Origin of the sequence: Aliagarivorans marinus DSM 23064 (genome assembly GCF_000429485.1) — a bacterium.
GTDB lineage: Bacteria > Pseudomonadota > Gammaproteobacteria > Enterobacterales > Celerinatantimonadaceae > Aliagarivorans > Aliagarivorans marinus.
Map to the genome: position 1 here is coordinate 287,518 of NZ_KE386908.1, position 57,671 is coordinate 345,188.

At 55.6% G+C, this 57,671-nt stretch carries 40 protein-coding genes (2 of these 40 only partly in view); 28 read left to right on the forward strand and 12 right to left on the reverse strand.

Translation table 11 applies throughout. The features are described 5' to 3' along the window. The 4 genes from G461_RS0118905 to udp form a co-directional block, all read left to right on the forward strand. Positions 1–1,226 carry the 3' portion of an Ig-like domain-containing protein gene (locus G461_RS0118905; protein ID WP_026973012.1) on the forward strand. It extends 2,350 nt beyond the left edge of the window, so the window shows 1,226 of its 3,576 coding nt (coding positions 2,351–3,576); the start codon falls outside the window, past its left edge; the stop codon is at positions 1,224–1,226. Positions 1,227–1,343: 117 nt separating this feature from the next. Beyond that, positions 1,344–3,050 (forward strand): family 31 carbohydrate-binding protein, encoded by a 1,707-nt coding sequence (locus G461_RS0118910; RefSeq protein WP_026973013.1) that lies wholly within the window; start codon positions 1,344–1,346, stop codon positions 3,048–3,050. 378 nt (positions 3,051–3,428) lie between these two features. After that, positions 3,429–4,223, forward strand: coding sequence for a LysR substrate-binding domain-containing protein (locus G461_RS25695; protein WP_084429384.1), 795 nt, complete (start codon positions 3,429–3,431; stop codon positions 4,221–4,223). A gap of 147 nt (positions 4,224–4,370) precedes the next feature. Continuing rightward, positions 4,371–5,141: a uridine phosphorylase gene (gene udp, locus G461_RS0118920; RefSeq protein ID WP_026973015.1), complete on the forward strand. Its 771-nt coding sequence runs from the start codon at positions 4,371–4,373 to the stop codon at positions 5,139–5,141. On the opposite strand, the gene G461_RS25700 is transcribed toward udp, so the two are convergent. Further along, a complete protein-coding gene (locus G461_RS25700; RefSeq protein ID WP_026973016.1) occupies positions 5,138–6,151 on the reverse strand; it encodes an AraC family transcriptional regulator in 1,014 nt (337 codons plus the stop codon). The genes udp and G461_RS25700 overlap by 4 nt on opposite strands. Positions 6,152–6,294: 143 nt before the next feature. Between G461_RS25700 and G461_RS0118930 the strand changes: the two genes are divergently transcribed. Together G461_RS0118930 and G461_RS24855 are read left to right on the forward strand one after the other, a co-directional pair. Beyond that, a complete protein-coding gene (locus tag G461_RS0118930; RefSeq protein ID WP_026973017.1) occupies positions 6,295–6,756 on the forward strand; it encodes a hypothetical protein in 462 nt (153 codons plus the stop codon). Then, positions 6,753–7,934: an acyltransferase family protein gene (locus G461_RS24855; RefSeq protein ID WP_051333694.1), complete on the forward strand. Its 1,182-nt coding sequence runs from the start codon at positions 6,753–6,755 to the stop codon at positions 7,932–7,934. The genes G461_RS0118930 and G461_RS24855 overlap by 4 nt, the downstream gene beginning before the upstream one ends. 39 nt (positions 7,935–7,973) lie before the next feature. On the opposite strand, the gene G461_RS24860 is transcribed toward G461_RS24855, so the two are convergent. Both G461_RS24860 and G461_RS0118945 read right to left on the reverse strand, forming a co-directional pair. Then, the gene (locus tag G461_RS24860) at positions 7,974–8,924 is read right to left on the reverse strand and encodes an alpha/beta fold hydrolase (RefSeq protein ID WP_051333695.1); all 951 of its coding nucleotides are present in this window, start codon (positions 8,922–8,924) and stop codon (positions 7,974–7,976) included. Between the two features lie 175 nt (positions 8,925–9,099). Beyond that, complete coding sequence (locus tag G461_RS0118945) at positions 9,100–13,440, reverse strand: AsmA family protein (RefSeq protein WP_026973018.1); 4,341 nt, start codon at positions 13,438–13,440, stop codon at positions 9,100–9,102. Between the two features lie 307 nt (positions 13,441–13,747). On the opposite strand from G461_RS0118945, the gene amt reads away from it, so the two are divergent. After that, complete coding sequence (gene amt / locus G461_RS24865; RefSeq protein WP_051333696.1) at positions 13,748–16,837, forward strand: ammonium transporter; 3,090 nt, start codon at positions 13,748–13,750, stop codon at positions 16,835–16,837. Here the strand turns inward: amt and G461_RS0118955 are convergent. The 4 genes from G461_RS0118955 to G461_RS0118970 all read right to left on the reverse strand — a co-directional run bounded on the left by G461_RS0118955 (position 16,834) and on the right by G461_RS0118970 (position 23,650). Beyond that, positions 16,834–18,486: a methyl-accepting chemotaxis protein gene (locus G461_RS0118955; RefSeq protein ID WP_035480714.1), complete on the reverse strand. Its 1,653-nt coding sequence runs from the start codon at positions 18,484–18,486 to the stop codon at positions 16,834–16,836. The two genes, amt and G461_RS0118955, sit on opposite strands and share 4 nt — an antisense overlap. A gap of 271 nt (positions 18,487–18,757) precedes the next feature. Continuing rightward, entirely contained in the window at positions 18,758–19,000 is a 243-nt protein-coding gene (locus G461_RS0118960) for a DUF6868 family protein (RefSeq protein ID WP_026973020.1), read from the reverse strand. A gap of 251 nt (positions 19,001–19,251) precedes the next feature. After that, positions 19,252–21,798 (reverse strand): agarase, encoded by a 2,547-nt coding sequence (locus tag G461_RS0118965; protein ID WP_026973021.1) that lies wholly within the window; start codon positions 21,796–21,798, stop codon positions 19,252–19,254. A 580-nt stretch (positions 21,799–22,378) separates the two neighbouring features. Continuing rightward, positions 22,379–23,650 (reverse strand): O-acetylhomoserine aminocarboxypropyltransferase/cysteine synthase family protein, encoded by a 1,272-nt coding sequence (locus G461_RS0118970; protein WP_026973022.1) that lies wholly within the window; start codon positions 23,648–23,650, stop codon positions 22,379–22,381. A gap of 152 nt (positions 23,651–23,802) precedes the next feature. On the opposite strand from G461_RS0118970, the gene rlmF reads away from it, so the two are divergent. The 4 genes from rlmF (at position 23,803) to G461_RS0118990 (ending at position 30,978) form a co-directional block, all read left to right on the forward strand. After that, a complete protein-coding gene (gene rlmF, locus G461_RS24870) occupies positions 23,803–24,915 on the forward strand; it encodes a 23S rRNA (adenine(1618)-N(6))-methyltransferase RlmF (RefSeq protein WP_084429386.1) in 1,113 nt (370 codons plus the stop codon). A gap of 157 nt (positions 24,916–25,072) precedes the next feature. After that, on the forward strand, positions 25,073–25,594 hold the full coding sequence (locus G461_RS25705) for a hypothetical protein (protein WP_157360366.1): 522 nt from the start codon (positions 25,073–25,075) through the stop codon (positions 25,592–25,594). 355 nt (positions 25,595–25,949) lie between these two features. Next, positions 25,950–28,766 carry a glycoside hydrolase family 9 protein gene (locus G461_RS0118985; RefSeq protein WP_026973024.1) on the forward strand — a complete coding sequence of 939 codons (2,817 nt, stop codon included), beginning with the start codon at positions 25,950–25,952 and terminating at the stop codon, positions 28,764–28,766. Positions 28,767–28,827: 61 nt separating this feature from the next. Beyond that, a complete protein-coding gene (locus tag G461_RS0118990) occupies positions 28,828–30,978 on the forward strand; it encodes a cellulase family glycosylhydrolase (protein WP_035480720.1) in 2,151 nt (716 codons plus the stop codon). Between the two features lie 97 nt (positions 30,979–31,075). Here the strand turns inward: G461_RS0118990 and G461_RS0118995 are convergent, their stop codons facing one another. Next, positions 31,076–31,798: a PEP-CTERM sorting domain-containing protein gene (locus G461_RS0118995; protein WP_026973026.1), complete on the reverse strand. Its 723-nt coding sequence runs from the start codon at positions 31,796–31,798 to the stop codon at positions 31,076–31,078. A 435-nt stretch (positions 31,799–32,233) separates the two neighbouring features. On the opposite strand from G461_RS0118995, the gene rbsD reads away from it, so the two are divergent. The 7 genes from rbsD (at position 32,234) to G461_RS0119030 (ending at position 38,671) form a co-directional block, all read left to right on the forward strand. After that, positions 32,234–32,653 (forward strand): D-ribose pyranase, encoded by a 420-nt coding sequence (rbsD, locus tag G461_RS0119000; protein ID WP_026973027.1) that lies wholly within the window; start codon positions 32,234–32,236, stop codon positions 32,651–32,653. Further along, positions 32,653–34,146 (forward strand): ribose ABC transporter ATP-binding protein RbsA, encoded by a 1,494-nt coding sequence (rbsA, locus tag G461_RS0119005; protein ID WP_026973028.1) that lies wholly within the window; start codon positions 32,653–32,655, stop codon positions 34,144–34,146. Before rbsD ends, rbsA begins: the two co-directional genes overlap by 1 nt. A gap of 7 nt (positions 34,147–34,153) precedes the next feature. After that, on the forward strand, positions 34,154–35,134 hold the full coding sequence (gene rbsC, locus G461_RS0119010) for a ribose ABC transporter permease (protein ID WP_026973029.1): 981 nt from the start codon (positions 34,154–34,156) through the stop codon (positions 35,132–35,134). 39 nt (positions 35,135–35,173) lie between these two features. Next, positions 35,174–36,052, forward strand: coding sequence for a ribose ABC transporter substrate-binding protein RbsB (gene rbsB, locus G461_RS0119015; RefSeq protein ID WP_026973030.1), 879 nt, complete (start codon positions 35,174–35,176; stop codon positions 36,050–36,052). 43 nt (positions 36,053–36,095) lie between these two features. Further along, positions 36,096–37,019 (forward strand): ribokinase, encoded by a 924-nt coding sequence (gene rbsK / locus G461_RS0119020; RefSeq protein ID WP_026973031.1) that lies wholly within the window; start codon positions 36,096–36,098, stop codon positions 37,017–37,019. A 10-nt stretch (positions 37,020–37,029) separates the two neighbouring features. After that, entirely contained in the window at positions 37,030–38,043 is a 1,014-nt protein-coding gene (locus tag G461_RS0119025) for a substrate-binding domain-containing protein (protein ID WP_026973032.1), read from the forward strand. Positions 38,044–38,131: 88 nt separating this feature from the next. Further along, a complete protein-coding gene (locus G461_RS0119030) occupies positions 38,132–38,671 on the forward strand; it encodes an NUDIX domain-containing protein (protein WP_026973033.1) in 540 nt (179 codons plus the stop codon). 31 nt (positions 38,672–38,702) lie between these two features. On the opposite strand, the gene mutS is transcribed toward G461_RS0119030, so the two are convergent. The 3 genes from mutS to G461_RS0119045 all read right to left on the reverse strand — a co-directional run bounded on the left by mutS (position 38,703) and on the right by G461_RS0119045 (position 42,959). Continuing rightward, positions 38,703–41,240: a DNA mismatch repair protein MutS gene (gene mutS / locus G461_RS0119035; protein WP_026973034.1), complete on the reverse strand. Its 2,538-nt coding sequence runs from the start codon at positions 41,238–41,240 to the stop codon at positions 38,703–38,705. Positions 41,241–41,483: 243 nt separating this feature from the next. Next, a complete protein-coding gene (locus G461_RS0119040; protein ID WP_026973035.1) occupies positions 41,484–42,254 on the reverse strand; it encodes a hypothetical protein in 771 nt (256 codons plus the stop codon). 45 nt (positions 42,255–42,299) lie between these two features. Continuing rightward, positions 42,300–42,959, reverse strand: coding sequence for a Bax inhibitor-1 family protein (locus G461_RS0119045; protein WP_026958528.1), 660 nt, complete (start codon positions 42,957–42,959; stop codon positions 42,300–42,302). 270 nt (positions 42,960–43,229) lie between these two features. On the opposite strand from G461_RS0119045, the gene recA reads away from it, so the two are divergent. The 7 genes from recA to G461_RS0119080 all read left to right on the forward strand — a co-directional run bounded on the left by recA (position 43,230) and on the right by G461_RS0119080 (position 50,561). After that, positions 43,230–44,279, forward strand: a complete 1,050-nt coding sequence (recA, locus tag G461_RS0119050) for a recombinase RecA (protein ID WP_026973036.1) — start codon at positions 43,230–43,232, stop codon at positions 44,277–44,279. A 5-nt stretch (positions 44,280–44,284) separates the two neighbouring features. Beyond that, positions 44,285–44,746: a regulatory protein RecX gene (locus tag G461_RS0119055; protein ID WP_026973037.1), complete on the forward strand. Its 462-nt coding sequence runs from the start codon at positions 44,285–44,287 to the stop codon at positions 44,744–44,746. A gap of 167 nt (positions 44,747–44,913) precedes the next feature. Beyond that, positions 44,914–47,538, forward strand: coding sequence for an alanine--tRNA ligase (alaS, locus tag G461_RS0119060; protein ID WP_026973038.1), 2,625 nt, complete (start codon positions 44,914–44,916; stop codon positions 47,536–47,538). 34 nt (positions 47,539–47,572) lie between these two features. Continuing rightward, positions 47,573–48,790, forward strand: a complete 1,218-nt coding sequence (locus tag G461_RS0119065) for an aspartate kinase (RefSeq protein ID WP_026973039.1) — start codon at positions 47,573–47,575, stop codon at positions 48,788–48,790. Between the two features lie 112 nt (positions 48,791–48,902). Beyond that, on the forward strand, positions 48,903–49,091 hold the full coding sequence (csrA, locus tag G461_RS0119070; RefSeq protein WP_026958533.1) for a carbon storage regulator CsrA: 189 nt from the start codon (positions 48,903–48,905) through the stop codon (positions 49,089–49,091). 139 nt (positions 49,092–49,230) lie between these two features. Beyond that, a complete protein-coding gene (locus tag G461_RS0119075; protein ID WP_026973040.1) occupies positions 49,231–49,824 on the forward strand; it encodes a porin family protein in 594 nt (197 codons plus the stop codon). 143 nt (positions 49,825–49,967) lie between these two features. After that, positions 49,968–50,561: a porin family protein gene (locus tag G461_RS0119080; RefSeq protein ID WP_026973041.1), complete on the forward strand. Its 594-nt coding sequence runs from the start codon at positions 49,968–49,970 to the stop codon at positions 50,559–50,561. A gap of 22 nt (positions 50,562–50,583) precedes the next feature. On the opposite strand, the gene G461_RS24880 is transcribed toward G461_RS0119080, so the two are convergent. Beyond that, positions 50,584–51,747: a 3-phenylpropionate MFS transporter gene (locus tag G461_RS24880; RefSeq protein ID WP_051333698.1), complete on the reverse strand. Its 1,164-nt coding sequence runs from the start codon at positions 51,745–51,747 to the stop codon at positions 50,584–50,586. Positions 51,748–51,963: 216 nt separating this feature from the next. Between G461_RS24880 and G461_RS0119090 the strand changes: the two genes are divergently transcribed. The 3 genes from G461_RS0119090 to G461_RS0119100 form a co-directional block, all read left to right on the forward strand. Next, positions 51,964–52,785: a methylated-DNA--[protein]-cysteine S-methyltransferase gene (locus tag G461_RS0119090; RefSeq protein ID WP_026973042.1), complete on the forward strand. Its 822-nt coding sequence runs from the start codon at positions 51,964–51,966 to the stop codon at positions 52,783–52,785. A gap of 171 nt (positions 52,786–52,956) precedes the next feature. Beyond that, positions 52,957–55,458, forward strand: a complete 2,502-nt coding sequence (locus G461_RS24885) for a glycoside hydrolase family 3 protein (RefSeq protein WP_051333699.1) — start codon at positions 52,957–52,959, stop codon at positions 55,456–55,458. 73 nt (positions 55,459–55,531) lie between these two features. After that, on the forward strand, positions 55,532–57,671 hold the 5' portion of the coding sequence (locus G461_RS0119100) for a glycoside hydrolase family 94 protein (RefSeq protein ID WP_026973043.1). Its footprint extends 299 nt past the window's final position; 2,140 of the gene's 2,439 nt are visible here — the first part of the coding sequence; its start codon is at positions 55,532–55,534; its stop codon lies off the right edge, out of view.

A 57,671-nucleotide genomic window follows, 5' to 3' on the forward strand; every position in this document is an offset into this window, starting at 1 on the left:
GCTGGAGCTACGGGCAAAACGTGAGCTTCGAGATGACTGGTGTGGTGGGGCTGATTACCGCGCAAACCTACAACACCTTCCAGTACTACACCATCGGTCAGGGCTTCCACTCACCGATTGGCGACCCTCGCTTGTCGCTGGTGCCCAAAGGCGGCACCCACATGGTGTTTAACATCAAAAACTATGGCGGCGAGTTTAAGAACGGCCATATCGGCGCTGGCATCCACGACATGATCATCGAGAAGGGTGGGCTGTTTACTCAGCACCTGACCACCTTGCACGATCCCTCTGAAGTGGATGACTTCCTATGGGGCCACCACCTGTTCCATGGGGTGAAGCTGCAAAAATCCAGCAACGAAGAGCCGGGGCAGGAGAACCTTGGCTCTAACCCCGGTGACACCGGGATCGGTAACGAGCTGCCCGAGGTGAAAGAGGGCGGCCCGGTAGCCTGTGGCGACTGTCACTACCGCGATGGTCGTGGCTCGGAGGTGATCAATACGCCCAATGGCCCACGCATCGCCCCGCCAACTTATGGCGTGGGCTTGCTGCAGTACATCGATGGTCGTGAGGCCGGCTTTACCTGGACGGGCGACGTGCCGACAGTACGCCAGCAGATCAAGAATGCGCTGGTTAACGATCATGGTATCGACCCCAACGACGAAGCGCAGATCTCTGCGGCCAATCTTGAGCTTATCTCCAAGTACACCGAGTACCTGACGGTTCCGGCTCGCTACCCCAGCAGCTACGACGATCCGGCGGTGGGCGAGGGCGAGCAGTTGTTCCACGACATCGGCTGTACCAACTGTCACCAGCCGCTGCAGGTGACCAGTGAGCATGCCCCCGAGGCCTTCCGCGACTTGGTGATCCGCCCTTATACCGATATGAAGCTGCATCAGGTGGCCGGCGGTACTTACCGGACTGCGCCGCTGTGGGGATTGGGCCGCAACATCGACCTGTTGGAGAACAACAACAAGTTGGTCAGTGGCCAGATCGATATCGGCATTGCCCTGTATGACGGCGATGATGCTGAGCAGATGGCCATCCACCATATGCGTGAGCGGCCACTGCTGTTCTTGCACGACGGTCGCGCCAGCTCATTGAGTGAGGCGATCCAGATGCATGATGACGAGGGCAGCGAGGCTGATGCGGTGAATGCGGTCGCCGGGTTTAACGGCCTGTCACCGGAGCAGCAGCAAAGCCTGATCCAGTTCTTGCGTTCGTTATAGGCGCAGCAACCGAGAGGCGCTCGGTCGGGTGCCTCTCAAGCGAAAAGCTGGGGGAATCCCTAGCAGAGAAAACCCGGGCAGGCAGGATGTTTGCCCAATAGCTAACAAGGAAAAACCATGAAGCGTAGAAGCTTGAGTGTCATATCGCTCGCCTGTGGTCTGGCGTTATCCGCCGGCCTGACGGCAGCGCCGTTGGTGCCCGAACAAGGGCGATTGTTCAGCGTGGGTCAGGATGTGGATAGCATCAATGACTTTCATAACGAAACCAGTATTGCCGCTGGTGGAGTGACCGGTTACGTGGGGATTGCCGCGCTGGACGGCCTGCATGGCGATGCCGATGCCGGTGCTGGTCGCAACAATCTGGATCAACTCGCCAGCTTGTATCCTGATCGCGCCATCATCGCCGGGATCTCGATGAATGGGCAGGTGGATGCCGTGGCTGCGGGAACTTACAACAACAATATCACTAACCTGCTGGAGAGCCTCTACGGTTATGACCGGCCGGTTTACTTGCGTTGGGCCTACGAAGTAGATGGCCCTTGGAATGGCCATAATCAGGCCGATCTGATCACCTCGTGGCGCTATGTGTATAACCGTATCCGCGAGTTGGGCTTTGAAGATCGCATATCGATGGTGTGGCAGGTTTCTTCGTATTGCCCGAACCCGCGTGGCCAGCTAGAGAGCTGGTATCCGGGTAATGCCTATGTCGACTGGATTGGCCTGTCTTACTTCGCACCGCAAGATTGCAACTGGGATGCGGTGAACGAAGCGGCGGACTTTGCCAAAGCCAAGGGCAAGCCGATCTTTATCAACGAATCGAGCCCACAGCGCTACCAGATCGCCGATCTCAACTACTCTGCCGATCCGGCCCAAGGCACCAACCGCCAGAGCAAGACCGGCCAGCAGATCTGGGATGAGTGGTTTGTGCCCTTCTTTAACTTTATCGACAGCTATGACGTTAAAGCGATTACCTATATCAACGCTGACTGGGACAACCAATGGCGCTGGGGCGATTTTGGTGATGGCTATGGCGAAGGCTATTGGGGTGACAGCCGCGTTCAGGCTAACAGCCTGATTGAGGAGAACTTCACCGCTGAGGTGAGCGATGGCGTATGGCTGCTGCAAAACGAGCAGCTATTTGCTCAGTTAGGCTATGGCAGCAGCCAGCCACCGGTTGATCCGCCCGTCGATCCTCCAGTTGATCCACCGATTGACCCACCGGTCGAGCCGCAGGGCGACTTGGGCTTCAGCTACATCGATGCCGACACCATTGAGGTCTTCCATCGCGATCAGGGCTGGAGCGCCTCATGGCAGTATGTCTGCTTAGACGGCTTCTGCCTACCGGGCACCTTGGAAGGCGGTTACTACAAGAAGCGCTTCGATGGCGTGGTAGTGGGTCAGAGCTATACCATCCAGTTCAAAGCCCAAGACAACAGCAGCGGCCAGTTTATCAGCGAGGAGAAGGTGATTACCTTTGCTGAAGGCGGCACCGATCCGGTAGACCCACCGGTTGAACCTCCCATTGATCCACCGATCGACCCACCGATTGATCCACCGACAACCCCCGGTGAATACCCGGACTTTGGGCTGGTGGCGGTAGATGGCTCCACCTTCAAGGCGGTGCGCAAAGACCAAGGCTGGACTGCCAACTTTGTTTACCTCTGTAATGGTGCAGACTGTCGCACGCCGAATCTGATAGATGGCTACTACGAGTATCAGTGGCCGGGCGTGGCCGGGAATGAATATCAGCTGACCTTCAAGGTGCAGGACAATGCCTTGGGGCAGGTGATTGAAGGGACCAGCGCGGTGTTCAACCCTCAATAAGCACAGTACAACAGAAACGAGCCCTACTTCGGTGGGGCTTTTTTGTTACCAAGCAAAATGTTGGTCAGGTGTTAACGGTAAGACTGCCTAGAGGCAATACCACCATAAGGTATGAGCCAGCAGTAAGCCTAGTTTGAGTGTGATTAGCGGGTAGTAATCAAACATTGAGCTGTAACAACTAACGCGGTTTGTGTCGTTTAAATGTTTCATAACTGTAAACTAGCACAATCAATGTTTCAGTTTTATGACAGTGGGCGACTATCTTTTAAATGTATGAACTGACGCAGGTTTTCCATTCGGTCAGGTATTTTTTTAGCACGTTATTTAGGAAAATAAAGCGATCGCTTTAGTTCTTTCATGTGCATGGAGTAGTAGCAAATGAGGGCCACCGTGCTTCGCTGGTTTAGTTCGTGGGGAAGTGTTAACCGTTCATCGTCTGCAGGACTTGCAGAGAAGAGTTCGTCCGCGCTACCTCCTGCAATTTCCGCGCAGCGTCTACCGGTGGAGTCGAGCCTATGTGGCGACTGGGACAGCCTGCAAGGCGAGTTGCGGATTGCTTGTGTCCCGGCTGTGGTCGACCTGCTTTGCCAAGGCGGGATGATCGCCGATTTTATGCAGCGATATCCAGAGATCACCCTGTCGTTTCACGACCTTGCGGTTGAACAGCTCGGGCAGTTGGGCGATTACGACCTAATGATCAGCCCCGATCTGGTGGAGTGGCAAGGCTTGGCGGTGCGCAAGCTAGCTCCCTACAAACGCTACTGCTATGCAGCGCCCGCTTATCTCGAGCGTTATGGCGCGCTAAGCCACCCTCGCGAGTTGAAGGATCATCGCTGTATTAGCTACAGCCCTTATTCCTGGGGGAATGGCCAATGGACCTTGCATAGTGAAGGCGCCCAGCCCCAGTCATTTGCTATCAACCAGGTGTTAAAGAGTGAAGGCTACAGTACCGTGTGGCAGCTCTTGTTGCAGGGGCAGGGCATCAGCGTGGTATCCGAGGTGCTGGCTCGCGAAGCGGAGCAACAGGGCTTGGTGACGCGCCTGTTCGACGGCGAGTTCTATTGCCCAGCCAGTATCTGTGTGGTTCATCGTCAGGAGCGCGCTAACTGCATGCGGCTCAAGGTTTTCATCGACGCCTACCGCGACCATATGCATCGACTTATCTATCGCTAACTTTTCTTATCTAACGGTCGCTAAACACAATAGGTAAACATCCTAAATTCATTTTCTGTCCCCGTTTACCTTGCGACTTAGCTCACACTTTATCCTAGCTACGCGCACTAAGCTCTGCGCGTAAGCTAGTTAAGGAGAACCAATCAAATGACAGCCAGTGTATTCCACCTAGGGCTGAACCCCGAGATGATCGAAGGGGCCAAGCTCGCCATTATCCCAGGCGACCCTCAGCGCGTTGAGCGCATTGCATCCTTGCTTTCTGATGCTAAGCCCCTGGCCAACCACCGTGAATTCAGCTCTTACCTGGGTAAACTGGGTGGTCACAGCGTGGTGGTATGTTCCACCGGTATCGGCGGTCCATCGACCTCCATCGCCGTGGAAGAGCTTGCCCAGTTAGGTGTTCGCTGCTTCCTGCGTGTCGGTACCACCGGCGCTATCCAGCCGCAAGTTAATGTCGGTGACGTGATTGTCACTACGGCATCGGTGCGCCTTGATGGCACCAGCGGTCACTTCGCGCCGGCCAGTTTCCCGGCGGCGGCAAACTTCCACTGTACCCAAGCTCTTTATCAGAGTGCCCAAGAGTTGGGGGCGACCACCCACATCGGTATTACCGCTTCCAGCGACACCTTCTATCCAGGCCAAGAGCGTTATGACACCTTATCGGGCCGGGTGGTGAAACACCTACAAGGCAGCATGGAAGAGTGGCAGGCGATGGGTGTGCTCAACTATGAGATGGAGAGCGCCAGCCTATTTACTATCTGTGCAACTCAGGGCTGGCAAGCCGGCTGTGTGGCGGGCGTGATTGTTAACCGCACTCAACAAGAGATCCCTGACGAGCAAACCATGAAGAAAACCGAAACCCGCGCCATCGACATCGTGGTGGAAGCGGCGCGTAAGATGTTGGCGCACAACGGCTAACTGACTTCAATACTCGGGCGACTGTCGCGCGGTAGCAGCGGAATGTAGTGATCGATAACGATCGTGCTTTGCTGGTCCAGCTTCGGCAGTTCGCTATAGTCTGCGGTGTTCACCAGCCCAAGCCCACTGTGGGTTGGATGCACCCGCAAACCATGTTCCGGAATATAATCGCTCCAAAGGTGGCGGATCATCGCCGCCTCTTGTTGGGCATTCCCCTCGAACACGCCCTTTAGATAGCGCCCTGCAGGAATCGTTTTACTGGATAAAAAGCGGTTGGCAGGGAGTGGCTGCTCGACGATAAACCCGGCATCAAAGCGGCATTGGCTGCCGAGTGTGACCAGCGGATTATCCATGGCTTGCGCCATCATCATCCGGGGCCGGCAGCTAAGGTGCTGATCCATCCAAGCGAACAGCTTATGCCACTGGGGGTAGCTGGCACCCGGGCCGTACTCTCCAAAGGCGCGGGTATAGGCAAAGTTGATTTCCGGCAGCTCTACCACTTTCACATCCTTCAGCCCCTCTGGCTTGCTGCTATCGGCGGGCAATACCGCGAAGTCCTCAGGTAACTCGATACTGCGCTGGGTCCGATTGGGGCAATCGCTACAGTCTTGGTCGCGCCAGCAAAAGTAGTAGCCGCAGGGCTTCCAGAAATCTTGTTTGCACCAAGCCTTTGGGGTCATGGCGAAATGCTTGCGAAATGCGCGCGAGAACACGGCCGCCGAGGAGAAGCCAGTGGCAAGAGCGACATCGGTGATCTTCATCTTGGGGTAGCGCTGCAGCAAGGTGGCCGCTCGCTCCAAACGCAGCCGCTGCACGTAGATTGCTGGCGTTTCGCCAAGGTAGTCGCGGAACAGCCGCAGCAGATGAAACGGCGAATAGCAGGCCTGTTGTGCCAACTCTTCAAGCAGCAGTTGCCCACCCAGATTGAGGTCAATGTAGTCCATAACGCGATGCAACTGACGTATCTGCTGGGGCTTTAATCCAGGTTGATCGGCGGCGTTCACAGGCATCTTGTTATGACCTATTCCTTGAAACTTATTGGTTCATTATTAAACAAAAAAAATCTACTTCAAAACAACCTCCAGATCGCAATTTATGCAAAGTTTTTCGCTTGGCGACGACTAGTATGGACTCACTGCAAGGAGAAGCGCTTATGCACGCCAGTCAGCCCAAACCAATCCCATGGACCTACTTAAAGGCTTTGTTTTTACTGAGCTTTGTCCTCTGCGCTGTGGTGCCGATCTATCGCACCTGGCTGGCGCAGATGCCAGCAATAGCACCAGCTAGCTCTCAAGCGCAGGATGCCAGCCGCTTCTTGGGGCGCTGGCAGGGCAATTGGGGCGGGGTGGTGATCTTCACTTTGGACTTCAAGCAGCAGTTGGGGCAACACCAGCTACAGGGTGTGCTTCAACACTGGCCCAATCCGGCTCTGGGTATCGATGACCGCCCCTTGCCATTGGTTGCCAACTTTACTGATGGCGAGCTGCACTATGGTGATAAGCACCACCAAACCCGCCTGTGGTTTGAGGGCGAACAGCTATGGGCGGAACTAAGCGGTGAGCATCAAGGCTTGTCAAAACTACAACCGATTCGTGAAGGAGAAGGCAATCCATGAGCCGTTTACGAGGATTTGATGGGATGCGGGCATTGGCCTGCATCGCGGTGTTAGTGCATCACTTGGTGCAGCGGCTGCAGAGTCACGACCCGCTGGTGCTCGGGCTGCATGCCGGCGAGCTAGGGGTGAGCCTGTTCTTTGTGTTATCGGGTGGGCTGCTGGCTTACCCGTTTTGGCGGGCGCATTTACATCAGCAAGCGCTGCCGCGCCTCTCGGATTACGCACTGCGCCGCGCAGCGCGGATTGTGCCTGCCTACTATTTAGTGCTGCTATGCAGTTTTGCGCTCAATTATTGGCTGGCACCCCACGATTATGCCTGGTCTCGCTTGCTTGCCGGGCTGACCTTTACCGCGCCCTATCACTATGTCAGCTTTTTCAGCACCGATTTTAATGGGCCGCTGTGGTCGATTGGTCTGGAAGTGTCCTGTTACGCCTTGCTTCCGCTGCTGCTGTGGCCACTGTTGCGCAGCCGTTGGCATGGCTTAGCCAGCGCCGTATTGTGGGGCGTGGGGCTTATTCTATTGATGCAGCTGCTGCACGCACTGGCCTTGCAATGGTTTATGACCGATACCGAGGGTAAAGGCTGGCAGTACGGCATGATTGGTGGCGCCAAGCAATGGCTGCCTTATTGGAACGTGGCCGGATTTATGGGCCAGTTCTTGTGTGGTGGCTTGGCGGCAGCGTTGATTGCTGGTCTGGAAAAGCGTCGCCAACAAGCTCACTGGGGCTTCGACTTGCTGGCATTGGCCTGCTTCAGCGCGATTGTTTGGGCCAGTCAGCAGTGGCTGATATCCGGCACGCCGAACCCGCTTACAGGCCAGCCCTATCTGGCACCGCTCGCCGCTCTGCTGTTCGCCGCCATCTTGCTGGGGTTGCACTTTAGTGTGCTGGGCCATCGGTTGGTGGATAACCGCCTGTTCCGCCATATCGCGACCTTGTCGTTTGGCATTTATCTTTGGCACTACCTGCTTATCGAAGTGATCCGCGAGCTATGGGTGCCGCAGTATCACTACATGGGGATTCAGGATGTGGCGCTATGGTGGCAGCTATCGGCCATTGTGGTGGTGCTTAGCTGGAGCTTGGCGGCATTCAGCTTTTATCTGTTTGAGCAGCCGATACTAGAGCGCGCCAAGCGCTGGAAGGCGCGCAGTCCGCTGGCGCTGGCCAGCACTATTTAGTCAGAAGAGCCTAGCTAGAAAAAGGCTAGCCAGAACAGTCTAGCCAGCCAAGTCGGGGGCGTGATGATGGGCGGTATAAGCCTGTTGCTGGAGAAAGTTCACGATGGCTTGATTGACCTCATCGGGATGCTCGTGGTGTAGCAAGTGGCCGCAGTGGGGGAGCTCAACGTATTGGTGGTTCTCGCCGAGCTGCTTTCTTAGTAGCTCGGCTTGGGATACCGGCAGCACGTTGTCGAGGCTTCCCCAAACCAGCAAGCTTGGGTGGTCATCGAGCTGATAGGCCGCTTGATGATCGTGGTCAAGGGTGTGGATCAAGGTGCTGTAGATGGCATAACGAAAACCTTTAAAGTGCATCTGTTCTTTGAAGCGATAGGCCCAGTCCTCTTGCCCCATAGGGTCAACAAACTCCTTAAGTTGTTGATTAGGCATCCGTGGAATAAACCAGCTATAGCAGAGCAAACGGCCCAGCTTGCCGAAGCGAAATGGCCCTGCGTTGATGCGTTGACTCAGTGGCGCCAGCAAGATGGTACTGAGCACCTGCTCGGGGTAGCGACGGGTGTAGTTCGCGGCAATACACCCTCCCATGGATAAACCCAGTAAATGAAAGGGGGTTCTCAGCCCCAAGTAGCTGATCAGCTCATGCAGTTGCTCTACCAGCAGCTCCGGGGTGTAGTCGGTGCGCGGCCGCGCCGAATAGCCGCGGCCATAGAAATCGAAACACAGCACTTGATAGCCCTGCCGCGCCAGCCACATCGCGTTGCGCTCAAAGCCATAACTGGGCACCGAGAAGCCGTGCAACATCACCAGTAGCTCACCTTGATCGGGCCCCAGCAATTGAAAATGCACTGGGCCGTGGCGCAACTGAGCGAACTGCCCGCTGGCCAGACGACGGTTGTGTTCGTTGAGTGGGTGGTATTCGGCATTACGCAGCCCGGGCAGGGCAATCAGCAAGCAGGTAAACAGAACAAGGATCAACAAGACGATGATCATAAGGCCTTCCTTGTATGAAATGAGATTTAAGCACAGCCCTCCTTGGCTGCCATCTAGAAAGATAGGTTAAATTGACGCTTTTATCACTGTGCTGAGATACACCCGATTAGGCACTGTAATGGCTCTGTATCGATAATTTTACAGTGCCCATGGGTTAATCAGGTGCGCCCCCGGGCTAATGCACTATGCCGCGATCCCAGACTTGCTGGCAAAGCTCGCTGCCGTTGGCATCCAGCGGTACTTCGAAGATCCAGCGTAGCGGCGCAACCACCGGGCTGGTGACAAAGCGGATGGTGGTGCCGATTAGGCCGCCACTGGCTACGCCAATCTTGAAATCATCGAAGCTACCTTTTACCTGCACCGGGGTTTCCAGGCTAAAGATCTGTGCGCGCTTGGCCTGAGGGCGCAGCACCAGGCTGAGCGTCTGCTCGCCAAAGTCCACCTCGGTTTGACCGACTACCCGCATTCGCGAGGTATCCGCCAGCAGGATGTTTTGATCGAGTACCCCTTGCTCGCCATTAAACACGCCTACCACACAGTTGAGCACCGAGCGCTCGCCGGAATCGAGCTCTGGCATTACCGCACTGGCCAGGCTGACTGCCCACAAGTCGAGGATCCCCGCTTCAAACTGTTGTGGCCACACGCCAAAGCCCAATGTGCCATTGGCATTCTCCAACAGATGCTCCGGCGCATCGGTCTCACCGTGCAGATCGGCATGGAGGTTGAAGCGGCCATGCATCTCGCTGTCGGGCTTGATGCGCCGTGCCAGCAGCCCGTAATCGAAGTTCTCGATATCCGCCTTTAAGGTGGTGGCAAAGCCAAGCTCGCTGGGGCGCAGGCTGGCGGCGATATCCACCTCACCACCCGGCAGTTGCAGGTTTAGCGGCGCTAGCGTGAGTTGGCTATCTTGCAGTTGCCAGTGCATCTGGCCGGCGCCTAGCCAGTCTTCACCGGACTGCACCCGGTCTACATCCAGTTGGAACACTGCATTTAACCGCGCCAGCGCTTCTAAACTGAGCAGGGGGGCGGCCTGTGAGTGTGACTCACTGCTGAGGGATGAGGCTTGCTGCGGCTGCACTGCATCTTGTTTATCTTGCTCGCCGTTCTGATCTGCCTCTTGCTCTGTCTCTTGCTCTGGAGCACTCCAGCCCTGCCAACCGTGCAGGCGGAAATCGTCTAGCTGAATATGCGGTGCTTGCAGGGTCAGCGATAGCTCTGGCTTGTCGCGATTGGTGTAGATATGGGCCTGGCCCTGCATGCGACTCTCTCCCACGCTTAGCTGCATATCGCGTAGCTGATAGCCGCGTCGGTTCATCGCAAAGTCGGCGGTTAGGGCCAGTGGGCCGTAGGGCGGCAGGTCAAAGCCGTGCAGGCCATCCAGCGCTTTCAGCGAAGGGCTGGATAGGCTCAGCTGTAGGCGGTTGCGACTTAAGTCAAAGGGGCGCTGTACCCGCGCTTCGGCGCTCAGTGCTACCTCGCCGAGCTGGGCCTGTAGGGTAAGCGGGATATTGCGGCGCAGTTGGCGGAACTGCTGGAGCGGTAAGGAGCTTAAGTTAAGTTGTAGCGGGTAATCGAGTAGCTGCCCTTGCAGGTCAAAGCTCAGGGGCTGCTCCGGCGCGGCGCTGATCTTGGCGTGGCGGATGGCGATCTCACCCTCGGCTTGGGTGTTGGGGTCGACCACCTGCCAGTAGCCTTCGTTCAGGCCGACCTCGAGTTCGGCATTATCGAGCAGCTCGGCGACGCTGTTGCCATGCAGTTTAAGGCTCAGTTGGCTGCTTTCCACCTGCGCTTGAATGTTATCGGCAAGCTCCAGCTCACGCAGCAACCAGCCGAGGTCGACATCGCGGCTACCCACTTGAAACTCCATGCTGTAGGGCGCATCGCGTAGGTCGAGGCTTAGGTCGCCACCCACCAATAGCTGCTGGAAGCGGGCACTGAACGGCGCTCGCTTCAGCCAGCCGTCGCGGGTTTCACCCTGAATCGAGATGGCCTGCAGTTCTCGCTCGCCGAGCTGCAGTTGCTCTACCTGTAGCGACAGGTCGGCATCGCTCAGGCTAAAGCTCTGCGGCAGGATTGGGATGCTGAGCTGCTGCTGGCGGGCAGCTTGCGCCTGTTGCCGCGCTTGACGGCGCTGTGCTTGGCGGGCTTTACGTTGCTCGTCTGTGAGCGGCTGCTCGCCGCGGCGTGCTCTGCGCTGGTCACTGCTGGCACTGTCACTATTGGTGCTGTCGTTGCCTGTTGGCTGGTCGTTGCTTGTTGCTTCGCTGTTGTCAGCGGCTTCAGGCATTGGCTCCAGCTCTTGCGGTTCTTCCAACGCGACCGCTTCTGGCCATAGTCCGAGCATCTGTGCCAAGTCGATGCGCTTGAACTGGCCCTGCAGCTGCAGGTTGGCTTGGCCGTCTTTAGGGAAGCGACGGGCGCGGAAGCTCAGCTCCCCTTGGCTATCGGCCAGCGTCAGCTCGGGGATATCGGCGTTCAGGTGGTTGGCACTCAGGGAGAACTCGCTTCTCAGGGCGAAGCTACCGGTGGCGTCGTCACGCACCCCTAGCCAGGGGGCGAGGGCACCAAGCTCATCGGCTTGTACCGAGAGCTGCATTTCCGCGCCTTCCTGCCAGTTGCCCTCGGGCAGCGATGCGGCAAGCTGCACTTGTAGCGGCTGTGAATCGATCTGGTAGTGAAGTTGCCAGTCTTCGCCCCGGTACAAGCGGTTGGGGGCGGTCGCTGTGGCCTGCATGGTCACCGGTACTTCGAATAGCTGGCCACTGAGGCTGAGCTGCATCTCTTCGGTGGTGCCACCGCTTAGCTCGGCCTGCTCGATCCCCAAGGGGCTACCGCTGGGCAGGCGTAGGTGACTCTCTTGCATACGAAAACGCAGCCGCGCGTTGCGCAGCAATTCGATGACATCGGCGCCATCGCTGCTGATGGCCAAAAAGCCGCTACCAATCTCTCCGCTAGCGCCTTCTAAAAACGGGAAGCGGTTGATCATCTTATCTAAGGGGGCATCGCGGGTTGCTAAACCGGCGCGTAGCTGCAGCGCATCTTGCTCGACCCGGCCGGTGAGGTTACCGCGAAACAGCAGGTCGTCGATGGTGGCGCGCATCGGGGTTTTCAGGTTGGCCTCCTCCAGATTCAAGGCCAGCTCAATGGCGCTGATCTCCTGCTCCAGGCCAAGTACCTGTCCAAGTGTGAGCTGTAGGTCGATATCGGCCTGACTCAGCCAGTAATTGGCGATCTGTCCAAGTGGTGGCCGCTCCTCTTCGCTGGAGTGCTGCTGTTCGCTTAAGGACTCACTTGCTGCAGTTGCCTGTGGGCTAGCTGAGTCCTGTCTGGCGACTTGCTCATCATCCACTGTGCTGTTGTCCGCTTGCTCCAAACTGTCTTCGAGCCACGGGCTGAGATCGAACTGATCGATATTAAGCTCGCCGCCAATCACCAACTTATTCAGGGTGTCGAGCTGTAGTTGGCCATTTAATGTTGAGCCAGCGCTTTGCAGCGACAGGTCCTCGATGTGCAAGGAGCGAGGCAGGGCGGAGAGGGTCGCCTCTATCGCTAAGGGGCTGATCAGGGCGGCGTTGTCTCCGAGCAGACGTGCCAGACTGGCGGATTGCTCAGCCTGCAGTTGCAGCTCCAGTTTAGAGCGCTGTTGGGCGCTGGGGTCCACCAAACCAGTGAGCGAGATCGCGATATCGCCGATCTGGGCGCTCAGTGTCAGCTCGCCTAAGGCGCCTTGCAGTAAAGAGTTAAGCTGCCAGCGCGAATCAAAACGGTAGCGCTCGCCCAGCATACTGCCGGAGGCGCTTAGCTCGAGGTTGTCTTCATCGGGCATGGTGGCGTGCAGCTGCTCAAGCTGCCAGTCCACCTGTGCATCAGCCAGATGGTCGTAGTAGCTGATGGCCATATCCCGCACCTGCAGGCTCTCTTCGATGCGCACTTGGTAGGCGGTGCCGCGCCAGAATATCTGCTGTTCGATTAAGGCCTCTTCCGGCTCGGACTCCGCCGGCGGTGCGGCGCTATCGCTCTGTGCTTCGACCGGCGAGTTGTCGCTTGGCTGTTGGTCTGCATCGCTGCTGGCAAGCTGCCAGTTATTGTCATTAAGGGCCCGCTGCTCGAGGTTGAGCTTAAAGCCATTGACGGCCAATTGGGTCAAGTTGATCTGCTGTTTGAGGATCGGCAGCAGCTCGAGTTGGGCGCTTAGCAGGGCCAGCTCTGCCAGATAGGGTTGCTGCCAGTCGCTGTTATTTTCGAGGGCGATGTTTTCGTTGCTAGAGGACTCAAGGTTGTGATTATGGAGGTAAACCTGCTCAATACGCAGTGCTGGTTTGAGTGATACCTCAAGCTCAATGGCTCCCTCAATGGTGAGCTCGCGTTGCAACTGCTGGCCAAGGATATCGGCAATGGTATTGCGTTGCCCGCTGAGGTCGACCCGGATACCAATCAGTAGGATCAGCAGTGGCACGATGATAATCAGGGCGAGGATACCGGACAGACTGGCTAGCGCGATTTTGGCCTTACTCACAATAAACTCCGGGAGGCACTTAGGGGACGCTGAGATTATAAATCATAGCGGGTCTGGCTCAAGCGCTTGGGCCTGCAACTTGGCGGGTTTATCACTGTTTGTTTGCCTATAAAACATGCGTTTAGCGTGCTTATTGGGCGATTTATCGGTGAAGGTGCTTAGGCGGTATGGCGTGGTAGTTGCACTGGTATGAGCAACTGTTTCACTAAACAGACAAATGTTACATTTATGCACCATATTGGCGCAGCTTCGCTCGGCGTTTGCCGGCGTCTATCCAATTTGGTGCAATCAGGGATGAGGAAACGATATGGATTCGGCCTGGCTATTGGGCACAGCGGCACTGGTGTTTCTGATGCAAGCGGGCTTTCTGTGTCTGGAAAGTGGCAAGATCCGCAGTAAAAACAGTATTAACGTGGCCGCCAAGAACATCTCCGATTTTATTATCGCCTCGGCGCTGTTCTGGCTGTTTGGCTTTGGCCTGATGTTTGGCGACAGCCTTCACGGCTGGCTGGGCAGCAGCGAGTTCCTGTTTGGTGAGCATAACTCTCCTGAGCAAATCAGCTTCTTCCTGTTTCAAGTGATGTTTTGTGGCACCGCCGCGACCTTGATGTCGGGGGCGGTGGCCGAACGGATGAGCTATCACGGCTACTTGCTGGCGGCGGTGGTACTTAGTGCGGTGATCTACCCAGTCAGTGGCCACTGGGCTTGGGCGGGCTTGTATAGCGGTGAGGCCCAAGGTTGGCTAGAGCGGCAAGGCTTTGTGGATTTTGCCGGCTCCACGGTGGTTCACTCGGTGGGCGGATGGGTAGCCTTGGCGGCCATCTTGATTATCGGCCCGCGGATCGGCCGTTTCGATAGCGAACATGCCATGCCGATGGGCAGTAACCTGCCTCTGTCGGTGCTGGGCACTCTGCTGCTATGGCTGGGATGGTTTGGCTTTAATGGTGGCTCCACCCTCGCGTTTACCGATGCGGTGCCGAAGATCTTGCTTAACACCTGCTTAGCGGCGGCCTGGAGTGGCATCGTCTGCAGTGCCTGTCACTTCCTACGCAAAGGTTTTATCGATGTCAGCTACATCCTTAACGGGGTGATTGCCGGGCTGGTGGCCATTACCGCTTGCTGCCATGTGGTCTCCGGCGCGGCGGCGGCGTTTATCGGTATGGTTGCTGGTCTGGTGGTGTACTGGGGAACCTGGTGGCTGGCTCGTTGCCGCATCGATGATGCCTTGGCGGTGGTGCCCGCGCACTTGTTTGCCGGCATTTGGGGCACTTTGGCGTTGGCGCTGTTTGCCGATCTCGAGGTGTTGGGCACCGGCCTAAGTCGCGCCCAGCAGTTAGGGGTGCAGCTTCAGGGGATCGCCTGCATCGGCCTGTATGCCTTCGGCCTGAGTTATCTGCTGCTGCGCCTCATCGATATCTGGCTGCCACTGCGGGTGAGCCGGGCCGATGAGATCAGCGGGATGAACGTCTCTGAGCACCGCGCCAGCACCGAACTGATTGATTTACTGGACTCGATGCAGCAACAGCAGCGCGAGGGCACCTTCTCCGAGCCGGTGCCGGTTGAGCCGTTTACCGAGGTGGGGCAGATCGCCAAGCGTTACAACCAAGTGATTGCCCGGGTGAATGCCGAGATCAACAAGCGCGACCATGCCATCACCAGCTTTCGTTCCAGTGAGCGGCGCAAAAGTGCCATCCTCGACTCGTCGATGGACTGCATTGTCAGCATTGACTTGCAGGGGCGGATCTTAGAGTTCAACCCCGCCTCAGAGCGCTGCTTCGGCTACTTGAAGCGACAGGTCACCGGCAAGAGCTTTATCGAACTGTTTATCGAGGAAGATAAGCGCGCGGAGATCAGCGAAAGCCTGTCCCACGGCTTTTCCACCTCCCAAGGGCTGCTGCGCAATCGCCGTAACAACATGCTGCTTAGTCGCAGCAGTGGCGACCGTTTCCCAGCCGAGATTACCATTACTGGCGCAGGCTTAGGGGCCTCGGTGCGTGACGAATTTACCCTGCACATTCGCGATGTGACCCGCCAACAAAAGATGCAATCGCGCCTGAAAAACCTGGCTTATAGCGATGCCCTAACCGGCCTGGCTAATCGCACCTACTTGATTCAGCAGCTGAACAAGATGCTGCATCTGGCTGGTGGGAGAGATCTTGATGCGGCCTTGCTGTTTCTCGACCTCGACCACTTCAAAAAAATTAACGATACCCTCGGTCATAAGGCCGGAGACCACCTGCTGGTGGAAGTCAGCAAGCGCCTTAGCACGGTGTGCCGTAACAGCGACATCGTGGCGCGCTGGGGCGGCGATGAGTTTATTATCTTGCTCAAGCACGTGACCGACGCTGAGCAAGCCCGCTTTAAGGCGGAGGAGGTGCTGCAAGCGCTGCGCCTGCCACTGGAGATTGAAGGCCGTCAGCTCAATGTACCGAGCAGTATCGGCGTGGTGTTCTGCGACAGCGCCTACAGCAGCGCCGAGCAGCTGGTGCAATATGCCGACATTGCCATGTATCAGGCCAAGCAGCTTGGCCGTGATAACTATCAACTGTTCCAGCCGGAGATGGCCACCCAAGCCGCCCGCGAGTTCGACTATGAGCAGGCCCTACGCAAAGGGCTGGAAGAAGAGCAGCAGCTCAATCTGGTATATCAGCCCAAAGTGACCCAACAGGGGCGGCTGGTCGGGTTGGAGGCGCTGCTGCGTTGGCAACACCCCACTGAAGGAATGATATCGCCAGTGGTGTTTATCCCGCTGGCGGAAGAGTCTGATTTGATTATTGGGCTGGGCGAGTGGGTGGTGGAGCGCACCCTTAAGCAGCTCGACCAATGGCGCAGTGAAGGGCATCAGCTGGTGCCAGTGTCGGTCAACATCAGCGGCAAGCATTTGCGTTCGGTGGGCTTGGTGCCGTTTATTCGACAGCGGCTAGCTCATTATCAACTACCCGGAGAGCTACTTGAGATCGAGCTGACCGAAGGGGTGCTGTTAACCGATATCGAGCGCTGCATCGAGGTGATGACCGAGCTCAAGGCATTTAAGCTGAAGATCTCCATCGATGACTTCGGCACCGGTTATTCGTCGCTTAACTACCTGAAACGCTTGCCCATCGATGTGCTCAAGATTGACCGCTCCTTTGTCGATGAGTGCGCCAACACCCATGAAGATGGCCAGATCTGCGCCACCATCATCTCCTTGGCGAAGAACCTGGAGCTGACCACGGTGGCCGAAGGGGTCGAGAACCAGCAGCAACTAACGTTTCTGGCATCGCGCGGCTGTGATGCCTACCAAGGTTTTTGGTTTTATAAGCCGGAGAGTGCCGAGTGGATCGCTCAGCTGTTAGCTGGGCCCGCTCAGACTGAGGCAGGACCGGCCTACACGCCGGTCCGTCCTTCGGTGAGCTAGTGTAGCTGGAACTGCTGCAGCTGCTGTTTTTGGTCCTCGGCCAGACGTGACAGCTCGCTGCTGGCACTGGCGCTTTGGCTGATCCCAGTGACGCTTTCCCGGACGATGGCATCGATGGCATTGATGTTCAGGTTGATCTCTTCACTCACCTGGCTTTGCTGCTCGGAGGCGGCAGACACCTGGGTGTTGATATCGGCCAAGGAGCTGATGGCTTGGGTGATTCCTCCCAGCGCCTGATCCACCTGCTCGCTTAAGCTGCGGCTGTTGGCCACCAACTCCAAACTGCTTTGTACACTCTGGTTGGCGCCTTTCGATTGCTGTTGTAGCTGCTCGATAATCCCATGGGTCTCTTGGGTCGACTCTTGGGTGCGCGCTGCAAGTTGACGCACCTCGTCGGCCACCACCGCAAAGCCGCGGCCACTTTCACCAGCACGGGCCGCCTCAATGGCCGCATTCAGCGCCAGCAGGTTGGTTTGCTCGGCAATTTGCTGGATCACCTCGAGGATGCGACCGATGTTTTGCGACTCCATATCCACCGCGTTGACCCGCTCAGCGGCCTGCTGCAGCTGCTGCTCCAGACTTAGGCCCGCTTGGTGGTTCTGCTTAAAGATCTCGATGCTCTCGCGGGTCAGGGTGTTGGCGTTGAGCGCTTCATCCTGAGCGCTGAGGGCGCTTTGCTTGACCTGCTGAGAGCTGCAGGAGAACTGTTCTACCGCCGCTACCACCTGCTCAATCTGCTGCTGTTGATGTTCGGCCCCTTCGGAGGCCTGTTGCATCACCACCGCCAGCTCAGTGGCTGATGAGGCGGTGCTATCGCTGATCTGGCGCAGGTGGGTGATCATGGTCGAAAGCTGTCCCACCGTGTGGTTGATGTCCTTGGCTAGCGCGCCAATTTCGTTGTCGCCGAAGTTGTCCACTCGGGCCTGCAGTTGGCCGTCGGCAACCTTGCGCATGCAAGCTTGAATCGCGGTGATCGGGCGCAGGGTTGAGCGGGCGATGGCCAGCGCGAACAGTAGCGAGGCGCTCAGTAGGATAACCAAGCCAATGGTGCTGACGCTGAGTAGCTGCATGTAGCGTTGGTTGTTATCGTCCAGCGCGGCGCGCGCGAGTTGATCAAGCTGCTGGTTGAGCTCGGAGATGGCCAGCACCATGGTCCCGGCGCTGAAATGGAAGCGCTGCATATTGTCGCGATAGGCCTGCTCTGCGCCAAAGTTCATGGCGATCCCTGACATACGCTGCTGCCAAGCTGGAAGCAGGCGATTACGCACATGCTCGACAAATTGCTCGCTCGGCTCCAGTACGCTGGCCAGCGCTTGCAGCTCAATGCCAGCCGCGAGTAGCCGCTGTTGCAACTCGCCCAGCTCGCCTTGCTTAGTGGTCAGCAGGGCATCCAGTTGTGCGAGCTGCTGGGCATCACTTTGGGCAGACATGCTGGCGACTTTAAGCTCGGTGACTTTGTCACTGAGTTCTCGTAACAGTTCCATTTGCTGCAGGGTTAACTGGGTCACATTGGATACGTCGCTAAAGGTGCGCTGCAGGTGATAGCTGACATAGCCCAGGCCGGAGAGGGTGAGCACCAGCGTTATTAATGAAGGTAACAGTAACTGCTTACTTAGGGAGAGTTGTTGAAATATGCGTTTGAGTATCATGCTTCCTGCCAGATAAATTGCTAGTGAACGGCGACCGCCGGCAAATGTAACGGCCAAGGCCGGGGCGATTAAATAATGAAAAGTGTTTTCTCTGGTATGTTTTTCAGCGGATGTGATCACGAGGTCATTTTCGGCTGAAAGATAGCTCGCTTGCTGGTGAAACTTTCATCAAGCGCGTCATGGGTGGACGAGGGCTGTGAGCTGCATCGGGGAGTGCTAAACCGTGGAGCTAGGGGGCTTGGGATCTTGGTCGGGCGGATGATTTAAGCGACTACGCCATGATTTGCAGCGCCAAATAGGGCACCAGATTAAACATCACGATGGCCAGCTTGTACTTGGCCAGATAGTCAAAGTAGCGCGCGTCCAACTGCTCTTTATCGAGGTGAAACCAGCGCTGGTGGATATCGATAACCCGCTGTTTGGCGAGCAGCAGGCCCAGCGCCGCCAGCGATAGCAGGATGATGTTAATCAGGCTGCACCAGCCAAAAAAGTCGGTGAGTTGGGCAACGGTCATCGGCAGTTCCTCTGCAAGGGGAGGCGTCCAGTTTAACCAATTACTCCGTTGATGAGTGTGAGTAGGGATACGATTTACGTTAGGCGTGAGCCAGAACGGCGCTCTGGCGCACGGATTACTTGGATATTCAGAACCTTGGCGAGTGCTTGTTGCTGCTTGTCCACGGCCTGCTCTTGTTAGCGAAGCTGGTGGGGAGCTTCGCTGTTCAGCGAACCCGCTAGCGGTAACTGCGGCTAGCGGGGGCACAGCGCTTAGCGTGATAGCTGCTTGCTGTGCTTGAAGTGTTGCAGGGTGACTGAGCTCACCGCTCCGCCATTATCGGGGAAGGTAATCTGAATCGTGTTGTTGGTATTCAAGGCGCTGTAGGGGACCGGGATCTCCAGCACGCCAAAGAAACGGTCTCGACCCAAGCCGCCATGGTATTGATCGTAGCCGCGGTAGTTGTCTGGCACGTTCAGGCGCACGCCGTTGATTAGCACCTCAGGCTGCAGCGAGCTGCGTACCGCGGGGCTGCTGTTCGGCACATAGTGGTCACGGCCCACGCCTAGCCGCAGCACCGCTTCACCGTAGCTGCCCTTGTCGACATTGTTGATGCTGTAGCTTTGGGTCACATTGGCCGAGATATTGGTGACTAATGCCGCGGCGTAGTGCTTGGTCTCTTGGCTAATGTGGTCGATGCTAATCACGTTGTCGTAGCTGATCTTCACGATCATCGACGCTTCCGCGCCCAAGGTGACAGAGCTTGGCAGGCTGCTCAGTTGGTAGGCATCATACTTGGGGCGACCCTGTCCATCTGGGTAAAGGTGGCGAATGTTCACCTCGGACACGCTGGCGCCGTTGTTACCAAAGACACTTAAGTCGACTTCTTGAGAGCCCAACACCAGGCTGGTCAGGATAAGGTAGACATCATTGCCGTCGACATAGGCGTCCACCTGAACATCAGGGTTGGTGGAGTAGCTATCGACCCGGGTGCCAGCGACTTCTGACCAAAGCTGGTAGAAGCGCACTAGCTCGGTGTAGACCCATTCACTCGGCGCGGCGTTAGCTTGGATGCTATCGAAGTAATCATCGTCGCTGTCGTAGTGATGGTCTTGCTCTTCTAATTTCTGACGCATCAGGCGCCACTCGTAAGAATGGCGTCCACCATCGGTGTTGCGTCCCCACTCGGCCTTAATTGGCACAAACGGAATCGCTTTGGCGATCCGATCCGGGCGTTCCATCAAGCTCATGGTCATGGCGTTCATCGAGTTCAACACCAACCAGTCGCGTTGTGGCGACCACGGCTCATTAAAGGCACCTTGTAGCTGCGAGCCATACTCGGAAACGACGATAGGCTTGATGTAGCCCCACTTGTAGGCCATGTATTGCTCGAGCATATCCAGGGTCGCTTCCATATTGCTGCCCTTGCGGTTTTGCATCCGACGGGTGCCGTCGGGGTAGGGGATATGCGGGAAGTCGTAGAGGTGTATCGAGACAAAGTCCATATCGTCGCCAGCGATGTCGAGGAATAGCTGATCGCGCTCCTTCCACTGGTCAAATGGGGTATCGCCCTTCTCGTAGTCGGGGAAGGCCACGGTGTAGCCACCGATCAACACATCGTCGTTGGCGCTGTTCTTACGGATCTCTCGGGCGGCATCGCGGTGGAATTCGAAGATCTGTTGGATGGTTGGCACATTCTCGCCGGGATGGGGATATTCAACCAACTCGAACAGTGGCTCGTTCATGATCTCCAGGTATTTCGGTTTCGGTTGGCCGATATCACTGGGGCCTGCCTGAAAGTACTTCTCAACAAACTGCGACAGGTAGTCGGCGGTGGCGGTGCCCAGTGGCTCGGCGGCGTTATCGGTTTGTGAAAACGACCAGCCTTGGTTGCCGACCTGAGTACCGTTGGGCCAATAGGGGCGCTGCTGGGCGCCGACAATCAGCTCGTCATCGCGTCCGGCATGGCGGCGGATGGCCTGCCACTGGGCGTTGTCGGTGTTGCTGTAGATCCACTTGGCGCCGCCACCGTTAGTGCTGGCCGCTGCTGCACTGGCGTAGCCGGGTTTTTGTGGGTCTTCGGGGAGTTGCTCCAGCTCGTACTTCATCCCGCCGGTGTCGCGGCCCATAAACACATTGAAGTCTTCAAGGAAGCTGCCCATCAGGTTAGGGCGGGCGTTTTCAGCGAACAGGCTTTGTGCATTACCGCCAAACCAGTCGTTCTCCACATGGCTGGCGTGGACATTGATGTACTTTTTACGCTCGAAGCTGTCGATGGTACCGACTTGGTGTTTAGTATCGAGGTTGATGCCCACCGCGGTGCTGGCGCTACTGCCGCCATCTTGATCTACCACCGAGAATGCCAAGCGCTGTTCGTTACAGCCTTCCCACATGACCAAGGCGGTGCCGTCTGCTGGCGATGCTGAGCCACCTTCTGGGTGAACACACTTGGCGCTAGAGGCTTGCTGCAGGCTGTTTGCGCTGGTGGCATCGAAGCGAACGCGATCAGCAAAGTCACAGCCCTGCCACAGAACCAAGGCTTGGCCGTTATCAGGAATGGCGGCGCCTCCTGGGTGAATACACAGTCCAGAGGGTTGATGCTGGATGCTGTTGCCGGGGTTCCAGGAGAAGGCGGCAGCATCGCCACTGCAGTCGCCACTGAGCACCACGGCGGTGCCATTGATCGGTGAGCTGGAGTTGTCGGCGGTGCGCAGGCACAGGCCCGAGCTGTGTTGCAGTGCAGTTGCCGCTTGCGCGCCACTACACAGGGCTAACGAAACCAAAGTCGCGAGGCTGGACTTGGTAGATAGAGAGGGCATATCACTTCCTTGCTTGCACGGTGGTAAAAGCGAATCGCAATTCGCGCTTAGTATCCGAAACATGCTCATTGGGCTAGCTGATACTGCGAACACCTATACCGTGGTGAATCGGCGTGGTGAGTTGCTTCAAATACACAGGTGGATAACTTAATTCAATTGGTAAATGACTTGTGCTGATTGGTGTGTAAATGTGAACTGAAACTGTTGGGGTTTTAACATTTCGTGAGCTGGCTCACTATGTTTGTGGGTGCGCTTTTTAGTTTGACTGGTGATTTATTTTCTATGGTTTGTGCTTGGTGGGCGATAAATCTAATTTCAGTGGTTTTATAGGGGTTGCGCGATTATTTATCTGGATATACCAGTTGGTGTTGTAAGGCTGGTCTAGGTGGGTTTCCAATAAAATCCTATATTATCAGTTGGTTAAATTTAATTTGTTTGGGAGGAAACAGCGGCGAGCTATTCGGTAGCAACTAAATACTCAATATTGGTTTACCAAATTCATTATAGAGAGGCGGTTGGTACTCGAAAAAACACAAGGCGCCACTGCTGGGCGCCTTGAGGATTAGTGAGGTGAAGCAGTTTAGGCTTTATCAAGCGCCTGACTGACATCGGCAATGATGTCGTCGATATTCTCAATCCCCACCGAGATACGCACCAGCTCGCTGCTCACGCCCGCCGCCTTTAGCTCGTCTTCGTTGAGCTGGCGGTGAGTGGTTGAGGCTGGGTGGCAGGCCAGTGATTTGGCATCACCGATGTTGACCAGTCGCAGGATCATCTGCAGGGCATCGATAAAGCGGCCCCCAGCTTCGCTGCCGCCTTTAATGCCAAAGCTTAAGATCCCGGACGCTTTACCGGCGGTGATCTTCTGCGCGGTGGCTTGATAGGGGCTGTCATCCAGACCGGCGTAGTTCACCCACTCTACCTTGTCATGGGCACGCAGGTATTCCGCCAGTGCCTGCGCATTCTCGCAGTGGCGATCCATACGCAGGCCGAGGGTTTCCAGACCTTGCAGGATCAAGAAGGCGTTGTGGGGCGAGATTGCCGCGCCGGTGTTGCGCAGCGGCACCACACGACAGCGTCCGATATAGGCCGCAGGCCCCAGCGCTTCGGTGTAGACCACGCCGTGGTAGGACGGATCTGGCTCGTTGAGCATTGGGAAGCGGACCTTGTTAGCGGCCCAGTCAAACTTACCGGAGTCGATGATGATGCCGCCAATCGAGGTGCCATGACCGCCGATGTACTTGGTCAGCGAGTGGATCACAATCGATGCACCATGCTCAAAGGGTCGACACAGGTAGGGGGTCGCTACGGTGTTATCGACAATCAATGGCACACCATGGCGCTGGGCTATTTCGCCCAGCTTTTGTAGATCAACCACATTGCCCGCGGGGTTGCCGATGGACTCACAGAAAATCGCACGAGTGTTCTCATCGATGGCCGCTTCAAAGCCAGCAAAGTCGTCGTGCGACACCATGCGCACATCGATGCCCTGACGCGGGAAGGTGTGGGCAAACAGGTTGTAGGTACCACCATAAAGCTGGGAGGTAGAGACGATGTTACTGCCCACATCGCAGATGCACTGAATGGCATAGGTGATGGCGGCCATGCCCGACGCTAGCGCCAGCCCGGCGATACCGCCTTCCATTGCTGCCAAGCGCTGCTCCAACACATCAGTGGTGGGGTTCATGATCCGGGTGTAGATATTACCGGGAACCTTCAGGTCGAACAGATCAGCACCGTGCTGGGTGTCATCAAAGGTGTAGGAGGTGGTTTGGTAGATCGGCACTGCGGCCGCCTTGGTGGTCGCTTCCGACTCGTAGCCGTGGTGGAGCGCCAAAGATTCTAGTTTCATCGTCAATCCTTGAGGTGAGTAAGACCCACCATGCTAGTAGCTAACGTGGGTCGAGAGAAGGTCTTCGCTGTGACTTACGTGGCTTTTTTACGGTTAGACGACTAAAATTCGCCAACTTTTCCGATTTAACTCAACTGCGAGCCTGAAACGCCATGCCTCAGCCCCCACGTAAACCCGCTAGCCGCGCCGGAAAACCGCGCAGCGAATCCCGCTCGAACGACGTGTGGGGCGACAAGGCCCAGCGTGGCCAAGCAGCCAAATCTAAGGCTGCTAACAAGGCAAAATCAGCCGCTAAGCCCAAGTCTGCAGACAAGGCGAATCCTGCAGCGAAACCCAAGAGCAATGCTGCAGCCAAGCCCAAGGCTTCACTGCATCCGCGCAATCCCCATCAAGGCCGCTACGACTTTGCCCGCCTGATCGAGGTTCACCCGCCACTGCGCGATTTTGTAAGAGCCAACCCCAAAGGCGACAACACCATCGATTTCGCCGACCCGGCAGCGGTGTTATGCCTCAATCAGGCCTTGCTGGCCAGCCACTACGGGGTGGGACTATGGCAATTGCCACCGGGCTATCTGTGTCCGCCGATCCCGGGGCGCGCCGATTACATCCACCACTTGGCGGATCTGTTGGGCGGGGGCGCTAAGCCGCCCGAAGGCAAGCAAGTACGCATTCTTGATGTGGGCACTGGGGCCAGTGTGATCTATCCCATTTTGGGGGCACACAGCTATGGCTGGCAGTTTGTCGCCAGCGATATCGATCCGGTCTCGGTGAGCTGCGCCCAGACCATTGTGCAAAGTAATCCCGGCCTGAAGGGGCTGGTGAAGGTGAAACAGCAAAATGACCCGGAGCAGATCTTCGCCGGCATCATCGGCCGTGATCAGTTCTTTGCTGCCACCATGTGCAACCCTCCGTTTCACGCCTCGCTGGAGGAAGCACTGCAGGCCAACCAACGCAAACGGCAAAACCTGGCAGCGGCGAAAGGGGAGAGCGTAATGGAAACCAGTCCTGAGCAAAGCAAGCTGAACTTTGGTGGGCAGAAGGCCGAATTATGGTGCCCGGGAGGCGAAATTCAGTTTTTGAGCAAGATGCTTAAAGAAAGTACTCACTTCGCCCAACAAGTAGGCTGGTTCACCTCTTTGGTATCAAAATCGAGCAATCTTAAGGCGCTTGAAAAACTGGCAAGGCAGCTCAAGGTGAAGAAGACCAAGGTCATCGCCATGGGCCAAGGACAGAAGCAGAGTCGGCTGTTTGCCTGGCGGTTTTAGGCGCTCTGCAAGGTCTTGTACGCGCTCTAGCTGTAGCGAATTCGCTACGCAGTCAAACCGATAAAAACAGCTCATCGAGGCTTGTTACCGCAAGCCTTGGCGTCAGCGGCATATGCTTTGCCACTTAAGTCTTTTAACTTTTGCCGAGCGCAGCGCCATGAGCAATAACATGATGATTGCCATCTTCGGTCTAATCGGAGCCTTTGTGGGGATCGTACCGGGGATCTTAACCCTTGTTATGAATTGGTTGCGAAACCGCGACAACGTCAGTCGCACCCTGCGTGAGTTGGAGCTGGCCAAGTCTGAGTTGGAGTTTCTCGACCGCTGGCTGGCGTTGGCCGACAAGCTCGAGCAAAACGAGCAGGTGTTGGCCGAACAACAGCGCGCTAAGGCGCGATTGTTGTCACTGGTGTCTAAGCTTGAGTTCAGTTATAGCGGCTTGGGGTTAGCGCTCACTTCTGCGCCAAGCCCTAAGCAGCAACGCAAAAAAGTGGCCTTCTACAGCTACAGTGGCTTCCTCGGTTTCATCTTATTAGGTTCCACCATCAACGATGATGGCGACTTTGACTGGGACTATTTTCTTAATGAAATTCAAGGGGATGGAACAACCGCTTTAATTTTCTTTGGGATTATTTGGGTATGGCTACTGGTGCGTTTTTTGCGCTCCGGTCGCCCTTAATGATAGAAAGCGCATTTTGCGATCCAGCTTAAATTTCACCGCTTGTTGGCAAGTTATTTAACTTGACAGTTTCATGAATAAACGACTTTTTAACATTTATGTTCATAGAATCATCAATAAGCAATTGCCGCTTGCTCAAACATTTCACACTCTGATCTGCGTCTGGTTCAGAGTAAATTCATAACTATTCACTACCTGAACCTGGCTTGGTCAAGGAATGTCCATTTGGTTGCGGACTCCGCAGTCTTAGTCAGGGAGCTTGCGTACCAAATGTACTGACCTCACTGCGTTCGAGTGCGTCGCTTAGCGATGCGCCCTCGAACCGAAGTTAAATGAATAACTCGAGAGGCAGAGCATGGAACTGAAGAAGTCAGTCGTTGTGGGCTTAATGGCACTGGGTGCCAGCAGCGCATTCGCAACGAACTATGGAGAAGCACTACAAAAATCAATCTACTTTTACGAGGCCCAACAATCCGGGCCACTACCTGCGTGGAACCGGGTTGAGTGGCGCGGCGACTCGGCAATGACCGATGGCGACGATGTGGGGGTAGACCTCACTGGCGGTTGGTACGATGCTGGGGATCACGTTAAGTTTGGTTTCCCGATGGCGGCGACCGCTACGATGTTGGCGTGGGGCGTGGTTGAGTACCCCGAGGCCTACCAACAGACCAACCAGATGGTCCATATCAAAAACAACCTGCGTTTTGTGGCCGACTACTTTGTCAAAGCGCACACTGGCCCAACCGAGTTTTGGGGGCAGGTGGGCCACGGTGGCGATGACCACAAATGGTGGGGCTCGGCAGAGGTGCTGCCGATGGCTCGTCCTTCCTTCAAAATCGACGCAGCCAATCCCGGCAGCGACCTAGCTGGTGAAACCGCCGCAGCGCTGTCTGCAATCTCCATGGTATTCGCTGACAGCGACCCGGCTTACTCGGCCAAGTTGCTGGAACATGCCCGTCAGTTGTATGACTTTGCCTATGAGTATCGTGGTGTGTATAGCGATGCGATTACCGATGCGCAAGCCTACTACAACTCTTGGAGTGGTTATCAGGATGAGTTGGTATGGGGCGCTATCTGGCTTTACCGTGCCACTGGCGAGAACAGCTATCTGGATATCGCCAAGACTGAATACCAGTTCCTGTCCACTGAGCCACAATCTGACACCCGCTCTTACAAGTGGGGACAGGCATGGGATGACAAGTCCTATGGCTCTTACGTGTTGATGGCAGCGCTGACCGGCGAACAAGAGTATCGCGATGATGCCGAGCGTTGGTTGGATTACTGGACCGACGGCTATCAAGGCGATCGGATCAGCTACACGCCGGGAGGTTTGGCCTTCCTTGATACCTGGGGCGCGGCGCGCTACTCCTCGAACACCTCGTTCCTGGCGTTGCTCTACTCCGATTACCTCAAAGCCGAAGGCCTAAACACGGCTAAAGCGCAAACCTATTACGACTTTGCCTACTCACAGTTAGAGTACATTTTGGGGAATAACCCTCTGGGGATCTCTTACTTAATTGGCTATGGTGACTTCCACCCCACCAAGCCTCACCACCGCACAGCACATGGCGCATGGAATGATAGCTCCAAAGAGCCCATCGAGAACCGCCACTTGCTGGTGGGTGCCTTGGTTGGCGGACCGGGTCGCGACGATTCTTGGGAAGATGACCGCGATGACTACGTGAAAAATGAGGTAGCCACTGACTATAACGCCGGCTTCACCTCAGCCGTAGCACGGCTATGGCTGGACCATGGCGGCGAGCCAATTGACGACAGCTTGTTCCCACAACCTGAAGTGCGTGACACCGAGTTGTACGTCGACGCCAAGCTAAACTCGCAAGGTCCTCGCCATATCGAGATCTCTGCGCGGGTGCACAACCATACCGCTTGGCCAGCACGTACCACCGATCAGCTCACGATGCGCTACTTCGTGGATCTGAGCGAGGTAATTGCTGCGGGCTATAGCGCCGCAGATGTTGAGCTGGGCACCGCCTATGACCAAGGCAGTGGCTTTACCGGTCCGTTCCCATGGGGTGATCCTGCCCAGAATCTTTACTACGGTGAGATCAGCTTCAAAGGGGTGAATATCTTCCCCGGTGGCCAATCTGATAGTAAGAAAGAGGTGCAATTCCGCTTCGCCCTGCCGTCTGATAACAACAATCCAGACTGGGACAACAGCAATGATCCATCGTGGGATGACTACGGCTCGGCCCATGTAGAAGCGCCGAAGATCGCCCTCTACGACGCTGGTGTATTGGTATGGGGCCAAGAACCCGCACCCGCCTGTGGCGCAGACAGCGGTATCAACTGCCCGCCGATTGCGGATTCGCAGAGTGTCACTACGCCGTTTGACACCCCGGCTAGCATCACCCTTAGTGCCAGCGACAGCGATGGCAGCATTGTCGGCTATCAAATCGCGACACTGCCGACTAACGGCTCGTTAACCTTAAGCGGTGCGGTAGCCAGCTATGTGCCAAACAGTGGTTTCTTCGGCAACGACAGCTTCGGCTTTGTGGCAGAAGATGACCAAGGCGCATTGTCGCAAGAGGCCAGCGTGAGCATCGAGGTGGAAGCGCCGATTATCCCAGCGGTTGCCATCAGCTCTCCTGCCGACGGAGCCCAGTTCCCGCCAGCGGGTAACATCGACCTGCAGATTGATCTGGCCAATGCCTATGCAGCCAAGGTCTATGTAGACAGTGTGGAAGTAACTAGCCGAGTGGGTAGCGGCGTGGTGACCATTGTGGCGCCTGACTTTGAAACGACTATCGCCGTATTGGTGGTCGCTGTGGATGAGAGTGGCGAAGCCTTGGATGCCCAAGCAGCGCTGAGCCTGGATATTGTAGAAGGGGTTGAACCGCCACTGGGTGGCCTGAGCTGTGCGCCAAGCGTCATCGACACGTGGCCGGGCGGCTTTGTGATAAACAGCGTTACCGTAAGCAACGACTCTGACGTTGCGGTTGATGGCTGGAAGGTTCTACTGAGCTTCGATATGCCGGTGAGCTTGGCCAATGGTTGGAATGCGCAGCTGGCTGAGTCGAGCGATGGCATGGGCATCACTGCCACGAACGAAGTCTACAACGGTTCACTGCCAGCCGGCGGCAGCGCTAGCTTTGGCTTGCAGGGCAGCTACAGCGGCGAGTTCATTGCGCCAAGCTGCACTGTTCTTCCTTAAGTTGTACCCGTAAATCAACAGCCTGCCAGTTCGGCAGGCTGTGTTATCTCAAGGATTTATCATGAACTTTATTAAACGTTCTACCCCATGGATGGGATTGGCGCTGGGCGCGTCACTGTGTAGCTCTGCCATGGCGGCCACCCCACTACCCGATGACGACTGGCTGCGGGTTGAAGGGAATCAAATCGTTACTGCCGAAGGCGAGCCAGTATGGCTGACCGGGGCAAACTGGTTTGGCTTTAACACCTCCGAGCGGGTTCTGCACGGACTGTGGTCGGTCAATCTAGAGGATACCTTGGCGGATATCGCCGGACGCGGCATCAACATCCTGCGGGTGCCTATCTCCACTGAGTTGCTCTACGAGTGGCAACAGGGCTATGAGAGTCCTGCCAGCGTAAATGAGAGTGCTAACCCCGGCCTGGCAGGGGCTACTTCCTTGGATGTCTTCGATGCGATGATCGCTGGCTCAAAAGCGGTTGGCCTGAAGATCTTACTCGACGTGCATAGCGCAGAGGCGGACAACTCCGGCCATGTCGCACCGATGTGGTACAAGGGCGACATCACTCCTGAGATCTTCTTCTCCACCTGGGAGTGGGTGATAGAGCGCTACAAAAATGACGACACCATTATCGCCGTGGACTTGGAGAACGAGCCTCACGGACTTCCCTGGTCGGGCAGTGATTTTGCCAAATGGGATGACTCGCAAGATGTGAATAACTGGAAGTACGCCTGTGAGAAGGCCTCCAACCTGATCCTCGATATTAATCCAAAGATGCTGATCATGTGTGAAGGCATCGAGGTCTACCCCAAAGATGGCGTGACCTGGACCAGCATGGATGAGGATGACTACCACGGCAACTGGTGGGGCGGTAACCTGCGTGGGGTACGTGATCTGCCGGTCGATCTCGGGGAGCGCCAAGGCCAGTTTATGTACTCGCCCCATGACTACGGACCGCTGGTGTTTGACCAGCCGTGGTTCTATGAAGGCTTTAACAAAGACACCCTTTATCAGGATGTGTGGAAGGACAACTGGATGTTCATCCACGAAGAGAACATCTCGCCACTACTGATTGGTGAGTGGGGCGGCTTTATGGATGGTGCCGGTAACGAAAAGTGGATCCGTGCCATCGGCGAGCTGATTCAAGAACATCGTCTGCACCATACCTTCTGGTGCTTCAACCCTAACTCCGGCGATACCGGCGGCCTGGTCGAATACGACTGGACGACGTGGGATGAAGAGAAATACGCGGTGCTGGAGCCGACACTGTGGAAGAACGAACAGGGCAAATTTATTGGGCTGGACCGGGTGGTTCCGCTGGGTAGTGCTGCAACCGGGGTGAGTCTGGGCGACTACCTGGCTAGCACTGTATCGGCGGTCACCATTCAAACGCCAGCATCGGGCAGTTACGCCTTAACCGGCAGCCAATTGAGCGTGGCCTATCAAGCCAGCAAAGTGGCAGCGGTGGATGTGTATCTGAACAACCAGTTGGTACAAGGTGCAGTGAACGCATCACCGGTGGCGGTTGCCTTACCTGCGACAGCGGGCGAAGTGACGATACGCCTAGAGGGACTGGATGAGACTGGGCAAGCGCTCGAGGTCAGCGATAGCATTGTGGTCAATGTGGTGGACGAGCTACCGCTGCAACCGCAGATCAGCTTGGTTAATCCTAGTGCTAACGCCACGCTAGAGAGCGGCGGCAGTGTGTTGGTGGAGGTGGCTCTCAACGATGCTGCAGGCTTTGTGCTGGACTTCGCCGGTGAGCAAATCCAGGTGGAGGGCAGCCAGTACCTGCTCGACTTGCTGGTACCTGCTGGCGACTACCTGCTAACAGTGACAGCACTGGATAGTGATGGGGTAAGCCTTGAGGTGAGCGATAGCCTAAGCCTGACCCTGCGCGAACCTGCTAGTGCTTTCCTTAGCTGTGAGGTCGGTAATCTGGATAGTTGGGATGGTGGCTTTGTGATTAACGCCATTACCGTTACCAACACTGGCGCGCAGACCATTAGCGATTGGCAGGTGTTGCTGGAGTTCCCAGTACCGGTGACCTTTAGTCAGGGCTGGAGCGCCCAGTATGAAACGCTATCGGATACCGAAATCAGCGTTAGTGGTGTTGAGTACAACCGACAGCTAGCGCCGGGACAGAGCGTCAGCTTTGGCTTGCAAGGTACCCATAGCGGAGGCTTTGCAGCGCCAGTCTGTGTGGCTTATTAGATTATCCTTGGTCAGCGTAGGTTGACAGCTTGGCCCGCCTCGGCGGGCCTTTTTTGATGCAGTGTATTCGAGCGAGGTATTGCGGCTAAAGCGCTGCCTAGCGGCGGCGACGCACCAAGCCCAGTCCGGCTAACAAAAGCAAGGACCACACAGCCGGTTCCGGCACATCATTGTAGGTCAGATTATCGTAGCGGATGCTGTAGCCACCTTGTGCTGACAGGGTGTTATAGCCGTTGAGGATAATCTCTTCGATAAAGGCGGCATTCGATAGGCCTTGGTAGACCTCGGATCCGTTCACAAAGTAACTGAACAGGCCATCGGCAAGGAAGATCTCGAGGCGGTTAAAGACATCTAGCTCGAAGGCATCACTTACCGGGTCGATCCAACCTTGATAAGTATCCCAGATACCAATTCCGGTTTGCGCCTCAGCGTAGCTGGGGTTTTCGTACTGGTATTGATACTCCATGATCGGCCACTCTTTCAGTGAGCCACTCTCGTTTTCTGCTGTTCCCCACAAACCGCCATAGCGACCGGGTTGGTCCCAGCCTGAGTCGATGAAGATATCCACACCGATATAGTCAGCGCGCAAACCATCGAGCTTCATGCCTTGGGTGTTGTAGAAGTTGTTGTCGTTCAGCTCACCGGAGACGGTCATCACCAACTCGTTGTTGATGATCTCAAAGCCGCTGGGGGCGCTGCGGTCGGTGGTCCAGCCATCTAAGCTGTCGCCGTTATTAAACTCGTAGGTGATCAGTTGAGCGTGGGCACCGAATCCTACCAATGCCAGCATACTCGTTGTAATTAGGGTACGGGTGTTCATTGTTGCTCCTTGCAATATAGGTAGAAAGTTTTCTACTGCCGTCGAGCCAAAGGTTTCTACTGCCGTCGACTTATGGCAAGGAAAGAGCCAGCAAGAAAAGATCCAATAAACATGCACTTAGATATTCCGCAGCTTTTGCTGATAGTAAAAACTAACCTTTTACTTAGTATGTAAAATTAGCTGACACTAATTAACCAATTTCTGATGTATGGATCACAGCCCGCTCCTGCCTTACTTTTGCCCCTTCTCTCACTCCGGCTACCCCACGAGCAAAAAGTTGGCTACGTGATCACAAATTGTGCAGAGGGTGTTCGCAATCCATCGCAAAAAGTGACCATACTCTCGCTTGACGCAAACGTTTGCGCAAACGTTTGCCAATGCCTTCATCAAGAACTGGAATAGCGTTTTATGGCTAGTCCGTCGCAAGGAGCATCTATGAAGAAAGGCCAAATGTTAAATGCCCCGCTCTCATCCGTGGTCGCCTCGCTGGGGCATACCGATCAGCTGGCTGTGGCCGACGCTGGCTTGCCCATCCCCGAGGGGCCGCAGCGTATCGACCTGGCATTGAAGCGCGGTAGCCCAGATTTTTTGTCGGTACTTGAGGTGCTGCTGCTTGATGTTCAAGTCGAGCGGGTCTGGCTGGCAGACGAGATCAAAGAACATAACCCTGAGATGCTCGCGCAGCTCGTGGCGTTATTACAGCAGGCCGGCGAAGCACAGGGCCAAATCATCGAAATCGCCTTTGTCTCCCACGAGCAGTTCAAGCTGCAAACCCACACCTGTAAGGCAGTGGTGCGCAGCGGTGAATGCAGCCCTTACGCCAACGTTATCTTGCAATCAGGAGTGGCCTTCTGATGAGCCAGGCAATCCTGCAGATGCAAGGGGTGAGCAAAACCTTTCCCGGCGTAAAGGCGCTCGATCAGGCCACCTTGAATGTCTATCCCGGCGAAGTGATGGCGCTGCTCGGGGAGAATGGTGCCGGTAAGTCGACCCTGATGAAGGTGCTTACCGGTATCTACCATGCCGATAGTGGCAGCATTCACTACTTCGGCTCGCCGATGACCTTTGCCGGGCCTCGCGATTCCATGGAGCAGGGGATCAGCATCATTCACCAAGAGCTCAACCTGATTGAAGAGCTGTCGATTGCTGAGAATATCTTCTTAGGTCGCGAGCTGTGCGCTAAAGGCGGCCGCATCGATTGGCCGGCAATGTATCGCGAAGCCGACAAGTTGCTGGCGCACCTTAAGGTTGGCCGCAGTAGTCGCGAGCAGATCAAAGCCCTGTCGCTGGGCGAGAAGCAAATGGTGGAGATTGCTAAGGCGCTGTCGTTTGAGGCCAAGGTGATCATCATGGACGAGCCCACCGATGCGCTCACCCTGCAAGAGACCGAGAGTCTGTTTAAGGTGATCAACGAGCTGCGCGAGCAGGGGCGGGGGATTGTCTATATCTCCCATCGCCTCAGCGAGATTTTCCAGATCTGCGACAAGTTAACCGTGCTTCGTGACGGCGAGTTTATCGCCGAGCGAGAGGTGGCGGAGATGGACGAAGATGCGGTGATTGAGCTGATGGTCGGTCGCCGGCTCGACGAGTACTACCCCACGGTGGAGGCAAGCCAAGGGCGGGTCTCGCTCAAGGTGGACAAGCTATCTGGCCCCGGGGTGAACAAGGTCAGCTTTGAGCTGCATGAAGGCGAGATCCTCGGCTTCAGTGGCTTGATGGGCGCCGGGCGAAGTGAGCTGATGCGGCTGCTGTTTGGCGATACCCGCAAAACCGCCGGCAGCGTCAGCCTGTATGGCGAAACCTTAAACCTGAATCACCCCAGCCAAGGAATTGCCGCTGGCATCTCCTATATCTCGGAAGATCGCAAGGGTGATGGTCTGGTGTTGGGGATGTCGGTTAAGACCAACATGAGCCTGAGCGCGCTGGCGGCACTGAGTCATGTTGGCGGTCATATCAAGCGCGGCGAAGAAGCCAAGCAGGTGGCGCGTTTTATCGATGCCTTCAATATCAAGACCCCGTCTGAGGAGCAGATTATCGGCAACCTCTCGGGGGGCAATCAGCAGAAGGTCGCCATCGCCAAAGGGCTGATGACCGAGCCCAAGGTGCTGATCCTCGACGAGCCCACCCGCGGGGTCGATGTGGGGGCCAAGAAAGAGATCTATGAGCTGATCAATCAGTTCAAACAACGCGGTATGAGTATCTTGCTGATTTCCTCCGACATGCCCGAAGTGCTAGGCATGAGTGACCGCATCCTAGTGATGCACGAGGGGCAGATCAGTGGTGAGTTTGATGTGGCAGAGGCGACCCAGGAAGGCCTGTTAGCCGCTGCAGTTGGTAGAAATGAGTAGGCACAACATGAATACAGTTAAACAACCCACAGCAGTTAGCGGCAAGCCCAAGGTCAACGTGGCGCAGTGGCTGTTCGAGCAAAAAGCGCTGATCGCCCTGCTGGTGCTGATCGTCATCGTCTCGTTTCTCAACGACAACTTTTTTACCACCCATAACCTGCTAAACATCCTGCGCCAGACCTCGGTCAATGCGGTGATTGCGGTGGGCATGACGCTGGTGATCCTCACCGCCGGCATCGACCTCAGCGTGGGCTCGATTTTAGCGCTGTGTGGCGCGCTGGCGGCCAGTATGGTGGCCGCTGAGCTACCGCTGGTGGTGACCATCTGCGGTACTTTGCTGGCCGGTTGTGCCATGGGCATGTTCAGCGGGGTATTGGTGGCCAAAGGCAAGGTCCAGCCTTTTATCGCGACCTTGGTGGCGATGACCGCCCTGCGCGGACTGACCATGGTGTATACCGATGGTCGGCCGATCTCCACCGGCTTTACCGACGCCGGTGATGCCTTTGCTTATCTCGGTACTGGCTATCTGTTTGGTATTCCTTTCCCGGTCTGGCTGATGGTGTTTGCCTTCGCGGGGGCTTGGTATCTGCTTAACCATACGCGCTTGGGGCGATACATCTACGCGGTGGGCGGTAACGAGGAAGCCACCCGCCTGTCGGGTATTAATGTCGACCGAGTCAAAATTGCGGTCTATGGCATCAGCGGTCTGATGTCGGGCCTGGCCGGGCTGATTGTGACCTCGCGTTTGTCATCGGCCCAACCCACTGCAGGCGCGGCCTATGAGCTGGACGCCATCGCCGCAGTGGTGGTCGGTGGCACCAGCTTGGCCGGTGGTCGCGGCTGGATTATCGGCACCCTGATCGGCGCACTAATTATCGGATTTTTAAACAATGCACTGAACTTGCTGGATGTTTCGTCCTACTACCAGATGATTGCCAAGGCAGCGGTGATCCTACTCGCCGTGCTGGCAGATAGACGAAGTAAGTAATTGCTGTACCCAAACCCAACCCTACATGGAGTAAAGAGAATGAGAAAACTAAGCTCACTGGTTGCTGCAGCAGCCCTTACCGTTGGTGTCAGCGGCCAAGCCTTCGCTCAGGAGACCCTTGCGCTGGTGGTATCTACCCTGAACAACCCCTTCTTTGTCTCGATGAAGGAGGGCGCAGAGAGCAAGGCCAAAGAGCTGGGCTATGAGCTGATGGTGCTGGATTCGCAGAATGACCCGGCCAAAGAGCTGGCCAATGTGGAAGACTTATCAGTGCGCAATGTGGCCGCCATCCTGATCAATCCCACCGACTCGGATGCGGTGTCCAATGCCATTCGTTTGGTCAATCGCGCCAATATCCCAGTACTGACCCTCGACCGCGGCGCCTCCCGCGGTGACGTTGCTGCCCATATCGCCTCTGACAACGTGGCCGGCGGCAAGATGGCCGGTGACTTTATTGCTGAGCAGCAGGGTGAGGGTGCCAAGGTGATCCAACTGGAAGGCCTGGCTGGCACTTCAGCAGCGCGTGACCGTGGTAAAGGCTTTGCCCAAGCCGTGGAAGCCAATGGCTTCAATGTACTGGCCAGCCAACCGGCCGACTTTGATCGCACCAAAGGCCTCAATGTAATGGAAAACCTGCTGGCGGCGAATCCTGATGTACAGGCGGTATTTGCCCAGAACGATGAGATGGCACTGGGTGCACTGCGTGCGGTACAAGCGTCGGGCAAAGACATCATGATTGTTGGCTTCGATGGCACCGACGACGGTATCGCAGCCATCGAACGCGGCATGATGGCAGCCACTGTGGCGCAGCAGCCTGCCTTGATTGGTGAGATTGGCGTGGAGACCGCCATTAAAGTCCTTAAGGGCGAAGCGGTGGATGCCTACATCCCGGTCGCACTGGAAGTGATCACCAAGTAGTTTATCTGGCGGGCTTCGGCCCGCCCATCCTCGGAGTAGCAAGATGAAAACACTCGCCGTGCTGGGTAGCATTAATCTCGACCATATGTTGTTGGTGGACCGTTTCCCCAAACCCGGAGAAACCTTGGCCATTAATAATTATCACACGGTGGCAGGGGGCAAGGGCGCCAACCAAGCGGTCGCGGCGGCGCGCAGCGGAGCCAAGACCCGGTTTATCGCCTGTGTGGGTGACGATGCCGCGGGCGGTGAGATGCTCGATGCCTTTATGCAGGACGGTATCGACACCACTTCTATCGATACCATTGCAGACTGCAGTACCGGGATGGCCACCATCTATGTGGATGCCGCCGGCGAGAATCACATTGGCATATGGGGCGGTGCCAATGCTGAGCTCAGTGCTGACAAAGTCGAAAGCCATGAATCAGTGATAGCCTCGGCCGATATCTTGCTGATGCAGCTGGAAACCCCGCTAGAAGGCGTGGAGCAAGCGGCCAAGATTGCCCGGGCAAACAATACCAAGGTGGTGCTGAACCCGGCCCCTGCGCGTGAGTTACCGAAGGAGCTTCTCGCCAATATCGATGTGATTACCCCCAACGAAACCGAAACCAAGTTGCTCACTGGCATTGCGGTCAACAATCGTTGCGATGCCGATGTGGCGGCCAAGGTGTTGCATACCTACGGCGTGCCGACGGTGTTAATCACCATGGGCAAGCATGGCCTATGGCTCAGTCGTGATGGCGAGGGTAAGCATTACCCGGGCTTTGTGGTGCCAGCCAAGGATTCCACCGCGGCGGGCGATACCTTCAACGGGGCCTTTATGGCAGAATTGCTGGCGGGTGCCGATTGTGAAGACGCGCTGCGCTTTGCTCAAGCGGCCGCAGCGTTGTCGGTGACCAAAATGGGCGCACAAAGCTCAATCCCCCAGCGTGAGCAAGTACTGGCGTTTTTAGAATTGCAGACAGGATAGTATTTCCCCTATGGCGACCATCAAGGATGTTGCGGCTCTGGCCCAAGTGTCTACCTCGACCGTATCGCATGTGATCAACCAGACCCGGGTGGTCTCCGATGAAGCCACAGCGCGGGTGCATCAAGCCATCGCTGAGCTTAACTACATTCCCAATACCATGGCGCGCAGCCTCAAAGGCGGCGGTAGCCAAGTGTTGGGCATGCTGGTGACCGACTCCACCAATCCTTTCTATGCCAATCTGATTCAGCAAGTGGACCGAATTGCCTACCAAAAAGGCTACAACCTCATTCTTTGCAACACCCATGGCGAGCCGAACCGCGCGCGCGAGTATCTGGATATGTTGCTGCAGCGCCGCATCGACGGCTTGTTGGTGATGTCGGCGGAGGCGCGCCTTGATGGCATGGAGCTGCTGCAAAGCCGCAGCAATATGCCGGTGGTGGTGATGGACTGGGGGCCGAGCAATGAGTTCGTCGATAAGATTCAGGACGACTCGCAGTTCGGTGGCTATCTGGCCACTCGCCATCTCATCGAAAACGGCCACACCGACATCTGCTGTGTGATGGGGCCGCTACAAAAATCCAACAGCCGCCAGCGCTTAGAGGGCTACCAACGCGCGATGCAAGAAGCCGGGCTGAGCGTCGCTGAAGGTCACGTGGTGGAAACCAGCTTTAGCAGCGAGGGCGGCTGGCAGGCGATGAATCAGCTGATTGCCCAAGATCGGGTACCGGGTGCGATCTTTGCGGGTAACGACCTGATTGCGCTTGGGGTGATCCGGGCGGCCAACGAAGCGGGCATTCGCGTCCCCGAGCAGCTCTCCATCGTCGGTTATGACGACATTCCACAAGCGGAGTTTTTCAGCCCATCTTTGAGCACCATTCGCCAACCGGTCGAGCAACTGGCCAGTGAGGCCATCGAGTTGCTGATGCAGCGAGTGGCTCAGCCCCACCGTGATAAGCAAACCCTAAAGCTGCGCTCCCAGCTGATAAGCCGCAGTTCGGTATTGGCGAGCCAAGCGCAGCGATAAAGCGCCTTTGAGTAACACTGATCAATAATCTGCAAGACTTCTCGGTTAAGCTGGGTGAACTGATGTCAACTCAAGAGCGAGCAAGGCGATGGCTGAGATTACCACCTTAGATAGTCGAGTTATCTACCAGAACAAATGGATGACGCTGCGTGAGGACAAGATCCTTAGACCGAGCGGCAGTGAAGGGATCTACGGCGTCGTCGAGAAGGCCGATTTTGTGGTGGTGCTGGCAGTGGAGCAGCAAGATATCTATCTGGTGGAGCAGTACCGTTATCCCATCGGGAAGCGCTGCCTGGAACTGCCACAAGGCAGCTGGGAGAGCCAACCCGACGCCGCGCCCGCGGTGGTTGCCGCAGGGGAGCTGCGCGAAGAAACCGGGCTTATTGCCGGCAAGCTAGAGTATGTGGCCAGCCAATATATGGCCTCGGCCTTTTGTAACCAGCGTTACCATATCTTCTTGGCCACTGAGCTAACCCAGAGCGAGCAGCAACTCGATGAGGAAGAAGAAGGGCTGTTGGTTCGGCGGATCAGCCTTGCCACCTTCGAGGCGATGATCCTCTCCGGTGAGATAGCCGATAGCAGTACTGTGAATGCCTATGGCTTGGTCAAAATGAAAGGCCTGCTGTGAGCAGGCCTTGATAGGGTCGGTAATTTTTGAGTTACAGCTGCTGCTTTAACTGATAGAGCAGCTCTAGCGCCTGGCGCGGCGTAAGCTCATCCGGGCTAATGCTCGCTAGCTGTTCCACCACCGGGTGAGGCTCGATACTCGGCGCTTCCATCACCTCTACCGGCAGTGATAACTGAGCGCTTTGCTGCTGCTCCAGCCCCTGCAGTTTGTGCTTCGCCTGACGAATAACAAACTGCGGAATACCGGCCAATGCTGCCACTTGCAGGCCATAACTTTTGCTGGCTGCGCCATCTTGAACCTGATGCATAAAGGCGATGGTATCGTGGTGCTCCACCGCATCCAGATGCACGTTGTACACCCCTTGCAGTAACTCTGGCAGCTGAGTCAGCTCGAAGTAGTGGGTGGCAAACAGGGTAAAGGCTTGCACCTTGGCCAGTGCTTCGGCCACCGACCAAGCCAACGACATACCATCGTAGGTGGAGGTGCCGCGGCCAATCTCATCCATCAGCACCAGACTGTGGGCGGTGGCGTTGTGCAGGATATTGGCGGTTTCGGTCATCTCTACCATAAAGGTTGAGCGGCCACTGGCTAAGTCGTCCGAGGCGCCTATACGGGTGAAGATCTTATCAATCGGCCCGATGGTGGCGCTCTCAGCCGGAACGTAGCTGCCGATACAGGCAAGCAGCGCAATCAGGGCGGTTTGGCGCATATAGGTCGACTTACCGCCCATGTTCGGACCGGTGACCACCAACAGATGGCGCTGCTGATTGAGCTGCACCGGGTTGGCGATAAACGGGGTGTCGTTGACCTGCTCGACCACCGGGTGGCGGCCGGCGCTGATCTCCAAACATGGCTGGTCGACAAAGCTGGGGCGGTGGTAGTTTAGGCTCTCAGCGCGCTCGGCCAGGTTATTCAGCACATCCAACTGGGCCAACGCCTGGGCGCTACGCTGCAGCTCACCCAGTGATGGCAGCAGCAGATCTAGCAGCTGTTCATAGAGCTGTTTCTCCAGCGCCAGCGCTTTACCTTGGCTGGAGAGTACCTTCTCTTCGTACTCTTTTAGCTCAGGGATTATGTAGCGCTCCATGTTTTTCAGCGTTTGGCGACGCACATAGCTAGCTGGTACTTGTTCGGAGTAGGCGCGGCTGACCTCGATATAGAAGCCATGCACCTTGTTGTAGCCAATCTTGAGGTTGGCGATGCCGGTAAGCTCGCGCTCGCGCTCCTCGATTTGTTGCAGGTATTGGTTGGCGCCTTCGCTGAGTGAGCGCCACTCGTCCAGCTCGCTGTTGTAGCCCTCGGCAATCACCCCGCCGTCGCGGATCAGCACCGGCGGATTGTCGATAATTGCGCGCTCTAGTAACTCCAGCAGCTGCGGGAACTCGCTGATCTGCTCGCCCAGTGCGCTTAGCGCCGGGCTGTCTTTGAGGTACATCTGCAACTCTGGCAACAGGCTAAAGGCATTGCGTAGGCGGGCGAGATCGCGTGGGCGGGCGGAGCGTAGCGCCAGGCGCGCCAAGATGCGCTCGATATCGCCAATGCCTTTCAGTACCGGTTGTAGCTGAGTCGGCAGGTCAAACTCAATCACTTCGGCAATCGCTTGCTGGCGCTGGATAATCTGCGCCTGACGACGCAGCGGCTGGTGCAGCCAGCGCCCGAGCAGGCGGCTGCCCATGGCGGTGGCGCAGCGATCGAGCACCGAGGCGAGGGTGTTATCGGTGCCGCCACTGAGGTTATGGGTAATCTCCAGGTTACGACGCGACGCGGCATCAACTTGGATAAAGTCGCTCTGCTGTTCCATTTTTAGCTGGTTGATATGCGGCAGGGCGGTGCGCTGGGTGTCTTTAACATACTGCAGCAGGCAACCGGCAGCACATAGCGCCAGGCCAGCTTGGGATACCCCAAAGCCATCGAGATGCTGGGTGCCAAATTGCTGGTTCAGTACCTGCTTGGCGCTATCGAGGTCGAACTCCCAGTCGCCACGGCGGCGCAGACCCTTGATATGGGCAAGGTTGGCGCTGTACTCGAAGCTGTCGGGGTAGAGCAGTTCTGCCGGGTTAAGTCGCGCCAGCTCGGCATTAAGCTGCTGCTCACCGCTGAGTTGCTTAATCAAAAACTCGCCGGAGCTGATATCGAGGTGGGCGATACCGAAGGCCTCGCCTTGATTGGTCACAGCGACCACTAAGTTGTCGCGCTTTTCATCGAGCAGCGCTTCATCGCTCACCGTGCCCGGGGTGATGATGCGTACCACCTTGCGCTCCACCGGCCCTTTGCTGGTGGCCGGGTCGCCAATCTGCTCGCAGATCGCCACCGACTCGCCCAAATTTACCAAGCGGGCCAAGTAGTTCTCTACCGCATGATAGGGCACGCCAGCCATCGGGATCGGCGTACCAGCACTCTGACCACGCTTGGTCAGCGAGATATCCAGCAGGTCAGCGGCGCGCTTAGCATCATCGAAAAACAGCTCGTAAAAATCCCCCATGCGATAGAACAACAAGATGTCCGGATGTTCCGCCTTCAGCGTGAGGTATTGGCGCATCATCGGGGTGTGTTTTTCGAGATTTTGCATAGAAACTGCTGCTTAACTAACAAGGGATAAAAGAGATGGAACAAGGATAAGAGTTGCGCAGCAAAAGGCAATCAGGATTTAGCAAAGCTGCTTCGAAGAGGCGGAGGGAGAAGAAACGGGGTGAGTTGGCTTTCCCGCTCACTTATCCACTTAGTCCAGAACCGCAGCTCTGGACATTGAGTCGATGTGAACTAAAAAGCGCCGCTCGCCCCGCTGATTTATCTCGATGAGAGCAAGGAAAACCTAGCGCTGGTATCTATTTTTCAAGAATGCGCCGATGAAGAAAACATAAAACAGATACAGTAATGCCAAGAAGAAACTGGAAAAAATCAAGCCAGCGGCATCGATTGCGCGGTCGAGCGTTGCTTCCCCTTCACTGTATCCCCCCCAGCATATCCCCATCGCAATACAGCACAGAAAAGCGAGGATCCAAAGTCCGGTATGTAGTTCCCAGATTCCCCCTATCAGCTGGGCTCCCAGTAGTAGGAAGAACACAGCAACACAGCAAAGCGTTCCATGGGAAATGCTTCCAAACCATGATGGCTTAGCCAGTGCCACGAAGGTGACCAAGGGAATAACGCATAGCAGTACGCTGAGAAGCTGGAGGGATTGTGCCTCACCTTCAAACAACCAAGAGCAGATATGCAGAATAGTGATGCTGATAAACGTCGTTCCCAAACTGGCCAAAAAGCTCACCCAAGGGCGGTCGAATAACAGAAAAACCAAGGAGGTGGTCGCTAACAACAAGGGGAGCATCCAAATCAGGTGTCCGCCGAAGTGCGCAATGAGCGACTGGTACGCCGCTTCATGGTGGGCTATCGCCCAATAGTTAAGGCTTAAGAACAACATGCTGAGCGTACCGATCAGCAGATGAAAACCTGCTGAAGGTAATCCAATCGTTGTATGCTCGGCTTTCGCGGTTTTAAAAAATCTTGGTTTCTTCGCTCGCTTAGCGAGTGTGGGTGAGTGGGCCAATGACTCATCGGTGGATGAATGGTTGAAACGGGAGGACATCTAGTTTCCTTTCTGGGTGTTGCTTTTGTTCGTATTAAATCGGAGTTACTTCCGGCGACCGAGTATCGACAAAATACGGATGAACAGGTTAATAATATCCATATACAGGGCCGCGGCACTGTCGATAGCGTTATCCAGGGTTTTAGGGATACGGTTAGCGCGCCCCCAGTCCACTCCGATATATCCGCAGAAAATCACTACTACAATCCAATCCATGATGCCTCGGTGACGACCAAAGAAGATCGCTTCAATCATCTCAACGACAATCACCATCAGCAGGGCTATCGTCAGCGCTCCCGCTATGCCTTGAAAGAAGCGTGGGAACAAGGTGCCCAAAATCATCATCAATAAGGTAACCGATGCAGTGACGCGAACAGCTTCGGCAATCAGCATAGGATCAAAGTCGGCCACAAAAACGTTCAGTACTAAGCCAAAAGGCACCACGACCATGTTGTAACCAATAAAGCTGATCAGCGGTGTTTCAGAGTTAGTGAACAACATAACGCCGCCAATGCAGCTTACAAAATACCCCCCAAAAAAGAGCAGCGGGTGGATACTTAACACTGCTTCAGGAGAGATGTTGGTTACCATCCACCAGTTAATCGCGAAGCCCCAAAGCAGGACCAATCCAATCGCAGCATTGTACATCGATGCACTTAGCTGTTTACCTCGGGTGTAACCTCTATCAAATACGCCAGTGTTCATAGGTGGGGTTGGCTCCTCTTATCGTTGTATTTTCAATGGGGTAGTGTGAGGCGGCATCATGAATCAAGCAGTCGATTGATACAACAGTAATTATTGTTGTTATGGGTGGGGGAGCGAATGTTGGGGGGGCCTGTCAGCACTTGGATAACTGAGAAATCGTTGGCTTGCAATACGCTGCTGAAAATTTCCTATACAGGTATTGATACTGTATGAACATCCAGTATACTGTGCTCAACAGTTACTACACGAATTCGCACCGTTGAGGGCAACATGGATCAAAACAAACAGAAGGCCTTAGCCGCTGCTCTTGGGCAGATTGAAAAGCAATTTGGTAAAGGCTCCATTATGAAGCTGGGCGATAACCGCACCATGGATATCGAAACCGTCTCTACCGGTTCGCTGTCTATCGATATCGCCTTGGGTGCGGGCGGTCTACCAATGGGCCGTATTGTTGAGATCTATGGTCCAGAGAGCTCGGGTAAAACCACCCTGACTCTGGAAGCGATTGCGCAAGCGCAAAAGGCCGGTAAAACCTGTGCCTTCGTAGACGCCGAGCACGCCCTTGACCCGGTCTATGCGAAAAAGCTGGGTGTAGACGTCGACAACCTGCTGGTATCGCAGCCAGATACCGGTGAGCAAGCGCTGGAAATTACCGACATGCTGGCTCGCTCTGGCGCGGTTGACCTGATCGTTATCGACTCGGTGGCAGCACTGACGCCAAAAGCTGAGATCGAAGGTGAGATGGGCGACAGCCACGTTGGTCTGCAAGCACGTCTGATGTCGCAAGCATTGCGTAAGCTGACCGCGACCCTCAAGCAAACCAACTGTATGTGTATCTTCATTAACCAAATTCGTATGAAGATTGGTGTGATGTTTGGTAACCCAGAGACCACCACCGGTGGTAACGCGCTGAAGTTCTACGCCTCGGTTCGTCTGGATATCCGCCGTATCGGTGCGGTGAAGCAGGGCGATGAAGTCGTGGGTAACGAAACCCGCGTGAAGGTTGTTAAGAACAAGATTGCACCGCCGTTTAAGCAAGCTGAATTCCAAATCATGTACGGCGAAGGCTTCAACCGTATGGGTGAGCTGGTCGATTTGGGCGTAAAAGAGAAGTTAGTTGATAAAGCTGGCGCGTGGTTCTCCTACAAAGGGAACAAGATTGGTCAAGGTAAGGCCAACGCTTGTAAATTCCTGAGCGAGCATCCTGAGATCGCCAACGAAATCGAAACCACCCTTCGTGCAAACCTGCTGGCCGTTAGCCAAGAAGAGCCAGAAGAAGTCGAAGCGCCAGTGGCTGAACAACCAGAGCAAGACGCTTAAGTCTGATGACTACCCCAAAGGCGGCGGTTTCCGCCGCCATGCAACTGCTGTCTCGCCGCAACTACAGCGAGCAGCAGCTCTTCCAAAAACTCCTCACTAAAGACTTTTCCGACGAGCAAGCCCAGTTGGCCTGCGACTATGCCATCGAGAACGGTTGGCTAAACGATCGCATCTACGCCGAGCAACTGGTTCGTTCCCAGTTCTCCAAAGCCTATGGCCCGAAACGGGCAAGCATGTACCTGCAAAGCAAAGGGATAGCCGCCAACCTTGCCAGCGAGATTGTCGCTGAGCCTGACTGGGATTGGTATGCAGCGCTAGAAAAGGCCTTTCACCGCAAGTACACGGCAAGCGACCTTAAAAACTGGCAACAACGGAGCAAGGTTTCGGCCTATTTGTACCGCCGCGGCTTCGCCTCTGACCTGATTAACATCCTCTATCAGGAAGTGACATCCGAAGACGGCGAGTGAGCGCGTAAAATCAGGCGTGAGCCCAGTGCTGATTGGGCTTTTTATGCACTCTAGTGCGTGCTATATTGTCCGGATATTTTTCAGTTTCACACGATATCGTTGGTTAAGCCGTTTTAACTGCTATTTTTCGCAGTTTATTAACCTTCGCCGTTATAGGACTCAATTTCATGAAGATGACGTCAGCTGAGCTCCGCAATGCCTTCTTAAGCTATTTTGAGCAGAAAGGTCACCAGGTTGTTGCCAGTAGTTCTTTGGTTCCCCACGACGATCCTACGCTGTTGTTCACCAACGCAGGGATGAACCAGTTCAAGGATGTATTCCTGGGCTCTGATAAGCGCGCCTACAATCGCGCGACTACCTCACAGCGCTGTGTTCGCGCCGGGGGTAAGCACAACGACCTGGAAAACGTCGGTTACACCGCACGTCACCACACCTTCTTTGAAATGCTGGGTAACTTCAGCTTTGGTGATTACTTCAAGCAAGACGCCATCAACTACGCGTGGGAGTTCCTCACCGAAGTGGCGGGTCTGCCGAAAGACCGCCTGTTGGTGACCGTCTACCAAACCGATGACGAAGCCTTCGATATCTGGACCAAACAAGTGGGCGTGCCTGCTGATCGAGTAATCCGCATTGGCGACAAGTCGGAAGACAAGCCCTATGAGTCAGATAACTTCTGGCAGATGGGTGACACCGGCCCGTGTGGTCCGTGTACCGAGATCTTCTACGACCACGGCGACCACATCTGGGGTGGACCTCCGGGTAGCCCTGAAGAAGATGGCGACCGCTTCATCGAGATCTGGAACGTGGTATTCATGCAGTTTAACCGTCACGCCGACGGCACCATGGAGCCGCTGCCAAACCCATCGGTAGATACCGGTATGGGCCTTGAGCGTATCGCCGCTATCTTGCAGGGCGTGCACTCAAACTATGAGATCGACATCTTCCAAAACCTGATTAAAGCGGCAGCGGAAATCATCGGCACTACCGATCTGGACAACAAATCACTGCGCGTGATTGCTGACCACATCCGCTCTTGCTCGTTCCTGATTGCCGATGGCGTGATGCCATCCAACGAAGGCCGTGGCTATGTATTGCGCCGCATCATTCGCCGCGCCGTGCGTCACGGTAACAAGCTGGGCGCAAGCGAAGGCTTCTTCAATAAGCTGGTTGTGGCGCTGATTAAAGAGATGGGCGAGGCCTATCCAGAGCTGGTTACCCAGCGTGCCATGATCGAAAAAGTACTGCGTCTGGAAGAAGAGCAGTTCGGTAAGACCCTTGATCGCGGCCTGCAAATCCTTGACGAAGCGCTAAGCGAGCTAAATGGCAAGGTTATCCCGGGCGAGCTGGTCTTCAAGCTGTACGACACCTACGGCTTCCCGGCTGACCTTACTGGCGACTTGGCCCGTGAGCGTGAGCTGAGCATCGACGAAGCCGGCTTTGAAGCAGCCATGCAAGCACAGCGCGAGCGCGCTAAGCAAAACAGCAACTTCGGCGTAGATTACAACGCGAACTTGGTCATCGATGGCGAGACTCGCTTCTTGGGTTACACCGAGCTAGATGCCAAGGGCCAAGTGGTTGCACTGTACAAAGACGGTGAAGCGGTTGAGCAAGCGGCAAGTGGCGATGAGCTGCTGGTGGTGCTTGATCAAACCCCGTTCTACGCCGAGTCAGGCGGTCAGGCTGGTGACCACGGCGAGCTGGCATTGGCCAATGGCCGTTTTGTGGTGCAAAACACCGTGAAAAACGGCAAAGCCTTTGTCCACATGGGCTACCTGGAAGGTGGCGAGCTAAGCGTTGGTGCTGAGGTAGAAGCCCGCGTTGATTCACGTCGTCGCTGGAATACCGCGCTGAACCACTCGGTCACTCACTTGCTGCACGCCGCATTGCGCCAGACTTTGGGCGAGCACGTGACCCAGAAAGGCTCGTTGGTTGAAGCGCAACGTCTGCGTTTTGACTTCTCTCATCTAGAAGCGGTGAGCACCAAGTCTATCCGTCAGATTGAGCACTTGGTAAACCAGCAAATCCGTCGTAACTGGCCGGTAGAAACTGCGGTTATGACCCTGGATGAAGCCAAGCAAAGCGGCGCGATGGCGCTGTTTGGCGAGAAGTACGACGATGACGTTCGCGTTGTGAAGATGGGCGACTTCTCCACTGAGCTGTGTGGCGGTACCCATGTAACCCGCACCGGTGACATCGGCTTCTTCAAGATTACTGCCGAATCAGGCATTGCTGCTGGGGTGCGCCGTATCGAAGCAGTTACCGGCCAGTACGCCATCGACCTGATGCACAAGGTAGGCGAAGAGGTGGAGCAAGCTGCGTCAATCCTGAAGACCGACCAATTCTCGGTAATTAAAGGTGTGCGCAGCGCGATTGATCGCACCCGACTGCTGGAAAAAGAAGTTGAGCAGCTTAAAGCCAAGCTGGCCAAAGCTGCTAGCGGCGACATCCTAAGCCAAGTTCAAGAGCTTGGCGGTGTGAAGGTGCTGGTTTCTGCGCTAGAAGGGGTTGAGCCAAAAGCCTTGCGCACCACCATGGATGACCTGAAAGTGAAGCTTGAGAGCGGCATTATCCTGTTGGGTGTGGCGGGTGAAGGCAAGGTCAACCTGATTGCCGGTGTGACCAAAGACCTAACTGGTAAAGTGAAAGCCGGTGAGCTGGTTAACGTGGCAGCTAAAGAAGTCGGCGGTAAGGGCGGCGGTCGCCCTGATATGGCCCAGGCTGGCGGTAGCCAACCTGAAAACTTGGCGAGTGCATTGGATGCCGCTCGTGAGTGGTTAAGCCAACAGCTGTAGTAGATTTTAAGAACAGGGAACCTAAGGAGAGACAGTGGCACTTATCGTACAGAAGTATGGTGGCACCTCAGTTGGGACATTAGAGCGGATCCAAGCGGTTGCTGACCGGGTGATCCGCACTCAACAAGCTGGCCATCAGGTAGTTGTCGTGGTTTCGGCCATGTCTGGCGAAACCAACCGTTTATTGGGTATGGCGAACGAGCTGGACGAAAATGCCAGTGAGCGCGAAAAAGACGTACTGGTATCCACCGGCGAGCAGGTCACCATTGCCTTATTGAGTATTGCACTGCAGCAAAAGGGCTGTAACGCGGTATCGATGACCGGCGATCAGGTGCGCATGCACACCGACGATGCCCACGGCAAAGCGCGTATCACCGATATCGATGATAAAAATCTGCGTCGTGAGTTGGATCAGGGTAAGGTTGTAGTGGTGGCAGGCTTTCAGGGCCGCTCTCCAGATAACCACATCACCACCTTGGGTCGTGGTGGCTCGGATACCACCGCGGTAGCCATTGCCGCAGCGGTGAAAGCCGATGAGTGTCAGATCTACACCGACGTGGATGGCGTCTATACCACCGACCCTCGGGTCGAGCCCAAGGCGCGCCGTTTGAAAAGCATTACCTTTGAGGAAATGCTGGAGATGGCCAGCTTGGGGGCCAAGGTATTGCAAATTCGCGCGGTAGAGTTTGCAGGTAAGTACAATGTACCGCTGCGGGTATTGTCGAGTTTCGACGAAGGTGAAGGAACCCTAATTAGTTACGAGGAGCAAAAGATGGAATCACCGGTTATCTCAGGCATTGCCTTTAATAGAGACGAGGCAAGCTTAACTATTCTTGGGGTTCCGGATAAGCCATCGGTTGCGGCCTCGATTCTGGCGCCGATTGGTGACGCGAACATCGACGTGGATATGATTATTCAGAACTCCATGGGCGATGGCACCGCTGATTTTACCTTTACCGTGCACCGTAATGATTACAAGCGTGCTAAGCTTTTGTTGCAAGAAACCGCCCAGAAGTTAGAAGCGCGCGAAGTTCAAGGTCGTGAGGATCTTGCAAAGATTTCCATCGTTGGCGTGGGCATGATGAATCATCCCGGCGTTGCGAAAACCATGTTCGAAACCTTCGGAAATGAAGGAATTAACATGCAACTTATCTCAACCTCTGAAATCAAAGTGTCAGTGGTTGTTGATGAAAAATATCTAGAACTAGGGGTAAGGGCTCTACACAGCGCCTTTGGCCTGGAACAATCATAGTTAGCTCTTTTTTACAAAGTAACTAGGCTTAGCGCTATAGTTTATTTGTGATCAAAGAAAAGCGGCTTTGTATGCGGTAAAAGAGCGACCGTTTAATTTAAGGAGATAGTTGATGCTTATTTTGACTCGCCGCGTTGGCGAAACGTTAATGATTGGTGATGAAGTTACCGTTACTGTATTGGGTGTTAAAGGCAACCAAGTACGTATCGGTGTTAATGCGCCAAAAGAAGTATCGGTTCACCGCGAAGAGATTTATATGCGCATACAAGCCGAGAAAAACGCGGCTAGCGGCAACGCCTAAGTATTGAAAAGCATTCTTTAGAAGCCAGTCTTTATGACTGGCTTTTTTTATACCTTCGATATTTTCAGAGGTCGGGGTAGGTTCATTTAGCTGAATATGCCAAAATGCCTGCGCATTATTTATCCTTTTGGTATCTAAGATGAAAAAACTTCTTTGTAGTGCGCTGCTGCTTGGCGCCAGTACTGTTGTGCCAGCGCACGCATTGACCCTTGAACTTGATGGCAACTTGGCTAGCACCTCCAGCTCAAGCTCTAGTTGGCAGGGCGATATGTCTGCCCGCCTGCGCCACGGTATTCCGCTATTCCCTAATGTGGGTATCACCGCTGCCAATCGCTCACAAGGCGATGCCTTCGATGGTAGCCGCGTGCAGTTCGAGTTGTTCTACAACCTGGTGGAGTCGTTTGCCTGGGAGCTGGACTTAGGTCTGGCCTATGAGCGCTGGAACGCCGACAAGAAACACTTGGCTGGCGTCGGTAGCGGCGAGCAGCTCTATGCCTCGGGACGCTTTAGCTGGCTGTTCCCTGCTTCTAATCTGGGGGTAATGGCCGATATGCAATACCCGCTCACCCACGAAGACTTCAAACGCGAGCAATGGCGCGTGGGCCTGAGTTACCGTTTTAACGAGCATCCGCAGCTGACTTTTAACGCCGGCTTTCAGTGGGAGGAGCTTAAGACTCGCTGGGCGAAGAACGACCGCAGTGGACCGTTTATGGGTGTGAACCTGCGTTTCTAGCCATGAGTGACTTATCTAAGCTATCGGCTTAGGTGGGTCATAATTCTGCATTGTGAATTAAAAATGACATTAAAAGCTGCTTGGTGTTTATATTTTAGCTCTTTATGTTAAAGTGCCGAAAAATTTATCTACTGCTGCTTTTTATGAAAAAAACTGTTTTGGCTTTAGGGCTGTTTTCGGTGGTGCTGGGCGCTCAAGCCAGCTTGTTTGAAGTTGAGCTAGAAGGCTCTTGGGCCAACACCTCTGGCTCATCATCCGACTGGCAAGGCGATGCAAGCCTGAGATTCTGGCATGCCTTGCCCATCATTCCTAACGTAGCTGCAGGGATGACTAAGCGTGATCAAGGGAATGTGTTCGATGGCTCAAGCTACAACCTTGAGCTGTTCTACCGCCTGTTTGACGCGGCCAACCTCCGGGTTGACTGGGGCTTGGCTTACGAGAACTGGAGCGCCGACCACAAATGGCTGGCCGGTACCGACGGTGGCGAGCAGCTAGCGGCGACCGCCCGAGTTAACTGGCGCCTGCCGTTTATGAACTTTGGCGTGATGGCGGATGCGCTGTACCCACTGCATGATGAGAAGTACCAACGCGAGCAATATCGCGCTGGCTTAAGCTACCGCTTCACTGAGTTCCCGGAGTTTCGAGTAACCGGCGGCTATCAGTGGGAAGATATGAAGGCGCCGCTACATCGCGAAAGCTACAGCGGCCCCTTTGTTGGCATTAACTTCCTGTTTTAGGCTGCTAACGCCAATTAGGTGACTAAACCGCTCCTTTAGGGGCGGTTTTTTTTGCCAGTAGGGGAATGGCCAGCAGGTTTAAGCCTGCCATGATCCAGAAGATGTTGCCGCTGATATCGGCATACAAAGCGCCACACAGGAAGGTCAGCAGCGCAGTGCCCAGGTTCAGCGATAACGCCGAGTAGAGCGCTTGTAAGGAGATCGCTTGAGAGGCAGGGGCCTCGTGGGCGATATAGCGAATCACCGCGATCTGGGCCAGTGCAAAAGTCAGTGCATGCATGCTTTGAGTCAGCCCCATTAGCACCACGTTATCCACCGTGGCCACCAATGCCCATCGTATTGCCCCGGCGATAGCGGCCAGAATCAGCATGCGCAGTGGTGACCAGCTACGGAACCAGCGCATGCCGAAGATCATAATCGACATCTCACAGATCACCCCCACCGACCACAAGTAGCCAATGCTGGCATCGCTAAAGCCGATATCCCGGAAATACAGCGAGCCATAGGCGTAGTAGGCGGCGTGAGCGCCTTGGATAAGTGCTGTAGCCAATATAAAGCGGCGGGCGTTGGAGTCGGCCAGCACCTTGAAAAGCCGTCCTTTCGGTTGAGCGTCTGCGACTGGGCTTGCATCATCTTCCAGTGAATCAGCGCGTGCAACCCAGCTAAGCAGCAGCGTGAGCAGCGCTGCACCAATCGCAGCATAGAGAATACTCGGTGTGCCATAGCGGCTAAGCACGATGCCCATCAGCGAAGATGAGATAATAAATGCCACCGAGCCGGATACCCGCGCCCGGCCATAATCGATCCCCAAGCGGCTAACCCAGCGGGTTGCGATGGCATCGCTCACCGGGATCATGGTAGCCACAAAGAAGTTGAGTGTGAGCGTGAGCAGGCACAGCCAGAAGTAGTTATTAAGAAACAGAAAGGCGGTGAGCACGGCCAGCGATGCAAACGCCACCCAACTGAGTAGCGGTGGCAGCTGCTCGGAGCGTTTGGCCAGTGGCATCAGCAACATGCTGCCCAAGGCCCGGGTGAGCATACCTGCGCCCAACAGGATACCAATCGCCGATACCGACATGCCTTCCCCCTCCAGCCACAGCGACCAGAACGGCAGGAAGATACCCCAAAGGAAAAACAAACCAGCATTAAAGCTGGCAATCCAGGGAGCGGCACTCAGTTTGATCACGCGATGATGTCCTAGAGAGGGAAATGATGGCGCAGAGTGTATATCAAATGCCTGTCATATGTGAGGACTTCTGTGTAACAAACTGTCAGGTGGAAAACGCGCCTTTGCTGCAGCAAAAGCAAAGCCCGCAGTAAACGAGTATTGAGCAAGATTCAGGTCGAGCTTACCCGCTCTGTGGCGTAAAGTGAGTAAACCAGTTAATCCTAGCCCTGTGATATGCAAAATCGAGATTACCAGCGAATCAGCCAAGCGGTGGACTACTTAGTTAGCCATTACAGCACTAAACCTAGCTTGCAGCAGCTCGCCTCTGAGATGGCAATGAGCGAGTATCACTTGCAGCGACTGTTTAGCCAGTGGGTGGGGCTCTCGCCAAAGCGTTTTATGCAGTACTGCACCCTGCAACATGCCAAGCATTGCCTAGCCCGCTCGCAGTCTCAGTTAGAGTTAGCTGGCGACTTGGGACTGAGTGGGCCCTCCCGCCTCTATGACCTCTACGTGACGTTAGAGGCTGTCACCCCTGAGCAAGCCAAGTCGCAGGGCGAGGGCCTTGAGATTGGCTATGGCGTCGCTACTAGTCCTTTTGGCCAAGTGCTGATTGCCACCACCGAGCGGGGCATCTGTCATATGGGCTTTGTCGAGGATGACAGCGATCCCTTGCAGAGTTTGCGTGCGGCCTGGCCGAAGGCGAACTTGGTGATAAAGCCCATGCAAGCGCTCGCTGAGCAGATCTTCACGCCCAGCGAACAGCCTCGGGCGCTGCATCTGTGGGTTAAGGGCAGTAACTTTCAGGTACAGGTATGGCAAGCCCTGCTAAAAATCCCTTTCGGGGAGCGCTACTCCTATCAGCAGCTGGCCCAGCAGCTGGGACGGCCCACTGCTAGTCGCGCAGTCGCCAATGCGGTAGGGCGTAACCAACTGGCCTATCTGATCCCTTGCCACCGGGTGATCCGCGCCAGCGGTGTCGTGGGTGGCTACCGCTGGGGAGAGCAGCGTAAACAGGTGATGTTGGCGAGAGAATCGGCTCTAAAACACGCTTAACTTCTCCCACCCCAACGCCATGCAATCCATCATGCTTGCAGTTTCATCGGCGGTTTCATGTCTTGTGAGTCTGCTCCCAATTAACCCCGTTTTTGGACGCGCTCCCAAAAACGCATTTTTGTAGAATGAGGCCATTGCTATATCGCTATTTGAGAGTTGTTAATGAGCCTTATGGACTCCACCCCATACTTTGCCGAGTGGCCAGAGATCCGCAGCCAGATTGCCCCTAATGCGGCGCAAGAGCAGCAGATTGAGCAGATCCTCGCCCAGCTAAGTTTGCAGGAAAAACTGGGCCAGATGCTCCAGCCCAACCTGACCGACGTGACCCCCCAAGAAGTGACCGAGTATAAGCTTGGCTCCTTGCTAAACGGCGGTGGTAGCTGGCCGGGCAACGACAAGTACGCACCGGTAGAGGCTTGGGTTGAGGCGGCTGAGCAGTACTACCAGGCCAATGAAGCGGCCTGGCAGGGGCGCGGCTTTCGCATCCCGTTTATCTGGGGCAGCGATGCGGTGCATGGCCACAACAACGTGTTTCGCGCCACCATCTTCCCGCATAACATCGGTCTGGGCGCAGCCCAGGATGTGGATCTGATCCGTCGTATCGGGGTGGCTACCTCGGCAGAAGTGGCCGCCACTGGCATTGATTGGACCTTCGCCCCCACCGTGGCCACGCCGCGCGACTACCGCTGGGGCCGGGTTTATGAAGGTTACTCGGAAGACCCTGGGCTGGTGTATCACTACGCCGCCGCCATGGTAGAGGGTATCCAAGGCGATACCGAGCAGCTAGCCGGTGAGCGCCGGGTAGTGGCCACTGCTAAGCATTTTATCGGTGATGGCGGGACCGAACACGGTGTCGACCGTGGGATTAACCGCTACAGCGAAGAGCAGCTACTGAATATCCATGGCCTTGGCTATGTCAGCGCGCTAAATGCTGGCGTGCAGGCGGTGATGGCCTCGTTCAACTCCTGGGATCACAGCAACAACTATGCGCCGTCTAATATCGATTGCCAGTACAACGGCAAGATCCACGGTAGCCGTTATCTGCTCAGCGATGTGCTCAAAGACAAGATGGGCTTCGATGGGCTGGTCATCTCCGATTGGAACGGCCACAGCGAAGTAAGCGGCTCTAGCATGCAAGATGCTCGGCATACGGTAAACGCTGGCGTTGACGTGTTGATGGTAACCGCACGCAGCGACTGGAAGGCTTGTCTGACTAACCTGCAGCGCGATGTAGAGGCTGGGCTGATCGATGAGAGCCGGATTGATGATGCGGTACGCCGTATTCTGCGAGTCAAGCTGCGTGCTGGCCTGTGGGATAAGCCATCGCCTCAGCAGCGCGAATATGCCAATCAGCCACAGCTACTAGGTAGCGATGCACACCAACAACTGGCGCGCGAGGCGGTTCGTAAATCACTGGTACTACTAAAGAACAACCAGTCGTTGCTGCCACTATCTCCCAACCAAGCGGTGCTGCTGACCGGTAGCGGTGCCGATAGCATCAGCAAACAATGTGGCGGCTGGAGCCTGAGTTGGCAGGGTGATGATATCGCGGTGTCTGATTTCCCGGGCGCGCAGACCCTGGATTGCGCCTTAACCGGCTACCTCGGTGAGCAGCTGATCCGCGACGAAGCGCAGGCCCCGAAAGGCTGTGTGGCCGTAGTAGTGATCGGTGAGCAAAGCTACGCCGAGATGTATGGCGATATCAAAGCAGGGCAGACGCTAGATTTCAGCAGCTTGCATCCGAGCAATAACCAAGATGCCCAGACCATCGCCCGCCTAAGCGCCGCTGGCCACCCGGTGGTGACGGTGATGTTCAGCGGTCGCCCGCTGTATTGCACCGATCTTATCAACCACTCGCAGGCCTTTGTGGCGGCGTGGCTGCCGGGCACTCAGGGGGGGGGTATCGTCGATGTGCTATTCCGCGATCACCAAGAGCAGATGCAACACGATTTTCAGGGGCGCCTCAGCTTTAGCTGGCCGGCGCAAAAAGACGCCTTTGCCCTGAATCATCCGGCGACCCATATCCCGGACTTTGCCTCTCCGGCCAACGAGATTGATACCCGCGAGCAAGCAGCGCTATACCCACTGGGTTTTGGCCTGAGTTATCAAAGCGCTCAAGAGACCCCGCGTCTGGAGTTAGACAGCCGCGAGTTCGCCATCGATGTGGCCGAATACGTGCTGTTTGGCCGTGAAGCGCAGATCAGCCACCCCTTGTCGCTGGCGCTGCAATCGCAACAGCGTGCGGTGATGGTACCGGGCTGCTCGCCACTGGATGTAGCCGGCAGTCATATCGAGCCGATTAACTACCAACACCAGTACGACGCCCGTGCGGTGCAGGCCCAAGAGCCCTTCGAGCTGACTCTGGAAGTGCTACCGGGCTTGATGCCACTGCCGTGGGCGAGTGGCAAGGCGCTTGAGTTCTGCATCGATGTGAAGCTCGAGCAAGCGCCGCAAGCGCCGGTGTGGGTAGAACTGGAGCTGATGGGGTGGGGGCAGTATCGCTTTGACATCTCCGAGCAACTGCAACAAGCCGATGGCCAATGGCATAGCATCCGGGTCGCGCTGGATGACTCGCTACGCAGCCTGGAAGTGAACAACAAGGTTTGGCGCCTGCGCTGTGAAGACGCGGCCCACATAGCCTTTAGCAATATTTCTCTGGTGTTGGCCGATTAGGCCCTCCCAACAATTCACGAGTCGGCTGCGCGAGCAGCGACTTGAATTTTTTACTTAAGCGAAGAGTGTGAACATGAGCCTAGGTTACTTTGACGACCAACGTCGCGAATATGTGATTAACACCCCGAAGACCCCTTACCCTTGGATTAACTACTTGGGTAACGACGAGTTTTTCAGTCTGCTGTCGAATACCGCGGGTGGTTACAGCTTCTATAAAGACGCTAAGTTCCGTCGTCTGACCCGTTTCCGCTACAACAATGTGCCAGTGGACAGTGGCGGTAAGTATTTCTACATCAACGACGGTGGCTGTGTGTGGTCGCCTGCTTGGAAGCCGGCCCGCACCGACCTAGATAGCTACGAGTGTCGTCACGGCTTGGGTTACTCCACCATCGAAGGTCAAAAGCAGGGCTTGAGCGCGGCTGTGACCTACTTCATCCCAATGGGTGAGAACGCCGAAGTACAGATCGTTCGTTTGAAGAACACCACTGATCAGAGCAAAACCTTCAAGCTCTACTCCTTTGTTGAATGGTGTTTGTGGAACGCCGAAGACGATGGCGCTAACTTCCAGCGTAACTTCTCAACCGGTGAGGTTGAGGTAGAAGACTCGGTGATTTATCACAAGACCGAGTACCGCGAGCGTCGTAATCACTACGCGTTCTACTCGGTAAATGCGCCATTGGCCGGTTTTGAAACCGACCGTGACACCTTCTTGGGCAACGCAAACGGCTTTGACCACCCAGACGTGGTGTACGCCAATGAGAACCAAAACTCGATTGCTCACGGTTGGTCGCCGATCGCCTCACACTGCTTGGAGATCGAACTGGCAGCCGGTGAAGAGCGAGAGTTGGTATTTGTGCTGGGCTACCAAGAGAACGCGGAAGACGACAAGTGGGAGTCGAAAGCGGTTATCAACAAAACCGGTGCGAAAGAAGTGATTGCCCGTTACGCCACCCCTGAGCAGGCCAAAGCGGCGCTGCAGGGCGTGACCGACTACTGGAGCGATCGCCTGGACAACTACGTGGTTGATTCTAGCGATGAGCGCCTGAACCGCATGGTGAACGTGTGGAACCAATACCAGTGTATGGTGACCTTTAACTTCTCCCGTAGCGCCTCGTTCTTCGAGTCAGGCATTGGCCGTGGCATGGGCTTCCGCGACTCTAACCAAGACTTGATTGGTGTGATTCATCTGGAGCCGGAGCGTGCACGCCAGCGTATCCTGGATATTGCCGCCACCCAGTTTGAAGATGGCTCTGCCTATCACCAGTACCAGCCACTGACCAAGCGCGGTAACGCAGCGATTGGCGGTAACTTTAACGATGACCCGCTGTGGCTAATCCAATCGGTTACCCAGTACACCAAGGAAACCGGCGACTTCTCGATCCTTGACGTGCAAGTACCGTTCAACAACGACGAGAACAACACCGGCACCCTGCTGGCGCACCTGAAGGCCTCGTTCAACCATGTGATCAACAAGTTAGGTCCACACGGCCTACCACTGATTGGTCGCGCTGACTGGAACGACTGCCTGAACCTGAACTGCTTCTCGAAAGACCCGAACGAGTCCTTCCAAACCACCGAGAACAAAGGTGATGGTAAGGTTGCCGAGTCGGTGATGATCGCCGGTATGTTTGTCTACTTTGGTCAAGATTACGCTGAGCTGTGCAAAGAAGTGGGCGACAACGCCGAAGCGGATCGCGCACTGACTGAAATCGCGCGCATGTCTGATGCGATTAAACAGCACGGCTGGGATGGCGAGTGGTTCCTGCGCGCCTACGATGCGGCTGGCGATAAAGTCGGTAGTAAAGAGTGCGACGAAGGCCAGATCTTCATCGAATCTCAGGGCTTCTGTGTTATGGCAGGGGTTGGCTTGGAAGACGGTAAAGCGGAAGCGGCGCTTAATTCGGTTGAAGAGCACCTTTCTTGTGACTACGGGGTGTCGCTGCTGTATCCGGCCTACACCGAGTACAAGATTAACCTCGGCGAGATCTCTACCTACCCGCAAGGCTACAAAGAGAACGGTGGTATCTTCTGTCATAACAACCCGTGGATCATGATTGCCGAGACGAAGCTGGGTCGTCCGCAAAAAGCCTGGGAGTACTACACCAAGATCGCACCGGCTTATCAGGATGACAAGATTGAGCTGCACAAAACCGAACCTTATGTGTACGCCCAGATGATTGCTGGTAAAGAGGCCTTCAAACCGGGTGAAGCGA

Bases quoted from the DNA above. Each gene is read 5' to 3' on its own strand.
- G461_RS0118910 (WP_026973013.1), top strand. From the start codon at position 1,344: ATGAAGCGTAGAAGCTTGAGTGTCATATCGCTCGCCTGTGGTCTGGCG.
- G461_RS25695 (WP_084429384.1), top strand. From the start codon at position 3,429: ATGAGGGCCACCGTGCTTCGCTGGTTTAGTTCGTGGGGAAGTGTTAAC.
- udp (WP_026973015.1), top strand. From the start codon at position 4,371: ATGACAGCCAGTGTATTCCACCTAGGGCTGAACCCCGAGATGATCGAA.
- G461_RS25700 (WP_026973016.1), bottom strand. From the start codon at position 6,151: ATGCCTGTGAACGCCGCCGATCAACCTGGATTAAAGCCCCAGCAGATA.
- G461_RS0118930 (WP_026973017.1), top strand. From the start codon at position 6,295: ATGCACGCCAGTCAGCCCAAACCAATCCCATGGACCTACTTAAAGGCT.
- G461_RS24855 (WP_051333694.1), top strand. From the start codon at position 6,753: ATGAGCCGTTTACGAGGATTTGATGGGATGCGGGCATTGGCCTGCATC.
- G461_RS24860 (WP_051333695.1), bottom strand. From the start codon at position 8,924: ATGATCATCGTCTTGTTGATCCTTGTTCTGTTTACCTGCTTGCTGATT.
- amt (WP_051333696.1), top strand. From the start codon at position 13,748: ATGGATTCGGCCTGGCTATTGGGCACAGCGGCACTGGTGTTTCTGATG.
- G461_RS0118955 (WP_035480714.1), bottom strand. From the start codon at position 18,486: ATGATACTCAAACGCATATTTCAACAACTCTCCCTAAGTAAGCAGTTA.
- G461_RS0118960 (WP_026973020.1), bottom strand. From the start codon at position 19,000: ATGACCGTTGCCCAACTCACCGACTTTTTTGGCTGGTGCAGCCTGATT.
- G461_RS0118965 (WP_026973021.1), bottom strand. From the start codon at position 21,798: ATGCCCTCTCTATCTACCAAGTCCAGCCTCGCGACTTTGGTTTCGTTA.
- G461_RS0118970 (WP_026973022.1), bottom strand. From the start codon at position 23,650: ATGAAACTAGAATCTTTGGCGCTCCACCACGGCTACGAGTCGGAAGCG.
- rlmF (WP_084429386.1), top strand. From the start codon at position 23,803: ATGCCTCAGCCCCCACGTAAACCCGCTAGCCGCGCCGGAAAACCGCGC.
- G461_RS25705 (WP_157360366.1), top strand. From the start codon at position 25,073: ATGAGCAATAACATGATGATTGCCATCTTCGGTCTAATCGGAGCCTTT.
- G461_RS0118985 (WP_026973024.1), top strand. From the start codon at position 25,950: ATGGAACTGAAGAAGTCAGTCGTTGTGGGCTTAATGGCACTGGGTGCC.
- G461_RS0118990 (WP_035480720.1), top strand. From the start codon at position 28,828: ATGAACTTTATTAAACGTTCTACCCCATGGATGGGATTGGCGCTGGGC.
- G461_RS0118995 (WP_026973026.1), bottom strand. From the start codon at position 31,798: ATGAACACCCGTACCCTAATTACAACGAGTATGCTGGCATTGGTAGGA.
- rbsD (WP_026973027.1), top strand. From the start codon at position 32,234: ATGAAGAAAGGCCAAATGTTAAATGCCCCGCTCTCATCCGTGGTCGCC.
- rbsA (WP_026973028.1), top strand. From the start codon at position 32,653: ATGAGCCAGGCAATCCTGCAGATGCAAGGGGTGAGCAAAACCTTTCCC.
- rbsC (WP_026973029.1), top strand. From the start codon at position 34,154: ATGAATACAGTTAAACAACCCACAGCAGTTAGCGGCAAGCCCAAGGTC.
- rbsB (WP_026973030.1), top strand. From the start codon at position 35,174: ATGAGAAAACTAAGCTCACTGGTTGCTGCAGCAGCCCTTACCGTTGGT.
- rbsK (WP_026973031.1), top strand. From the start codon at position 36,096: ATGAAAACACTCGCCGTGCTGGGTAGCATTAATCTCGACCATATGTTG.
- G461_RS0119025 (WP_026973032.1), top strand. From the start codon at position 37,030: ATGGCGACCATCAAGGATGTTGCGGCTCTGGCCCAAGTGTCTACCTCG.
- G461_RS0119030 (WP_026973033.1), top strand. From the start codon at position 38,132: ATGGCTGAGATTACCACCTTAGATAGTCGAGTTATCTACCAGAACAAA.
- mutS (WP_026973034.1), bottom strand. From the start codon at position 41,240: ATGCAAAATCTCGAAAAACACACCCCGATGATGCGCCAATACCTCACG.
- G461_RS0119040 (WP_026973035.1), bottom strand. From the start codon at position 42,254: ATGTCCTCCCGTTTCAACCATTCATCCACCGATGAGTCATTGGCCCAC.
- G461_RS0119045 (WP_026958528.1), bottom strand. From the start codon at position 42,959: ATGAACACTGGCGTATTTGATAGAGGTTACACCCGAGGTAAACAGCTA.
- recA (WP_026973036.1), top strand. From the start codon at position 43,230: ATGGATCAAAACAAACAGAAGGCCTTAGCCGCTGCTCTTGGGCAGATT.
- G461_RS0119055 (WP_026973037.1), top strand. From the start codon at position 44,285: ATGACTACCCCAAAGGCGGCGGTTTCCGCCGCCATGCAACTGCTGTCT.
- alaS (WP_026973038.1), top strand. From the start codon at position 44,914: ATGAAGATGACGTCAGCTGAGCTCCGCAATGCCTTCTTAAGCTATTTT.
- csrA (WP_026958533.1), top strand. From the start codon at position 48,903: ATGCTTATTTTGACTCGCCGCGTTGGCGAAACGTTAATGATTGGTGAT.
- G461_RS0119075 (WP_026973040.1), top strand. From the start codon at position 49,231: ATGAAAAAACTTCTTTGTAGTGCGCTGCTGCTTGGCGCCAGTACTGTT.
- G461_RS0119080 (WP_026973041.1), top strand. From the start codon at position 49,968: ATGAAAAAAACTGTTTTGGCTTTAGGGCTGTTTTCGGTGGTGCTGGGC.
- G461_RS0119090 (WP_026973042.1), top strand. From the start codon at position 51,964: ATGCAAAATCGAGATTACCAGCGAATCAGCCAAGCGGTGGACTACTTA.
- G461_RS24885 (WP_051333699.1), top strand. From the start codon at position 52,957: ATGGACTCCACCCCATACTTTGCCGAGTGGCCAGAGATCCGCAGCCAG.